Origin of the sequence: Roseobacter sp. HKCCA0434 (genome assembly GCF_032464675.1) — a bacterium.
Taxonomy (GTDB): domain Bacteria; phylum Pseudomonadota; class Alphaproteobacteria; order Rhodobacterales; family Rhodobacteraceae; genus Pontivivens.
In genome coordinates this window covers 1-56,190 of the sequence record NZ_JAWDKL010000019.1, presented here as the reverse complement: position 1 = coordinate 56,190, position 56,190 = coordinate 1, and the positions used below count along the sequence as shown (strand labels likewise).

The window sequence follows — 56,190 nt, the reverse complement described above, 5'->3', positions numbered from 1 at the left end:
CGCCAGACGATAGCGGCGCTCGCCGCCTCGCCCGACACCGACCGATCGGTGCCCGCGATGCGCCTTGGCGACCTCGTGCTCGCGCGCTTGGCCGATTGACACGCAACAGCGTGACTGAACGATGCGCCCCGTCGCGCGTTGAAACCTATCAGGAAGGCGCGACATATCGTCCGCCTCGTGCCGGAGTTCGCGCCATGCGCCGCCTCGCCCTCGCCCTCACCGTCCTCGCCCTGCCGGGCTTCGCGCAGGATGGCCCGCGCGTGATCGACCTCGACGGAGGCGGCACGACGATGTTCCCGCAGGACATGGAAGAGCAGCTCTCGGAGGACAGCGCGCAATCCGGCGAGCCCGAGATCATCGCGGTCAGGCCGCAGCTCGAACCGGACGAGGTGCAATCGCTCGACGCGTTGGTCGCGCCCGTGACCGACGTTCTCAGCGCCGGGGCCACCCGCATCCAGATGCTCGACCGCTGCGCCGCGCTGGAATCGAGCCTGATCGCCGTCATGTCCGGCTCGGGCATGAACCCGCAGGCCGCGCGTCCGCATCGCGCCCGCTTCGCCGAGATCACACAGGATGCCGTCGCCGAGCGTCAATCCGCCGGGATGGAGAAGCAAGCCGCCGAGGACGCGACCGCCGCCGCCATCCTGCCGCTCGCCCGCGCCTATCTCGACCAGTGGGAGGGATCGCGCTCGCGCACCGGGTCCTATTTCTCCTCGCCGCTGCGCCGGTCGGACCAGCTCGCCTGCATCGCCTATCTCGACGGGCGCACCGTGGCGGACCGGCCGACCCTGGCCGAGCAGATCGGCGGCGATGACGGGCTGGGCATCGGCACCGATCAGTGAAATAAGGGCGGTCACGGTGCCATACGCATGCCATACGCGTGCCATACGCATCGCATACACCGTTTTTCGCGCTCCGGAGGCAGGATGAAGCCGACCGACAACCCCGCCGATCCGTTCAAAAAGGCCCTTGCCGAGGCGACGCGAACCCTCGCCAACGAGCCGGATCTGAAGGTCAGCTACTCGGTCGATCCGCCGGGTTTGTCGAACGATTCCGCAAGGTTGCCCCAGGTAACGCGCCGCATGACCCGCGACGAGGTCATGCTGGCCCGCGGTGTCGCCGACGCCTACGCGCTGCGCACTCGCTTTCACGATTCCTCAACCCATGCCCGCTATAACCCGCAAGGCGAGGTGGCGCGCGAGATCTACGAGGCGATGGAAACCGCCCGCTGCGAATCCGTCGGCATGCGCGCCATGCCCGGCACCGCCGGCAATATCGACGCGAAGATCGCGGCGGAGGCGAAGCGGCTGGGTTACGGCGACATCAACGAGGCGTCGCAGGCCCCGTTGGCGGAGGCCGCCGGCTACCTCGTGCGGCATCTGGCGACGGGCCGCGACCTGCCCCCCGACGCGGCCAATGTGATGGAGCTGCGGCGCGGTTTCCTCGAACAGCATGCGGGTGGCACGCTGGAGGCGATCGAGGAGGTGCTGTCGGATCAGAAGGCCTTCGCCCGCTTCGCCCGTCAGGTCATCGACGACCTGGGATATGGCGAGGAACTGGGCGAGGATCCCGACTTCGAGGAGGACCCCGAGGATCAGGGCGACGAGGCGGAGGAGGAGCAGTCGCCCGAGTCCGAGGACCAGGGCGGCGATGAGAACGACCAGTCCGACAGCTCCGAGGAACAGACTGAGGAGACCTCCGAGGCTGATCCCGACGCGGCCGAGGCGCAGGTCTCGCAGGACGATGCCGACGATCAGGAGATGACCGAGGACGCCCAGATGCAGGAGGGCGAGCCGCCCGCCGATCTGCCCCCGCCCCCGATCAGCGAGGCGGACGTCAACTACAAGGTCTTCGCGACCGAGTTCGACGAGGAGATCGCGGCCGAGGATCTTGCCAGCCCGCAGGAGCTGGAGCGGCTGCGCGCCTATCTCGACCAGCAGCTCGACCCGCTGAAGGGCGCGGTCAGCCGCCTTGCGAACCGGTTGCAACGGCGCCTGCAGGCGCAACAGAACCGCAGCTGGGACTTCGATCAGGAGGAAGGCGTGCTCGACGCCGGGCGCCTCGCGCGGGTCGTGGCGAACCCGACCACGCCGCTCAGCTTCAAGGTCGAGCAGGATACCGAGTTCCGTGACACGGTGGTCACGCTCTTGCTCGACAATTCCGGCTCGATGCGCGGGCGACCCATCTCGATCGCGGCGATCTGCGCCGACATCCTCAGCCAGACGCTGGAGCGCTGTCAGGTGAAGGTCGAGGTCCTGGGCTTCACCACCCGCGCCTGGAAGGGCGGGCAGAGCCGTGAGCGGTGGCTGCAGCAGGGCCGCCCCGACCAGCCGGGCCGCCTGAACGACCTGCGCCACATCATCTACAAGCGCGCGGATGCCCCGTGGCGACGCGTGCGGCCGAACCTGGGCTTGATGATGAAGGAAGGACTGCTGAAGGAGAACATCGACGGCGAGGCACTGGAATGGGCCCACAAGCGCCTGACCGGACGGCCCGAGGCGCGGCGCATCATGATGGTCATTTCCGACGGTGCGCCGGTGGACGACTCGACGCTCAGCGCCAACCCGCCGAACTACCTCGAGAAACACCTGCGCGACGTGATCGCCATGATCGAGCGGCGCAAGCAGGTCGAGCTACTGGCCATCGGCATCGGGCACGACGTCACGCGCTATTACCAACGCGCGGTGACGATCACCGACGTGGAACAGCTCGCCGGCGCGATGACCGAGCAACTCGCCGCCCTGTTCGAGAGCGATCCGAAGGCGAGGGCCCGCGCCGACCGACGCCGGGCGGGCTAGTCTCCGCGGAAAGGCAAGGCGGCACGAAGGCGGGATCTGTCGATGGTTGCCGCCGATAAAGATGAGGCGGCCAAATCGTATCGGACCGGGCGTTCGCCTCCTCACCCTGCGAACGTCAGCAGTCAGGAGGGCATCTGTCAGCCATCGATCGTAGCGGTAAGTGATCGAACCGCCGGGCGTCTTGGCACGAAGTCTGCGTAAGGTGATCCAGGCGGTCGACCCGACCGGCCCCCAGCGGGTCGTCAGGTGCCGCTGCCGGCCGCCACTCTTGCGCCGACGAGGCGCAGGGTCATGTCGACATAGCGATCGGCGATGGCCTCGGGCTCCAGCCGGCCTCCGTCCCGATACCAGGTCGACACCCCGGTCAACATGGCGATCAGCGCCAGCGAGGTCAGCCGGGTGTCGAGCGGTGCGCAGGCGCCCTCTGCCACCCCGGCCTCCAGGATATCCTGCACCACCTGCTCGTAGCTGCGGCGCAGGCGTTCGACCTCGGCGAAATTCTCGGGCGAGAGGTTGCGCAACTCCATGTAGGCGATGAAGACCTTTTCCGCCCGCGCGATGTGATAGTGGATGTGGAAGCGGGTGAACTGCTCCAGCCGGTCCAGCGCGGGCCGGTCCTGCGGCATCGCGGTCGTCTGCCAGGTGTCGAGCAGATCCTCCATGTGACCGCGCATGAGGTCGTAGAGAAGGCTCTGCTTGTCGGGCGTGTAGAGGTAGAGCGCACCCGCCTGCACCCCGACCTCGCGTGCGATCTGGCGCATCGAGACGGCGGCGAACCCGTGCCGTGCGATCAGGCGCGACGCCGCATCCTCGACCGCGATACGGGTCTTCTCTCCGTTCGATCCGCTCTTGCGCGCCATGTCCCGCCCTCTTTCGCGAAGGTTAACTGAACGAGCGTTCGTTTGCCAAGCGGCTAGAGGCGAAAGCGGCTCTTGGGGTAGACGCCGAGGATCTTGAGCGAGGAGGTGAAGTATTCCAGCTCCTCCAGCGCACGGGCGACGGCGGGATCGTCTGGATGCCCGTCCACCTCGGCGAAGAATTGCGTGGCGGTGAAGGAGCCGTCGGTCATGTAGCTTTCGAGCTTGGCCATATTCACGCCGTTGGTCGCGAAACCGCCCATCGCCTTGTAGAGCGCCGCTGGAATGTTGCGCACCCGGAACAGGAAACTGGTCATCATCGGCCGGTCCGAGACCTCGGGCAGCGTAGCCGCCGGGGCCATGACGATGAAGCGGGTCGTGTTGTTGGCCGCGTCCTCGATATGGCGGGCCAGCACCTCCAGCCCGTAGATCTCCCCGGCCAGTTCCGAGGCGAGCGCCGCCAGGGCCGCGTTGCCCTTGCCCGCGACCGCGCGGGCGGATCCGGCCGTGTCCGCGCCGGTCAGCGGCTTGATGCCGTGATCGTTCAGGAACGCGCGACACTGGCCCAGAAGGACGGTGTGGCTCATCGCCTCGCGCACGTCTTCCAGCCGCGCGCCCGGCACGCCCAGCAGGTTGATGTGCACGCGCACGAAATGCTCGCCCACGATGCGCAACCCGCTGCCGGGCAGCAGCTGGTGGACATCCGCGACGCGGCCATAGGTCGAGTTCTCGACCGCGATCATGCCCAGATCGGCCTCGCCGCGCCGGACGGCATCGATCGCGCCTTCGAAGGTGCGGCAGGGCATCGGCTCCATGTTGGGGAACATCTCGCGGCACGCCTGATGCGAATAGGCGCCTAGTTCGCCCTGGAATGAAATCTTGCCGCTCATCGTCCCTGCCCTTCGCTGCGAATTGACGCATCCGGTTGCGGAGGCGCTTCGTCGCGCCTTCTATACCTTGAAAAGCGCCGTGGGGAACGGGTAGTACCTGCGGGACAGAATTTTGCGCAGGCGCATGCGCCAAGATCGGGAAGGCCGTCCGCATGAACAGTATGGAATTCAACAAGATCGCAGCGGGCATCATCAGCGCCCTGCTGGTGTTGCTGCTCGTGAAGTGGGGCGCCGAGTCGATCTATGGCACCGGCGAGGCCGCCCATCACGACTACGAACACCTGGCCTTCGAGATCGAGCTGCCCGAGGGCGGCGGCGAGACCGAGGTGGCCGAGGAAGCAGGCCCGCCGATCGGCGAATTCCTGATGACCGCCTCCGCCGAGGAAGGCGCGACCGCGTTCCGCGCCTGCCAGTCCTGCCATTCGGCGGACTCGGAGTCGAACGGCACCGGCCCCTACCTGCTGGGCGTGATGGGCCGCGACATCGCCTCGGTCGGCGCCTACGACTACTCGCCCGCGCTGGCGGGGATCGAAGGCGACTGGACCGCCGAGGCGCTCTCGGCCTTCATCGAGGCTCCGCGCGACTGGGCGCCGGGCACCAAGATGGGCTATAGCGGCATGCGTCGCCCGCAGGACCGCGCGAACGTCATCGCCTACCTGGTCGAGACGGCTGGCCAGACCCTCGAGGACTTCATCGTGATCCCCGAGGAGACGACCGAAGCCGAGGTCGACGCGGCCGCCGCCGAGGCCGAGGCCGAAGCGCTGTCCGAGGACGCGGCGGAGGCTGGCGAGACCGAGGGCCTGCCCACCGGTGCCGAGGGTGGCGTGACCGAAGCTGGCGGCGACGATGGCGACGTGGCCGCGACCGCGGACGATGTCGAGATCACCGAGGATGCCGTTACGACGTCCCCCGTCCGCGCGCCGGAGGCCGAGGACACCAACACCATCGACCCCGAGACCTCCGAGGCCGTGGCCGAGGAGAACGACGGTGCGACCGCCTCCGCCGTTGTCGAGGGTGATGGCGACGCGCCAGAGGGCGACGCGACCCCGGCCCAAGCCGACGGCGTCGTCGAGGATGTCGAAACCGACGAGCAGACCGCTCGGACCGATACCTCCGACGCGGAAACGGGCGGCGTTGCCCCCCCGGCGGAAGGCGATCCCGAAGAGCCGACCGCGGGCGGCGACGAAGCCCAACTGGAAGCCGAGGCCGATGCCGAGGCGCCCGAGCCCGGCGAGTCCGTCGAGGAGGCACCCGCCACCGATGCCGAGCCCGCGCAGGACGACGCAGCCGCGACCGACGGGGACGTCCCGGCCTTCATGCAGTCCGCCTCCGCCGAGGCTGGCGAGGGTATCTTCCGCCGCTGCCGCTCCTGCCACCTGATCGAGGACGGAAACAACCGCACCGGCCCGCACCTCTACGGTGTCGTCGGTCGCGACATCGGCTCGGTCGAGGGCTTCCGCTACTCCTCCGCGATGGAGGAAAAGGACGGCGTCTGGGATTACGAAGCACTCGATGCGTATCTCGAGAACCCGCGCGGCTGGCTGCCCGGCACGCGGATGAGCTTCGCCGGCCTGCGCGATCAGCAGGATCGCGCCGACGTGATCGCCTATATCGAGGCGCAGAGCGAATAATCTCGCCAATCCGCCTTGACAGAGGGCCGTCCCGCCGGGGCGGCCCTTTTTCGTGCGGGACCGGCCCGCGCGATTGCGTCGCACACGGGATCGTCGCTTGCCCTGAGCGACCGTGACCTTACCATTGCGGGAAACGGGACCGTCAGATGAGGAGTTCTCTTGCGAATGTCGTACAGCCGGACCGCCGCCCTTGCCCCTGCGCGCCGCGCGCTGGCCGCATTGACCCTTGCCACCACCCTCTCCCTCGGCGGCCTGCCGGGCCTCGCCGAAGCGCATCAGGAGGTCACGGAGGCACACGGCATCTCCTCGTTCGGGGAGCTGAAATACGGGCCCGATTTCGAGCATTTCGACTATGTGAACCCCGACGCACCCAAAGGCGGTTACTTCACGACCTGGGCCTTCGGCAGCTTCGACTCGATGCGCCCCTACATCCTCGCCGGAAACGCGGCGGGCTCCGTCTCGATCCTCTATGACAGCCTACTGACGGGATCGGCGGACGAGCCCGACGCGCTCTACGGCCTGATCGCCGAGAGCATAGAGTATCCAGAGAACCGCGAGTGGATCATCTTCAACATCCGCCCCGAGGCACGATTCCACGATGGCGAGCCGATCACGGCCGAGGATATCGTCGCATCCTACAACGCGCTCTACGATGACGGGCGGCCGACCTACCGGCTCGGCATCTTCCGCGATGTCGCGGGGGTCGAGGCACTCGACGAGCGGCGGGTCCGGTTCTCGTTCAACCCTGACGCACCGCTGCGCGACATGCCCTCGATCGTCGGCGGGCTGCCGATCTTCCCCGCCTCCTGGCTGGCGGAAAACGATTTCGCGGAATCGAGCCTCGAGCCCGTGCCGGGATCCGGGCCCTACGTACTTGGCAGCGTCGATGCGGGCCGGTCGATCACCTATGAGCGGGTCGAGGATTACTGGGCCGCGGACCTTCCGGTGAATGTCGGCCAGAACAATTTCGACGAGCAGCGGGTCGAGTATTTCGCCGACTCCACCGCCGCGTTCGAGGCTTTCAAGGCCGCGACGTACACCTTCCGCAACGAGAACACCTCGCGTTTGTGGGCCACGGCCTACGACTTCCCGGCCATCGAGAACGGCACCATCGTGCAAGAGACGCTGGAGGATGGAACGCCGACCGGCACGCAAGGCTGGTGGTTCAACATGCGTCGCACCCATCTGCAGGACCCGCGCGTGCGCCAGGCGGTCGGCATGATGTTCAATTTCGAATGGTCGAATGAGGCGCTGTTCTACGGCCTCTACAACCGCACCGACAGCTTCTGGGAAAACTCCTATCTGCAGGCGGAGGGAATGCCGACCGAGGAGGAGCTCGCGGTCTTGGAGCCTGTCCGCGGCATGGTTCCCGACAGCGTCTTCACCGAACCGGCCTTCACCCCTGTCGAATCCAGCGCCGACCGCCAGCTCGACCGTGCGGTCCTGCGCGAGGCCTCCGCCCTGCTGCGCGAGGCCGGGTTCACCATCGAGGACGGCGTGATGATGCGGCCCGATGGCGAGCCCTTCGTCATCGAGATCCTCAACGACAGCCGCGCCTTCGAGCGGATCATCAACCCCTTCGCCCAAAACCTCGAACGGCTCGGCATCCGCGTCGAGGCGCCACTGGTCGATCAGGCACAGGCCACCGAGCGGGAGAAGAATTACGATTTCGACCTGACCTCCCGCCGCTACCGCATGAGCCTGACGCCGGGGCAGGAGCTGGTCGGCATCTTCGGCTCCTCCTCCGCCGACGAGGTGGACACCGCGAACGTGATGGGCCTGCAGAACGAAGGCGTGGACTACCTGATCGAGGAGATCGCCAAGGCCGAGACCCGCGACGAACTGAATGTCCGTGTCCGCGCGCTCGACCGCGTGCTGCGCTCGCTGCACATCTGGATCCCGCAATTCTACAGCGGCAAGCACTTCATCGCCTATCTCGACGTCTACGGTCAGCCCGAGGTTCAACCGCCCTATTCCATCGGCACTGGCGGCTGGTGGTGGGACGAAGAGCGCGCGCAGGAACTGCGCGACGCCGGGGCGCTCTGAGCCATCATGGGTGCCTATATCCTGAGACGACTGCTGCTCGTGGTGCCGACGCTGTTCGGCATCATGCTCATCAACTTCGCCCTGACCCAGTTCGTGCCCGGCGGCCCGATCGAGCAGATCATCGCCGAGATCAACGGGGCCGGCGACGTGACCGACCGCATTACCGGCGGCGCAGGTGGCGACCTTGGCTCCGAAGGCGGCGGTGACGTCGAGTATCAGGGCGCGCGTGGCCTGCCGCCAGATTTCATCGCGGAATTGGAGGAGCAATTCGGCCTCGACAAGCCGCCCGTCGAACGGTTCCTGCTGATGATGTGGAACTACCTGCAATTCGATTTCGGCGAGAGCTTCCAACGCTCGATCTCGGTGGTCGATCTGGTGCTGGAGAAGATGCCGGTCTCGATCACGCTGGGCCTGTGGTCCACGCTGATCGCCTACATGATCTCGATCCCGCTCGGCATCCGCAAGGCGGTGAAGGATGGCAGCCGCTTCGACACCTGGACGTCAGGCGTCATCATCGTGGCCTACGCCATTCCCGGCTTCCTGTTCGCGGTTCTGCTGCTGGTGCTGTTCGCGGGGGGGTCCTACTTCCAGATCTTCCCGGCCCGCGGCCTGACCTCGCCGAATTTCGATGAGCTCAGCGCGGTGGGCAAGGTGCTGGACTACCTGCACCACATCACGCTGCCGGTCATCGCCTCGACCATCGCGAGCTTCGCGACGCTGACGCTGCTGACCAAGAACTCGTTTCTCGACGAGATCCGAAAGCAATACGTGATGACCGCGCGGGCCAAAGGTCTGAATGAGCGGCAGGTGCTCTACGGTCATGTGTTCCGCAACGCGATGCTCATCATCATCGCGGGCTTTCCGGGCCTGTTCATCTCGGTCTTCTTCGGCAGTTCGCTTATCATCGAGACGATCTTCTCGCTCGACGGGCTGGGGCTGCTGGGCTTCCAGGCGGCGGTCGGACGGGATTATCCGGTGGTGTTCGGCACGCTCTACTTCTTCGGGCTCGTGGGCCTTCTGGTCGGCATCCTGTCGGACCTGATGTACGTCTTCGTCGACCCGCGCATCGATTTCGAGAGCCGCAACACATGACGCTCAATCCCATCCAGAAGCGGCGCCTCGCCGCCTTCCGCGCCAACCGGCGTGCCGTCTGGTCGCTGTGGATCTTCCTCGTGATCTTCGTGCTGTCGCTGTTCGCGGAGTTCATCGCGAACGACAAGCCTTTGGTGGTGTCCTATCGCGGCGATCTGACCTTCCCGGTCTTCAACGGCTTCTATGAGGAGTCGGATTTCGGCGGCGATCCCGGCCTCAACGCCAATTTCAAGGATGAGGCGATCCAGTGCCTGATCATCACCGGTGGACTCGAGGATTGCTATTACGAGCCCGAGGAGTTCATCGCCGATGCCGAGGACGGCGTCATCGCGGGTGAGGAGATCGCACAGGGCTGGATGATCTGGCCGCCGATCCCCTATTCCTTCGACACGGTGAATGACGACGTGGACCGCGCCCCCGGCCCGCCGGACGCGAACCACTGGCTCGGCACCGACGACACGACGCGCGACGTGCTGGCCCGTGTGATCTACGGTGTGCGCACCTCGCTGCTCTTCGCCATCGCGATGGTCGGCATCTCGTCGGTCGTGGGCGTCGCGGCCGGCGCGATCCAGGGCTATTTCGGCGGCTGGACCGACCTGCTGTTCCAGCGCTTCATCGAAATCTGGGGCTCCACGCCCTTCCTCTACATCATCATCATCACGGCGGCGATCTTCACCATGAACTTCTGGCTGCTGGTCGGTCTGATGGCGCTCTTCTCCTGGACCTCGCTGGTCGGGGTGGTGCGCGCCGAATTCCTGCGCGCACGCAATTTCGAGTATGTCCGCGCGGCCCGCGCGCTCGGGGTGCCGGACCGGACGATCATGTTCCGCCACATCCTGCCCAACGCGATGGTGGCAACGGTGACGCTGATGCCCTTCCTCGTCACGGGTGCGATCAGCGGGCTGGCCGTGCTCGACTATCTCGGCTTCGGCCTGCCCTCCTCCTACCCCTCGCTGGGCGAGCTGACCCTGCAGGCGAAGGAGAACCTGCACGCAAGCTGGCTGGGCTTCACCGCCTTCTTCACCTTCGCGATCCTGCTGTCGCTGCTGGTCTTCATCTTCGAGGGGATCCGGGACGCGTTCGATCCGCGAAAGGTGCTGGCATGAATTCGCTTCTCGATGTGAACGACCTGCGCGTCAGCTTCGGCGAGGCGCACGCGGTCAAGGGCGTCAGCTTCTCGATCGAGCGGGGGGAAACCGTCGCGCTGGTCGGCGAAAGCGGCTCGGGCAAGTCGCTGAGTGCGCTCTCCACCGTCGAGCTGCTGCCCGATACCGCCACCGTCTCCGGCTCGGTCAAGTTCGACGGGCGCGAGATCCGGGGCGCCGACGCGGCCACCCTGCGCGACATCCGCGGGAACGACATCAGCTTCATCTTTCAGGAGCCGATGACCTCGCTCAACCCGCTCCACAAGATCGAGAAGCAGATCGGCGAGTCGCTGGAAATCCACCAGGGCCTGACCGGCGACGCCGCGCGCGCCCGCACGCTGGAGCTGCTGACCCGCGTCGGCATCCCCGACCCCGAAAAGCGGCTGTCGAGCTACCCGCACCAGCTGTCGGGCGGACAGCGCCAGCGCGTGATGATCGCGATGGCGCTCGCCAACGGGCCGAAGCTGCTGGTGGCGGATGAGCCGACCACGGCGCTCGACGTCACGATTCAGGCGCAGATCCTCGACCTGCTCAAGGAGCTGCAGGCGGCCGAGGGGATGGGGATGCTTTTCATCACCCACGACCTGACCATCGTGCGCCGCATCGCCGACCGGGTCTTCGTGATGAAGGATGGAGAAGTGGTCGAAAGCGGCCCGACCGCCGCGATCTTCGACGATCCGCAGCACCCCTACACCAGGAAGCTGCTGGCGGCCGAGCCGTCGGGCGCCCCGGCGCCGATCCCCGCCGCCGCGGACGAGTTGGTCCGCACGGACGACCTGCGCATCTGGTTCCCGATCAAGACGGGCTTCCTGCAGCGCACGACCGATCACGTGAAGGCCGTGAACTCCGCCACGATCAGCCTGCGCGCGGGCGAGACGCTGGGAGTCGTGGGCGAGAGCGGATCGGGCAAGACGACGCTGGCGCTCGCCGTCATGCGGCTCATTTCCTCGGAAGGTCCGATCCTGTTCCTCGGGCGGGATATCCAGGGCCTGACCAATCGCCAACTGCGCCCCGTGCGCGGCGACATCCAGATGGTGTTCCAGGATCCCTACGGCTCCCTCTCACCACGCATGAGCGTGGCGGAGATCGTGGCAGAGGGGCTGGGCGTGCACTTCAAGGGCACGGCGGCTGAGCGGCGCAAGCAGGTGGCGGATATCCTGCAGGAGGTCGGCATCGACCCGGACAGCATGGACCGCTACCCGCACGAATTCTCCGGCGGGCAGCGCCAGCGCATCGCCATCGCCCGCGCGATGATCCTGCGTCCCAAGGTGGTGGTGCTGGACGAGCCGACCTCGGCGCTCGACATGACGGTGCAGGTGCAGATCGTCGAACTGCTGCGGGAGCTTCAGGCCCGCCACGGCCTCGCCTACATCTTCATCAGCCACGATCTGAAGGTTGTGCGCGCGATGAGCCACCGCGTGATGGTGATGCGCCTCGGCGATGTGGTCGAGGAAGGCACGGTCGAGCAGATCTTCGACAATCCGCGCGAGGACTATACCAAGCGCCTGATGATGGCCGCCTTCGAGGCGCATCAATAGCAAAAGGCCCCGGCGCCGTGCCGGGGCCTTCGCGATCTGCCCGAACGCCGATCAGCCCCGCAGGGTGCCGCCCGTCGCCTTCTGCACGGCGGCGACGACCTTTCCGCCCACCGCCTCGATCTCCTTGTCCGTCAGCGTCGCCTCGCGCGGCTGCAGACGCACGGCGATGGCGATGGACTTGCGCCCCTCCCCCATCTGCGCCTCGGCCTTATCGCCTGCGAACACATCGAAGACGCTGACATCCTCGATCAGCTTCTTGTCGGCGCCCTTGGCAGCGCGCACCAGCTTGTCCGCCTCGACATCCGCATCGACGACGAAGGCGAAGTCGCGCTCGACCGCCTGCAACTCGGCGAGGTCCAGCGCCGGGCGGGTCGCACTCTTCTGCTTGGGGAAGGGCACGTTGGCCGGGAACACGGTGAAGGCCACGACCGGCCCCTTCAGGTCCATCGCCGCGACCACCTTCGGGTGCAGTTCGCCGAACACGGCGAGCGGGTTCTTCGGTCCCAGCCCCAGCACGGCAGAGCGGCCCGGGTGGAACCACTCGGGCGCATTGCGCAGCGGCATCAACCGCTCCACCGGCGCACCGATCTCGGCCAGCACCGCCTCCGCATCCGCCTTCGCGTCGTAGAGGTCGACGGCCCGCCGCGTACCGTGCGGGTTACGCGGGGCCACCTGCCCGACCCGCAGGCCGGTCAGCATCAGTTCCTCCTCGCCCGGCTCCCCGCCGGGGAACGCCATGCCCGCCTCGAACAGCGCGAGGTCCGCGAACCCGCGCGCCTGGTTGCGCGCCGCGGCGGCCATCAGGCCGGGCAGCAGCGTCGGGCGCATGTGGCTCATCTCGGAGCTGATCGGATTCTCCAGCCGCACCGCATCGGTGCCGCCGCCGAACAGCGCCGCCTCCTCCTGCTTGATGAAGCTGTAGGTGACGCATTCGTTGTAGCCGAGCGCGGCCGCCTGCCGTCGTGCCGTGGCCACACGCGCCTGCATCGGCGTCAGCACGGGCTTCGGCACCCCGGCCGCCTCGCGCGGCATGGGTTTGCCTTCCAGCTTGGTCAGCGAGGCGACGCGCGCGATCTCCTCCACCAAGTCGGCCTCGCCCTGCACGTCCGGTCGCCAGGATGGCACGCCGACGCTGATCTCGCCTGCCTCGGCCAGCGGCGCGGCGGGCGACAGCGCGGCCATCGCCGCGGCGATGGTGCCCGGCTGCTCGCAATCGAAGCCGAGTGCTTCGAGAATGCGGATCTGCTCGGCGCGCGGGATCTCCATGCCGACGAGGCTGACGACCCGGCCCGGATTGAGCGTGTAGCGTCGCGCCGTATCGGGGATCTCGCCCGCCTCGACGACCTCGGACGCCTCGCCGCCGCAGATGTCGAGGATCATGCGCGTCGCCAGTTCGATGCCCCACGCGACCGAAGCCGGGTCCACGCCCCGCTCGAACCGATAGCGCGCATCGGAATTGATCTTGAGCGCCCGGCCCGTATGCGCGGTGCGCACCGGGTCGAACCAAGCGCTTTCCACGAAGACGTCGGTGGTGGCTTCGGTACAGCCCGAATGCTCGCCGCCCATGATGCCGCCGATCCCCTCGGGGCCGTTCCCGTCCGCGATGATCGTCATGCCGGGGCTGAGCGCATAGTCCTTGCCGTCGAGCGCGAGGATGCTCTCGCCCTCACGCGCGAAGCGGACCTCCAGATCGCCCGCGACCTTGGCCGCGTCGAAGACGTGCAGCGGACGGCCGCGGTCATAGGTCACATAATTGGTGATATCGACCAAAGCCGAGATCGGGCGCAGTCCGATGGCGATCAGGCGCTGCTGCATCCATTTCGGGCTCGGCCCATTCGTGACGCCGCGGATGTGCCGCCCGTGAAAGACGGGGCAGGCCTCGTCCACGACCTCGCCCGCGAGCGTCACGCCGATGGGGCTGGCATAGCCACCCGAGACGGGCTCGATCCCGGCGGGCTTCAGCTTGCCCAGCCCGCGTGCGGCGAGGTCCCGCGCGATCCCGCGCACGCCCAGCGCGTCGGGGCGGTTCGGGGTGATGGCGATCTCGATGGTCGGGTCGTCCATGCCCGCATAATCGATATAGCGCTGGCCGACCTCGGCATCCTGCGGCAGCTCGATGATGCCGTCATGCTCGTCCGACAGCTCCAGCTCCCGCTCGGAGGCCATCATGCCATAGCTCTCGACGCCCCGGATCTTGCCGACCTGGATGGTGGTGTCGATGCCGGGCACGTAATCGCCGGGCTGCGCCACGACGACCTTGATCCCCGCGCGCGCGTTGGGCGCCCCGCAGATGATCTGCTGCTCGCCCTTGTGGGTCTCGACCGTGCAGACGCGCAGGCGGTCGGCGTCGGGATGCTTCTCCGCCGCCTTGACGTAGCCGATGCGGAAGGTGCCGAGCCGCGCGGCGGGATCGTCCACGCCCTCGACCTCCAGCCCCAGATCGGTCAGCGCGTCGAGGATTTCATCGAGGCTCGCCTCGGTGTCGAGGTGGTCCTTCAGCCAGTTCAGCGTGAATTTCATGGCCGTTCTCCGGTAATCGTCGTCTCTTCTGTCGCGGCGAGGTCCTCGATCAGGTCGAACCGCTCCCAGACCAGCATCATGTCGGGCGCGAAGCCGCCATTGCGCGTGAAGTAAGCCTCGTGCCCCGCGCGCCATCCGGCGAGGTCGTCGTCCTCGCCCTCGGCCAGCGCCATCTCCTCGCTCACCTCGTCGAAACGGCAGGTGCGCAATTCCCGCGTCTCGATGACGAAGGCGGGCATGCCGTCATGCTCCAGCGCGATGTCGCGGCGCCCGACGGTCGGCATCGCCTCGGCCCCGGATTCGTAATCGCGCAGCGCGCCGCAGGTCGCCCGCTTCGCCCCCGACCGCACCAGCGCGTTCAACTGGTCGGTCAGCGCCTTCCCGTCCCCGAAGGTGAAGGTCTGCGCGCCGGGATAGCGCGCGCGCAGGGCGTCGAGGCTCATCGGTTCACGCCACGCGCGAGCGTCGGCACGTCGAGCGAGCCGAAGCCGTAATGACGCAGCCAGCGCAGGTCGCTGTCGAAGAAGGCGCGCAGGTCCGGAATTCCGTATTTCAGCATCGCGATCCGGTCGATCCCCATGCCGAAGGCGAAGCCCTGCCATTCGGTCGGGTCGATCCCGCCGGCCTCCAGCACCTTGGGGTGCACCATGCCCGAGCCCAGGATCTCCAGCCAGTCGTCGCCCTCGCCGATCTTCAGCTGACCGCCCGCCCAGGAGCAGCGGATATCCACCTCGGCGCTCGGCTCGGTGAAGGGGAAGTGCGACGCACGGAAGCGCAGTTCGACCCCCTCCACGTCGAAGAAGGCACGGCAGAACTCCTCCAGAGTCCACTTGAGGTTCGCCATCGAGATGTCGCGCCCCAGTGCCAGCCCCTCGACCTGGTGAAACATCGGCGTGTGGGTCTGGTCGTAATCGGCACGATAGACCCGGCCCGGACAGATGATCCTGAGCGGCGCGCCGCGATCCTGCATCGAGCGGATCTGCACCGGCGAGGTATGGGTGCGCAGTACGTGTGGCGGACGCTGGTCGCCCTCGGCCCGCGCCATGTAGAACGTGTCCATCTCCGCCCGCGCGGGGTGATGCGAGGGGATGTTGAGCGCGTCGAAATTATACCAGTCGGTCTCGATCTGCGGGCCTTCGGCGACCGAATAGCCCAGATCGGCGAAGATCGCCGTGACCTCTTCCATCACCTGCGGGACCGGATGCAGCGTGCCCTGCTGACGCGGGCGCGGCGACAGGCTGACGTCGAGCCACTCGGTCCGCAGCCGCTCGTCGAGCGCGACATCGGCCAGCGCCGTCTTGCGCGCGATCAGCGCCGAGTTGATCTCGTTCTTCAGGGCGTTGAGCGCGGGACCTGCCGTCTGCCGCTCCTCCGGCGTCATCTTGCCGAGTTCCCGCATCTTCAGCGCGACCTCGCCCTTCTTGCCGATCGCGCCGACACGGACCTGTTCGAGCGTCTGCTCGTCCGAGGCATCGGCGATGCGGGTCAGCCAGCTCTGGCGCAGGGTGTCAAGATCGGTCATGTCGGGCCTCTGTCGGAACTCGCGCCGGGGGTATCATATGGCCGTCGGAATGCAAGCACGGGCGGGGTTGCGGCGGCCCGCCGCTTTGCCATGCTGTCCGCCTGACAGGGAGCCGCCATCATGCCGCCTGACCGCCTCACCGCCCTTCTCGACTTCGTGCAACGCGCCGAGGCGCTGAAGGACACGCTCCGCTCCGGCCACACGGCGGGCGGGCGGCGCGAAAGCACGGCGGAGCACAGCTGGCGCCTGTGCCTGATGGTGCTGACCTTCCGAAAGGAACTCCACGGCATCGACCTCCTGCGCCTACTGGAGCTCTGCATCCTCCACGACCTCGCCGAGGCCGTGCATGGCGACGTCCCCGCGACCGAGCAGCGCGAAGGCGACGACCGGGCGGAGCGGGAGAGGCGCGCGCTGGAACAGCTGACCGACGGCCTGCCCGCAGATGTTGCCGACCGCATCCGCGCTGCCGCCGCGGAATACGAAGCGGCAGCGACGCCCGAGGCCATCATGGCCAAGGGCTTCGACAAGATCGAGACGATGCTCCAGCACCTCGCGGGCGCGAACCCGCTCGATTTCGACTACGCCTTCAACGTCACCTACGGACGCGCCGCCACCGACCGCCACCCGCTGCTCCGGGCCATCCGCGCACCGGTTGAGGCGGAGACGGCCCGTCGCGCGAGTCTCAGTCGGTCTTGATGACCCGCAGATTGAGCTCGCGCAGCTGCTCGTTGGTCGGCTCCGAAGGGCCGCCCAGCATCAGGTCCTCGGCGCGCTGGTTCATCGGGAACATGATGACCTCGCGGATATTCGCCTCGTCCGCCAGCAGCATCACGATCCGGTCGATACCGGCCGCGCAGCCACCATGCGGCGGCGCGCCGTATTTGAATGCTCCCAGCATCCCGCCGAAGCGTTTCTCGACCTCCGATGCGGGGTAGCCCGCGATCTCGAACGCCTTGAGCATGATCTCCGGCTTGTGGTTGCGGATCGCGCCCGAAATCAGCTCATAGCCGTTGCAGGCGAGATCGTACTGGTAGCCCAGCACCTCCAGCGGATCGCTATTCAACGCGTCCATCCCGCCTTGCGGCATCGAGAACGGGTTGTGCGAGAAGTCGATCTTCCCGTCGTCGTCCTTCTCGTACATCGGGAAATCGACGATCCAGGCGAAACGGAAGCTGTCCTTGTCCGTCAGGCCCAGCTCCTCCCCGATCACATTGCGCGCGCGGCCCGCGACCCCCTCGAACGCGTCGGGCTTGCCCCCGAGGAAGAAGGCCGCGTCACCGACATCGAGGCCGAGCTGCTGGCGGATCGCCTCGGTCCGCTCGGGGCCGATATTCTTGGCCAGCGGCCCCGCCGCCTCCATCCCGTCGCCCTGATCGCGCCAGAAGATATAGCCCATCCCCGGCAGCCCCTGTTCCTGCGCAAACTTGTTCATCCGGTCGCAGAACTTGCGGCTGCCGCCCGTCGGCGCAGGAATGGCGCGGACTTCCGTCCCCTCCTGCTCCAAGAGCTTGGCGAAGATCGCGAAGCCCGAGTCGCGGAAATGCTCGGACACGTCCTGCATCTCGATCGGGTTGCGCAGGTCGGGCTTGTCCGAGCCATACTTGGCCAGCGCCTCGGCATAGGGGATGCGGGGCCACTCGGCCTCGACCTTGCGATCGCCGCCGAACTCCTCGAACAGACCTTGGATCACCGGCTGGATCGTCGCGAACACGTCCTCCTGCTCGACGAAGCTCATCTCCATGTCGAGCTGGTAGAAATCCGTGGGCGAACGATCGGCGCGCGGATCCTCGTCGCGGAAGCAGGGCGCGATCTGGAAGTACTTGTCGAAGCCGCCGACCATGATCAGCTGCTTGAACTGCTGCGGCGCTTGGGGCAGCGCGTAGAACTTGCCCGGATGCAGACGGCTGGGCACCAGGAAGTCGCGCGCGCCCTCGGGGGAGGACGCCGTGATGATCGGCGTCTGGAACTCGTTGAAATCCGCGTCCCACATCCGCTTGCGGATCGACTTCACCACGTTCGAGCGCAGGATGATGTTGTCGTGCAGGCTCTCGCGCCGCAGGTCGAGATAGCGGTACTTCAGCCGCGTCTCCTCGGGGTAGTCCTGATCGCCGAAGACGGGCAGCGGCAGTTCCTCCGCCCGGCCCAGCACCTCCATGTCGCGGATATAGACCTCGATCTCGCCGGTGGGGATGTTCGGGTTTACCAACTCGGGCGCGCGCGCCTTCACCGTGCCGTCGATGCGGATCACCCATTCGGAACGGACGCGCTCCAGCTCCGCGAAGACCGGGCTGTCGCCATCGGCCAGCACCTGCGTCATGCCGTAATGGTCGCGCAGGTCGATGAACAGCACGCCGCCATGATCGCGCACACGGTGCACCCACCCGGCGAGGCGCACGGTATCGCCCACATTGGCGGCGGGCAGGTCGGCGCAGGTATGGCTACGATAGGCGTGCATCATCATCTCCCGAAAGATGGGCGGTTGCGGACCGGACGGATACACCGTGCCGGGCGGGCGAAGTCAAGGGATGCGGCACGTTACCGCCGTCCCGCGAAGAACTCCCGCAACAGGGCCGCCGCCTCGCCCTCGGCAATGCCGGGATAGATCTCGGGCCGGTGATGCGCCTGCGCGCGGTCCAGCACGCGCGCCCCATGCGCCACCCCGCCCGATTTCGGATCCTCTGCCCCGTAATAGAGCCGCGCGATCCGGGCGGCGGCGATCACGCCCGCGCACATCGCGCAGGGCTCCAGCGTCACGTAGAGATCGGCGCCCGGCAGCCGCTCCTGCCCCAGCGCCGCGCAGGCCGCGCGGATTGCCAGCATCTCGGCATGGGCGGAGGGGTCGTTCAGCTCGCGTGTCCGGTTGCCCGCCGCCGCGATCACCTCCCCGCCCAGCACCACCACCGCGCCCACGGGCACCTCGCCACGGGCGGCGGCGGCGCGGGCCTCGTCGAGAGCATGATGCATGTAGCTGCGGAACATGCCCCCTCCCTGCCCTGCCCGACAACGCGCGTCTACTTCTTCTTCGTCCCAAATATCCCCGCCGGAGGCTCCGACACCCGCCACCATTGCGCCGGACGGGGCGGAGGCGTAAGCGTCCCAGCATGAGCAAGGACACACCAGAGGGCGAGCGCATCGCCAAGCGGATCGCGCGCGCGGGCCGCGCCTCGCGCCGGGAGGCGGAGCGCCTGATCGAGGGCGGACGCGTGCGCGTCAACGGCCGCATCATCGACAGCCCCGCGCTGAACGTCACCGATGCCGACCGGATCGAGGTCGACGGCCAGCCTCTGGCCGAGAAGGAGGCCCCCCGCCTCTGGCGCTATTACAAGCCCGTCGGCCTCGTCACCAGCGAGCGGGACGAAAAGGGCCGCGCCACCGTTTTCGACCGCCTGCCGCCGGAATTGCCGCGCGTGCTGAGCATCGGACGGCTCGACCTCAATTCCGAGGGGCTGCTGCTGCTCACGAACGATGGCGAGTTGAAACGACGGCTGGAACTGCCCTCGACCGGCTGGACCCGCAAGTACCGGGTGCGCGCCAAGGGCCAGCCGACCGAGGAGACGTTCAGGCCGCTGGAGCGCGGCATCGTCATCGAGGGCGAGCGGTTCCGCCCGATGTCGGTCACGCTCGACCGACAGCAGGGCGCGAATTGCTGGATGACCATCGCGCTAAAGGAAGGCAAGAACCGCGAGATCCGCCGCGCGCTGGCCGAAGTGGGGCTCGAGGTAAACCGCCTGATCCGCACCAGCTACGGCCCCTTCCAGCTCGGCGAGATGGAGCCGGGCGCGGTCGAGGAGATCAAGGGCAAGGTCCTGCGCGACCAGCTGGGCCTGAAATCCGAACCGCAGGCCGTCCAGCGCGCCAAGCGCACAGCCGAAGCCGCCGCGCGCGCCGGGGCGAAACCGGGTGGCAAGCCGGGCGGTCGCGGCCCCACCGGCAGGCCCGGCCCTAAGCCCGCCGGGCGCGGCGGCAAACCCGCCGGCGACCCGTCGCGCAGCCTGCGCAAGAAGCGGTAAAGACTCGAGAGCATGGGTATCATCTAGCGGCAGCCCGGCGGCACCGCCGGGCAGCCCCCGACCGCCCCCCCGGGCGGGGGCTTCACCCCCACCCGCGGTCGGGAACTGCCCTCATCGCTCAATTGCTAAGCGGCTCCGTTCGAAGACCTAGAGCCCCGGATAGATCGGGAAGCGGTCGCACAGTGCCTTGACCTTGGCGCGCACCGCGGCCTCGACCTCGGCGTTGCCGTCCTCGCCATTCGCGGCCAACCCGTCGACGACCTCGACGATCAGGTTGCCGATCTCCTCGAACTCCGCCTCGCCGAAGCCGCGCGTCGTGCCCGCGGGCGTGCCGAGCCGGATGCCGCTCGTCACCGTCGGCTTCTCGGGGTCGAACGGCACGCCGTTCTTGTTGCAGGTGATGTGCGCGCGGCCCAGCGCCGTCTCGGTCGCATTGCCCTTCACGCCCTTGGGCCGCAGGTCGACCAGCATCAGATGCGTATCCGTCCCGCCCGTCACGATGTCGAGCCCGCCTTTCATCAGCGTCTCGGCCAGCTTCTGCGCGTTGCGGATCACCTGCGCCTGGTAGTCCTTGAAGCCGGGACGCAGCGCCTCGCCGAAGGCCACGGCCTTCGCCGCGATCACGTGCATCAGCGGGCCGCCCTGGATGCCGGGGAAGATGGCGGAGTTCACCTTCTTCGCGATCGTCTCGTCATCGGTCAGGATCATGCCGCCGCGCGGGCCGCGCAGGGTCTTGTGCGTCGTGGTCGTCGCGACATGCGCGTGCGGGAACGGCGAGGGGTAATGCCCCGCCGCGACCAGCCCGGCGAAATGCGCCATGTCGACCAGCAGCCACGCGCCGACGCTGTCCGCGATCTCGCGCATCCTGGCGAAGTCGATGATCCGCGGAATGGCTGAGCCACCGGCGATGATCATCTTCGGCTGATACTCGGTGGCGAGCCGCTGCACCTCGTCATAGTCGAGCTCGTTGTCCTGGCGGCGCACGCCGTACTGGACCGCGTTGAACCACTTGCCCGACTGGTTCGGTTTCGCCCCGTGGGTCAGGTGCCCGCCCGCGTCGAGGCTCATCCCCAGGATCGTGTCGCCCGGCTGCAGCAGGGCGGTGAACACGCCCTGGTTGGCCTGGCTGCCGGAATTGGGCTGCACATTGGCGAAGCCGCAGCCGAACAGCTCCTTCGCGCGGTCGATGGCGAGGTTCTCGGCCACGTCGACATATTGGCACCCGCCATAGTAACGCCGCCCCGGATAGCCCTCGGCATATTTGTTGGTCAGGACCGAGCCCTGCGCCTCCATCACGGCAGCGGAGACGATGTTCTCCGACGCGATCAGCTCGATCTCGTCGCGCTGGCGGCCCAGCTCGTCGGTCATGGCGGCGAACAGCTCCGCATCGCGGGTGGACAGGCTCTCGGTGAAGAAGCCCTCGTCGCGGGTGGTCTCGGTCATCGGTATATCCTCGACATGGATGGGACGTATGCCGACAGCGGATACAGCACGCCCCGCGGCTTGGAAACAGGACGAACGACAGGTTCTGGCGGCATTGCGGCACGTGGCGCGTTCCCATCGGAAACCTGCACCCCGTCCCGCGACGGGTCGGGCGCGACAGCGATCGCCGCAATCCCGTCCTCTCGCGCGTTTCAGGCGGGCATTGCCAACCGCATCGGCCGAATCGCGCGCCCGGACGACTTTCGACGAAAAACCCGTAAATTCCCGCTTGCACCCCCCCGGCGATTCCCCTAATTACCCGCTCACAGCGCGGCGAGGCTGACCACTCGCCACCGGATGCGCCCTTCGTCTAGTGGTCTAGGACGCCGCCCTTTCACGGCGGAAACACGGGTTCGAGTCCCGTAGGGCGTACCACTTCCACCCTGCATCCCCGCGGATCGCCACGGCCGAAATGCGCGCCGTCGTGATTTCTTCGCTTTACAACCCTGCGGAACGCTCACACGATATCTTGTGTGGGCGCGGCAATGCACGCGCTCATATCGAGCAGCTCACAAGCCCTTGCGGGCATGTCCGGCGAGGGCGCACCACGAAAGGGAGCGCAGCATGACCACGCTGGACCATTATCTGACTGCCGAGGATGCCGACCCCATCGACATCGTCGAGACGCTGGCCTCGCATCGCGACTGGGATTTCGACCGTGTCGCCGACAACCAGATCGCGATGGGCATCGAGGGCACGTGGCAGACCTATTCGCTCAGCCTCGCCTGGTCGCCCTATGACGAGACGCTGCGCCTCGTGTGCACCTTCGAGATGGAGATCCCCGACGATCGCCGCCCCGCCGTGCTGGAGGTCATCGACGGCGCGAACGACTGCATCTGGAACGGCAGCTTCACCACCTGGCCCGACCAGAACATGATCGTGTTCCGCTACGGGCTGAACCTGGCGGGCGGGGCGTCCGCCTCGGGCGCGCAGATCGACGACATGATCGCCGCCGCGATCCATGCGTGCGAGCGCTACCTGCCCGCCTTCCGCCTGTCGCTGGAGGCGGACGCCTGTCCGCAGGCGGCTCTGGGCATCGCCATGTCGGAAGCGTATGGTCGAGCCTGAGAGGCAACGACCGGAGCGCTGTATGACACTCGAGACGATCGACCGCCGCGGCCTTGTCCTGCTGGGCTGCGGCAAGATGGGAACCGCCATGCTCGAAGGCTGGCTGTCGCGGGGAATCAGCCCCGCCTCCGTCACGGTGATCGACCCCTACCCCTCCGCCCGGCTGGAGGCGCTGCAGGAAGAAGGGCTGCGCCTCAATGCCGAGCTGCCGCAGGACCCCGCAATCTGCATCCTCGCGGTCAAGCCGCAGATGATGTCGGACGCGCTTCCGCAGATCAGCGATCTGGCGCGCGGCGGTACGATCTTTCTCTCGATCGCCGCGGGCACGCCGATTTCCTATTTCGAGGACATGATCGGGCGCAGGGCCGTGATCGTGCGCGCCATGCCCAACACGCCCGCCGCCGTCGGGCGCGGCATCACCGCCATCGTCGGCAACGCGGCGGCGGGGGCGGACGCGCTCGACATGGCCGATGAACTGTTGCGCGCCGTCGGCCAGACCGTGCGGCTCGACAACGAGGGGCAGATGGATGGCGTGACGGCGCTGTCGGGCTCCGGCCCGGCCTATGTCTTCCACATGATCGAGGCGATGGCCGCGGCGGGGGCCGAGGTGGGGCTGCCCGCCGAGCTGTCCATGAAACTCGCCCGCGCGACCGTGGGCGGTGCCGGCGCCCTGGCCGAGGAGGCGGACGAGACGCCCGACCAGCTCCGCGTCAACGTCACCTCGAAGGGCGGCACGACCGCCGCGGCGCTCGACGTGCTGATGAACGAGGAAACCGGACTGAAACAGTTGATGGCCCGCGCGATCCGCGCCGCGGCCGATCGCTCGAAGGAACTCGGGCAATAGGAGGAGACCCCCATGACCAACAGCTTCAACCCGTTCGATCCCGAGGCGATGATGGCGATGATGAAGCAGATGCCCTTCGCCGACATGATGGCGCAGATGCCCGGCATGGACGCCTCCGCCTTCACCCAGATGCAGGAACGCAACATGGAGGCGTTCCGCGCCGCCAGCACCGCGGCTTCCGAGGCCTACCAGCAGCTCTTCGCCCGGCAGGTCGAGTTGATGCAGTCGATGATGAGCGAGGCGAAGGCCAGCGCCGATGCCGCCCGCGACCCGTCGCGTGCGCATGAGATCATGCAGGCCGGTATGGAGAAAGCCATGCAGCACGCCTCCGAACTCGCCTCGGAAACGCAGAAGGCCAATGCTCGCGCGTGGGACATCGTCTCCACCCGGATGCGCGAATCGATGGCGGAGCTTCAGGACATGGCGAAGCGGACGTGAGCGACACGATTTCCTTCGACGAATTCCTCAAGGTCGACGTTCGGGTCGGCACGGTCAGACGTGCCGAACCCTTCCCCGAGGCGCGCCGCCCGGCGATCAAGCTCTGGATCGATTTCGGCGACGAGATCGGCCAGCGCAAGTCCTCCGCCCAGATCACCGCGCATTACGATCCCGACGGCCTGGTCGGAAAGCAGGTCATGGCCGTGGTGAACTTCCCGCCCCGCCAGATCGGCCCCTTCATGTCCGAGGTCCTGGTGCTTGGCCTGCCCGACGATGACGGGGAAATCCGGCTCGTCGGCCCGGACGGCCCGGTGCCCACGGGCGGACGCCTGCACTGATGCGCCTCTTCGTGACGCGACGCCTGCCGCAGCGGGTGATGGAGCGCGCCCGCGACATGGGCGCCGATCTGCATGACAGCGACGAGGTGCTCGACGCGGACGCCCTGCGCGCCGCCTTGCGCGACTACGACGCGATCCTCTGCACGATCGGCGACCGTTTCGACGCGGACCTCTTCGCCACTGATGTCCGCACGAAGCTGCTCGCCAATTTCGGCGTCGGCTACAACCACATCGACGTGGAGGCCGCGCGTGCCGCCGGCGTCACCGTCACCAATACGCCCGGCGTGCTGACCGACGCGACCGCCGATCTCGCCATGACGTTGATGCTGATGGTCCTGCGCCGCGCGGGCGAAGGCGAGCGGATGGTCCGCGCGGGCGACTGGTCCGGCTGGACACCGACCCAGATGCTCGGCCGTGGCGTCACCGGACGCACGCTCGGCATCGTCGGCATGGGCCGGATCGGCCAGGCGATGGCGGCGCGCGCGCATCACGGCTTCGGCATGGAGATCGTCTACTACAACCGCTCCGCCAAGGATCTGCCCTTCCCCGCCCGCCGTCTCGACACGGTCGAGGCGGTCGCCGCCGGGTCGGACGTGGTGGCGCTGCACGTCCCCGCAGGCCCCGAGACACGGCATATCTTCGGCGCGCACGCCATCGCTTCCATGCGACCCGAGGGCGTGCTGGTCAACACCGCCCGCGGCGACGTGCTGGACGAGACGGCACTGATCGCCGCGCTGCAAGAGGGTCGTATCGGCGGCGCGGGACTGGACGTCTACGAAAACGAGCCGACCGTCCCGAACGCGCTGCGCGCCCTCGAAAACGTCGTGCTGCTGCCGCATCTGGGCTCCGCCACGCTGGAGGTGCGCGAGGCGATGGGCATGATGGCGCTCGACAACGTCGCCGCGCATGTGGAGGGCAGAGACCTGCCGAACCCGGTATGACCGACCTGACCCGCATCGAGGAAGCGCTGGCCGACGCCCTGCGCACGGTCGAGGAGCTCAACGAGGTCGTGACCGATCAGGCGAGCCGGATAGAACTGCTCGAACGCCGAGTCGCCCTCCTGATGCAGCGCGCGGCGGAGCAGGAAGCCGACCAGCTGACCGGCGCCCCGCTGGCGGACCAGAAGCCACCGCATTGGTAGGTGGCGAGCCGCGCATCGCCGAGCCGCGGTGCCATAGCTAGACTGCACCAAGCCGCGCATCGCTGGGCCGCGGCACGGCGATCGTCAGTTGGAGCGGAGCGCTTTATGGCTGCCAAGTCCGCAAGAGCTCTGAATGTCGCGCCTCCATCAGCCAAATCGCCGTGCCGGGGGGCGGCCCGGCGATGCGCGGCGGCCTGCGGCCTTGATTCCGCGCTTGGTGTGCTGGTCAGACCAAGCACCACTCCGGCACCCAGCCCTCACCCCGCGCGCCACTGCACCAGCGCCAGCCGTGCTGCGCGGGACCGGCCTCCACCTCTTCCCCAGCCTTCACCGTCAGCTCCAACGCCGAGTAGTCGCGTAGCGCCCGCCCTCTGGCCACCAGATCGTCCGGCACCCAGCCCACACGCTCGCCCGCCTCGGCCCACAACCAGCGATGCCTATCCCAGATATCCTCGCGCCCGGTCAGCCGCACCGCCTCCCCCGCCCGCAGGCGGATCGGGTCCGCATAGCTCGCCGTCCAGTCCGCTATGACTCTCACGCCACCTTGCCCGCGGCGGCCGCGTCCGGGCGACGGCGCGGCTTCGGATCGCGCCGCTCCCCGATCGAGCGGCAGACCAGGATCACCGGCAGCAACCCGAACGCCACGATCACAAGGCTCGGCAGCGCCGCCTGCGCCAGCCGCTCGTCCGAGGCGAGCCGATGCGCCTGCACCGCCAGCGTGTCGAAATTGAAGGGCCGCATGATCAGCGTCGCGGGCAACTCCTTCATCACATCGACGAAGACGATCAGCAGCGCCGTCATTACCGTTCCCTTCAAGAGCGGCACATGCACGCCCAGCAGCACCCGCCCCGGCCCGCGCCCCAGCGTGCGCGCCACAGCGTCGACGCTGGGCGCGACCGTCCCCATTCCCGCGTCCAGCGCCGACAGCGCGGCGGCCATGAAGCGCGACATGTAGGCGATGACCAGCAGCCAGATCGACCCAGTGAACAGCAGCCCGGTGTCGATCCCGAAATTTGCCTCCATCACCCCGTCGATCAGGTTGTCGAGCCGGGCGAAAGGCACCAGCAGTCCCACCGCGATCACCCCGCCCGGCACGGCATAGCCCAGCCCCGCCACCAGCGTCAGCGCCGTCGCGGCCCGTCCCGCCCGCAGCCGTGCGGCGAAGGCGATCAGCAGCGCGCCCGCCACCGTCACCACCGCCGCCGTACCCGCAAGGATCAGCGAGTTCGCCATGAACATCCGGTAACGCGGGTCGAGCAGGCTCTGGTTCGCCTCCGACGCCATCAGCCCCAGCATGGCCACCGGAATGACGAAACCGGCGAGGATCGGCACCGCACAGGCGGCGCAGGCCAGCCCGCCCCGCCAGCCAGTCAGCTCGGTCGCGTCCATCCCCGCGAGCTTTCCCGCCAATCCGCGCATATGCGCCCGCGCCCGCCCGCGCTGGATGCGCTCCAGCGCCGCGAGCAGCAGCGCGAAGCTCAGCAGGCACAGCGCGAGTTGCGCCGCCGCCGCCCGGTCTCCCATCGAGAACCACGCCTGGTAGATGCCGGTCGAGAAGGTCTGCACCCCGAAATAGCTGACCGTGCCGTAATCGGCGATCGTCTCCATCACCGTCAGCGCCACGCCGCCCGCGATGGCGGGCCGCGCGATCGGCAGGCTGACCCGCCAGAACGCGCGGAACGGCCCCTGCCCCAGCGTGCGCGCGGCGAGATAGGCGCTCGCGGATTGCTGACGGAACGCCGCGCGCGCCAGCAGGTAGACGTAAGGGTAGAGGCAGATCACCAGCATCGCCGCCGCCCCGCCGGTGGACCGCACCTCGGGGAACCAGTAGTCGCGCCGCCCCCACCCGAACAGTTCGCGCAGGCCCGTCTGCACCGGGCCGGGATAGTCGAGCAGCGTGGTATAGGCATAGGCAAGCACGTAGGCCGGGAAGGCCAGCGGCAGCGCCAGCGCGATCTCCACCAACCGCCGCCCCGGAAAGCGGTAGAGCGTGACGAGCCATGCCGCCCCCGTGCCCAGCACCGCCGTGCCGGTGGCGACCAGCACCACCAGGATCAGCGTCGTCATGGCGTAGCGCGGCAGCACCGTCGCAGCGAGCCCGCGCCAGGTCTCCAGATCGCCCAGAAGTGCTGCGATCACGGCGGCGACCATCGGCAGCACGCACAGCGCGGCCACCGCCCAGCCTGCCCGGATCATGCCCCTGTCGCCCATCTCGCCCCTTGCCGATACCCGACCGTCGCGCTCGGGAATACCCCGCCCGGCGGGCGGGGGCAAGCGCAGGCCCCATGACGGCGGCCGCTTGTGCCCTATCCTTGCGCAGAACCCGCGCGTCGGTCAGGCTCTGACCGGACTGCCGCAGGCCCCGGACGCCGAAAAAGGATACCAGACGATGACCACCACCACAGTCGAGACCCGGCCCATCGGCGGGCAGAAACCCGGCACCTCCGGCCTGCGCAAGAAGACCAAGGTGTTCATGTCGCCGCACTACGTCGAGAATTTCGTGCAGGCGATCTTCAACGCGATCGGCGGGGCCGAGGGCAAGACCTTCGTGGTCGGCGGCGACGGGCGCTATTTCAACGAACAGGCGATCCAGGTCATCCTGCGCATGGCCGCGGCCAACGGGGCCGCGCGCTGCATCGTCGGCATGGGAGGGCTGCTGTCGACGCCCGCGGCCTCCAACCTCATCCGCATGCGAGAGGCCGATGGCGGGCTGATCCTGTCGGCCAGCCATAACCCCGGCGGGCCGGACGAGGATTTCGGGATCAAGTACAACACCGCCAATGGTGGCCCCGCGCCCGAAGGCGTGACCGCCGCGATCCACGAGGCGACGCAGGGCATCACCCAGTTCAAGCGACTGGAAACCCACGATGTCGACCTGTCGCAGACGGGCGAGAAGACGATCGGCGACATGACGGTCGAGGTCGTGCACCCGGTCGCGGAATACGCAGCCCTGATGCAGGTCCTCTTCGATTTCGACGCGATCCGCGACCTCTTCGCCTCCGGCTTCACCATGCGGTTCGACGCGATGCACGCGATCACCGGCCCCTACGCGACCGAGATCCTCGAAGGCCAGCTCGGCGCGCCCGCGGGCACCGTGATGAACGGGACACCGAAGCCCGATTTCGGCGGCGGCCATCCCGACCCGAACCCGGTCTGGGCGCATGAGCTGATGGACGTGATGATGGCCGACGACGCGCCCGATTTCGGCGCGGCCTCCGATGGCGACGGCGACCGCAACATGATCCTGGGCCGCGGCATCTACGTCACCCCCTCCGACAGCCTCGCCGTGCTGGCCGCCAACGCGCATCTGGCGCCGGGCTACGAGGACGGGCTGACCGGCGTCGCCCGCTCCATGCCCACCAGCCGCGCCGCCGACCGCGTGGCCGAGAAGCTCGGCATCCCCGCCTTCGAGACGCCGACCGGCTGGAAATTCTTCGGCAACCTGCTCGACGACGGGCAGGCGACGCTCTGCGGCGAGGAATCCGCCGGCACCGGCTCCGACCACGTGCGGGAGAAGGACGGCCTCTGGGCGGTACTCCTGTGGCTCAATATCCTCGCCAAGCGCGGGCAAAGCGTCGCGGAAATCCTGCGCGAGCATTGGGCCGAATACGGGCGCAACTACTATTCCCGCCACGACTATGAGGGTGTCGACGCCCCGGCGGCGGAGCGGATGATGGACGACCTGCGCGCCCGTCTGCCCGAGCTGCCGGGCCAGACCTTCGCCGGGCTGACGGTCGAGGCGGCGGACGATTTCGCCTATACCGACCCGGTCGACGGCTCGGTGGCGGAAAAGCAGGGCATCCGCATCCTGCTCAGCGACGGCGCGCGCATCGTCCTGCGCCTGTCGGGGACCGGCACGGTCGGCGCCACGCTGCGCGTCTATCTCGAACAGGTGGAGGAAGACCCCGCCCGCTTCGACCGCGACCCGCAGGCAGCCTTGGCGGACGTGATCGCGGCGGCGGAGTGGATCGCGGGCATCCAGGACGCGACGGGCCGCGACGCGCCGGACGTGCGGACCTGAGCGGATGCTGACCGAAACGGCCAAAGACGCGCTCGCCGACCTGACCGGAGCGGACCGCGATCTGTTCTCGCTGCGCCTCGACCGCTCGGCCGACGACCTGTTCGCCCCGTTCGACCGGCTCTACGGGCACCAGCCGAACCATGCCGAGGCGCGCGCGCGTCTGATCGACGTGCTCGCGACCCGCTGGGCATCGCGGCCCGCCGATCTCAAGGCGCTCGACCTCAAGCGCGATCTGGAGCCGGACTGGTTCCTGCGCCCCTCGATGGTCGGCTACGTGTTCTACATCGACCGGTTCGCTGGCAAGCTGCGGGACGTGCCCGATCACCTCGACTATCTCGAAGAGCTCGGCGCGACCTACGTGCACCTGATGCCCTGCCTCAAACCGCGCGAGGGCGACAACGATGGCGGCTATTCCGTGCAGGACTACCGCCAGATCGACCCGCGCTTCGGCACGATGGCGGATTTCGAGGCCCTCACCGCCGCCTTTCGCGAGCGCGGCATCTCAACCTGCATCGACCTCGTCCTGAACCACACGGCCCGCGAACACGAATGGGCCGAACGCGCCCGGGCGGGCGACGCGAAGTATCAGGCCTATTACCGCCTGTTCGACGACCGCACGCTGCCCGATCGCTACGAAGAGACGTTGCTGGAGATCTTCCCCGAACAGGCGCCCGGCAACTTCACCTGGGACGAGGCGATGGGCAAATGGGTCTGGACGACCTTCAACACCCATCAGTGGGACCTGAACTGGGAAAACCCCGACGTGATGGTCGAGATCGTGGACATCATGCTCGACCTCGCCAATCGCGGCGCCGAGGTGCTGCGCCTCGACGCCGTCGCCTTCATGTGGAAGCGGATGGGCACCCAGTGCCAGAACCAGCCCGAGGTGCACGACATCCTTCAGGCCCTGCGCGCCGCCTGCTGCATCGCCGCCGCGGGCGTAATCCACAAGGCGGAGGCCATCGTCTCCCCCGTCGATCTGATCCCCTATCTCGGCGCGGGGCGGCACACGGGCAAGGTCGGCAACATCGCCTATCACAACAGCCTGATGGTGCAGTTCTGGTCCGCACTCGCCAGCCGTGACACCGGGCTGATGACCCGCGTGCTGACCGACCATTTCCCGACCGGCCATCAGAACGCGACCTGGGGGACCTATCTGCGCTGCCACGACGATATCGGCTGGGCGATCACGGACGAGGACGCGGGCGCGCTCGGTTTCTCGGGGGCTGCCCATCGCGATTTCCTGGCGGAGTTCTATCGCGGGAATTTCGACGGCAGCTTCGCGCGCGGCGTGCTGTTCCAGTACAACCCGGCCACGAACGACAAGCGCTCGAACGGCGCGCTCGCCTCGCTGGCGGGGTTGGAGGCGGCGACGACGGACGGCGCGCGCGACGACGCCATCGCGCGGATTCTCATGGGCCACGCGCTGATCGCCAGTTTCGGCGGCATCCCCCTGATCTACATGGGCGACGAGATCGGGCTGACCAACGACCACGCTTGGCGCGACCACTCGCGCGGCGAGGATGACAGCCGCTGGATCCACCGACCGCTGATGGACTGGGACGCCGCCGCGCGTCGCAGCGATCCCGATACTGTCGAGGGGCGCATCTTCGCGGGCGTGCAGGACATCATGGCCCGTCGCGCCCGCACGCCGCAGATCCACGGCGCCCGCCCGCGCGAGATCCTGCCGGTGCCCGCCCCCGGCCTCTTCGCCTTCCGCAGGCTTGGCAACGAGGCGCCGCTCATCTGCGTCTTCAACTTCGCCGAGCGCGAAGCCTTCGTGCATGGCGACTGGTGGCGGCAGGCGGGCGTGACCGACTGGCAGGACGTGCTGAACGCGCACGGGCCCGACTGGCAGGGCGACGCGATCCGCGTGCCGCCCTACGCGGCGATGTGGGTGGTCTGAGCGCTCAGAAGCAGCCGCCACCGCGCGCCGTGACCGCGTCGTCGAGCCTGCGCGCCGCCTCGATATAGGCGGCGGTGCGCAGGTCGCACTCGAACTCGGCGGCGGTCTCGCGCACGGCCTTTGCCCGCTCGGTCATCCGCTCTTTCAACCGCCGGTCGACCTCGTCGGGGGCGATGATCTCGCCCGACCGGCCCGCGACCCATTCCAGCCAGGACACGTAGACGCCACCCGCATTGGCCAGCACGTCCGGGGCGACCTCGATCCCCGCCTCGCGCAGGGCCTCGTCCGCCTCGGGAAGGACCGGGCCGTTCGCTATCTCGACGATGGCCTTGCAGTTGAGCTTGCCGACCATCTCCTCGTCGATCTGCCCGCCCAGCGCCGCGGGCACCAGCACGTCGCACTCGACCTCGAAGATCGCGTCGCTGTCGCGCGTATCGCCATCCATGTCCGCGACCGACCCGCCATCCTCCTTCGCCTTGTCGAGCGCGTCGGGGTCCAGCCCCTCCGGATCCACCACCGTCCCGCCACTATCGGCCACCGCGACGATCTTCCACCCGGCGTCGTGCGCGAACCGCACGAAATGCCGCCCGCCCGATCCGTAGCCCTGCACCGCGACCCGCTTCTCCCCGTCCGCGACGCCCAGCGCCTCGGCCAGTTCCTCCAGCGCCAGGAACGCCCCGCGCCCGGTGGCGGGCGCACGCCCTTCCAGCCCGCCCGCGACAGGCGGCTTGCCGGTCACGACGTCGGGGCTGTGCTGATGATGGAGCTGTCCCCAGTAATCCGCGATCCACGCCATCTCGCGCGCGCCGGTTCCGACATCGGGGGCGGGAATATCGCGCGCGGGGCCGAAGACACGCGCGTAATGTTCGACGAAGGTGCGGGTCAGCCGCTCCTTCTCCGCTAGGGTCAGATCGCCGTAATCGACCTGGATACCACCCTTCCCGCCGCCGAAGGGCAGGTGCATGACGGCGCATTTCACCGTCATCCAGAACGCGAGCGTCTGGACCTCGTCGGCATTGGTCGAATGGTGAAAACGCAGCCCGCCCTTCGTAGGCCCGAGCAGGTCGTCATAGCGGCAGCGCCAGGCCTTCAGCAGCAGCAGGCTGCCATCGTCCCGCCGCAGCGGCAGGGAGGCCGCCAGCGTCTCGCGCGGGTAGGACAGACGCTCCGCCAGATCCTCGGTCACGTCCGCCATCTTCATCGCGTCCACCAGACGCTGGCGTGCATTGCTCAGCTGGTCGCCCATCGTACCCTCCCGTCATTCGGTCGGGAGGGCAGGTGGGTCCGCCAGCGCTCCGGTCAAGCGCCCGCGTCACCTGCGTGCTTGGCCTCGAGCGCCGCGATCCGCGCTTCGAGCGCCGCATTCTCCTCGCGCGCCTTCTGGGCCATCGCGCGCACGGCATCGAATTCCTCGCGCGTGACGAAGTCGCGATCGGCCAGCCAGCGGTCCATCATCGACTTCATCGCGTTCTCCGCTTCGGTGCGCGCGCCCTGCGCCACGCCCATCGCGTTGGTCATCAGCTGGCTCATATCGTCCAGGATCCGGTTGCGGGTCTGCATCCTTGGGGCCCTCCTCGTGGCTATGTCACTGATATGGTGAGCACGCGTGCAAAGGGCAAGTCAGGCGCTTGACCCGCCCCGCACGCCGTGGGCAAACAGGGCGCATCGCAGCCGGAGACGCCCATGCCCTTTCCCGAGATCGACCCCGTCGCCCTGCAGATCGGGCCTCTCGCCCTGCGCTGGTATGCGCTTGCCTATATCGTGGGCATCGTCGGCGGCTGGTGGCTGGCCGCCCGCATCGCGCGGCGCGACCACCTGTTCGGTCCGCAGGGTGCCCCCGCCACACCCAAGCAGATCGAGGATTTCATCACCTGGCTGATCCTCGGCATCATCGCGGGCGGGCGGCTGGGCTATGTCCTGTTCTACCGTCCCGGCTACTACCTGCAGAACCCGCTGGAAATCGTGCAGGTCTGGGACGGCGGGATGAGCTTCCACGGCGGCTTCCTCGGCGTCTGCATCGCGATGGTGCTGTGGACCCGCCGCCACAACGTGCCGCTGATGTCGCTCGCGGACCTCGCCGCCGTGGTCACTCCGATCGGCCTGTTCCTGGGCCGCGTCGCCAACTTCATCAACGGCGAGCTCTGGGGTCGCCCGACGGACGTGCCCTGGGGCGTCGCCTTTCCCGGGCAGCGCGCGCAGGACTGTTTCGGCGTCCCGGCCGATCAGGTCTGCCTGCGCCATCCCTCGCAACTCTACGAGGCCTTCCTCGAAGGCGTCGTCCTCTTCGGCATCCTGCTCGCGCTCGTCTGGGTGTGGAAGGGGCTGCGCCGCCCCGGCCTCGCCACGGGCATCTTCTTCGCGGGCTACGGCCTGTCGCGCTTCATCGTGGAGTTCTTCCGGCAGGGCGACGCGCAATATATCGGCCCCGACAACCCGTTCGGGCAGGTGATCCGCTTCGGCGACAGCGCTTGGGCGGGGCTGAGCATGGGGCAGATCCTGTCCCTGCCGATGATCGTCGTCGGGCTGGCGCTGATCCTCTGGGCGCTGCGCCGCCGTCCCGCATGACCGCCCTGATGCCGCATCTGCGCCGCCAGATCGCGGCGGCGGGGCCGATCAGCGTGGCGGAGTACATGCAGACCTGCCTGCAACACCCCGAGCACGGCTACTACATCACCCGCGATCCCTTCGGCGCGGCAGGCGATTTCACCACCGCGCCCGAGGTGCACCAGATCTTCGGCGAGATGATCGGCCTCGCCCTCGCGCAGGCCTGGCTCGATCGTGGCGGCGGCCCCGCCCGGCTGGTCGAGCTGGGACCGGGCCGCGGCACCCTGATGGCCGACATCCTGCGCGCGACCGCACGCGTGCCGGGCTTCCACGAGGCGATCGACATTCACCTCGTCGAGACCAGCCCGACCCTGCGGACCCTGCAGCGCGAGACGCTCGCGGGTCACGAGATCCACTGGCACGCAAGCCTCGCTGACGTGCCCGACGGCCCGCTGCTGCTCCTCGCCAACGAATTCTTCGACGCCCTGCCGATCCGCCAGTTCCTGCGGCGGGGCGAAGGCTGGGCCGAACGCTGCGTGACGTCCTCCGGCGACGGACTGGCCTTCGCCCTCTCGCGCCCCGCACCCCAGCCGGTCCTCGACGCGCTGTTCGGGCCGGTGGCGGAGGACACGCTCGTCGAATGGTGCCCCGCTGCCAGCCCGATCATGGAGGAGATCACCCGCCGCCTGCGCATCGGCGGTGCCGCGCTGATCCTCGACTACGGCGCGTGGGACGGGACCGGCGACACGCTCCAGGCGCTCAAGGCCCAGCGCCCCGTCGATCCGCTCGCCACGCCGGGCGAGGCCGACCTCACCGCGCATGTCAATTTCTCCCATCTCGCCCGCGCCGCAAGTCTGCCCTGCGGGATCGAGGATCAGGGTGCCTTCCTTGAACTGCTCGGCATCACCGCCCGCGCGCAGGCGCTGGTCGCCCGCGACCCCGGCGTCGTCGCCGCGCATCGACGGTTGACGCATCCGGATGAAATGGGAACGCTCTTCAAGGTGCTGGGACTGGCCGCCACGGGCGCGCCGCTTCCCGGCTTCCGCAATTTCGGACCGGGGGACGCACGCGCATGACACTGGAAATCCTCGCCTCGGACCTGCTCGCGCCCGTGCGGCACGGCTTCTTCACCCGGCGCGGCGGCGCGTCCTCGGGCATCTTCGCCGGGCTCAACTGCGGCCCCGGCTCCTCCGATCAGGCAGAGGCCGTGCGCATCAACCGTGGCCGCGTGGCAGAGGCGATGGGCGTCACGCCCGCCTCGCTGATCTCGCTGCATCAGGTCCACTCCCCCGACGTCGTGACCGTGCACGAGGTCCCGGCGGAGCGTCCCCGCGCCGATGCGATGGTCACGGACCGCCCCGGCCTCGCGCTGGGCATCCTGACCGCCGATTGCGCGCCAGTCCTGTTCGCCGATCCCGACGCAGGCGTGATCGGTGCCGCGCATTCCGGCTGGAAAGGGGCCGTCGGCGGCGTGCTGGAGGCGACCATCGAGGCGATGGAGGCACTCGGCGCGAAACGCGACGCCATCCGCGCCGTCATCGGCCCGACCATCAGCCAGCGCAATTACGAGGTCGGTCTCGACTTCATGGACAATCTGCTCGCCGAGGACGACGCGAACAGCCGCTTCTTCGCGGGCGGGCGCGATGCCGACCACGTCCAGTTCGACCTGCCCTCCTACGCCCTGACCCGCCTGCGCGACGCGGGGGTGGAGGCGGAATGGACAGGTCACTGCACCTATGCCGAGCCCGACCGCTTCTTCTCCTACCGCCGCTCGACCCACCTGAAGGAGGCCGATTACGGCCGCCTGATCGCGAGCATCCGCCTGTGACCTTCGACGCCGCCGAACATGCTGCCCGCCGCGCCCGCCTCGACGAGGCAATGACCGACCGTGGCCTCGACGCGCTCCTTATGTTCGCCCCCGACAGCCACTACTGGCTGACGGGCTTCGACACGTTCGGTTTCTGCTTCTTCCAGTGCCTGATCTACGCGAACGGCAAGGCCCACCTCCTCACCCGCTCCGCCGACCTGCGGCAGGCGCAACTCACCTCCGACATCGAGGACATCCGCATCTGGACCGACGGGCGCGACGACCCCGCGGCGATGCTGTCCGACTGGCTGCGCGAGCTCGGGATCGCTGGCCGCATCGGCGTCGAGACCGAGACCCACGGCCTGACCGCCGCAAACGGGATGCGCCTCTTCGCCGCCCTGCCCGACCTGGTGGAGGCGAGCGACCTCGTCCCCACCCTCCGCCTCACCAAATCCCCGGCCGAGATCGCCTGCCTGCGCCGCGCGGGCGAGCTGACCGATAAGGGCTACGAGGCCGCCCTGCCCCTGATCGCGCCCGGCGCGGACGAAGGCGAGATCCTCGCCGCCCTGCAAGGCGCCATCTTCGCGGGCGGCGGCGATTTCCCCGCCAATCCGGTGGTCATCGGCTCGGGCGAGCGCGCGCTCCTGTGCCGCAGCGCCACCGGGCGGCGCAGGCTCGACCCACAGGATCAGCTCACGCTTGAATGGGCCGGGGTCTGGCGCAACTACCACGCCGCCGCGATGCGCACCGTCATCATCGGCCCACCCACGGACCGACACCGCCAACTCCACGATGCCGCGCGCGAGGCGCTGCTGGCCTGCGAGGCCGCCCTGACCCCCGGCGCGCGGATGCGCGACGTCTTCGCAGCCCATGCCGACACGCTCGACCGGCACGGCCTCTCCGCCCACCGACTCAACGCCTGCGGCTACGCCCAAGGCGCCCGCTACGCGCCCAGCTGGATGGAGCCGCAGATGTTCCACGCCGGGGCCGACACCGTGATCGGGCCCGACATGGCCTTCTTCCTGCACATGATCCTGATGGACAGCGACACCGGCACCGCCATGACGCTGGGCCGCACGTCCCTCACCACCGCCGAGGGGGCAGAGCCGCTCAGCCGCCTGCCCCTCGAGCTCGACGTCGGATGATCCGCGCGCTCGCCGCCCTGCTGCTGCTGGCCGCCTGCACGGCCGCCCCCGCCACCGGCCCGCGCCGCGCGCTGCTGGCCGAGGATGTCGCCGTCTTCATCCGCGTCGACGCCACGCAGGGAGAGGCCTTCGCCGACACCGTCGCGGCCGAGACCGCCCGCCTCATCGGCCCGCCCTTCGAACTGACCCGTATGAGCGGTCGCGAGCTGATCCTCAACATGACCGGCCGCGCCGGGCGCGGCGAGGATGCAGGTCGCCCGACGCTCTACATGGATTGGGACGTGCGCGAACCGGGCGGCACGCAGGTGGCGCTGTTCCGCGTCGCGACGCTCGCCCGCCCCGGTGTCGGCACCATATCGCGCCGCGATGCGGACGGCCTCGCCTTCTACTCCGCCGAGGCGCTGATCCAGCAACCGGGCATCCGCGCCATCGTCTTGCAGCGCAGGAACTAGAGCGCGCCTTCGGCCACCCGCGCTTCGAGCACGTCGAACGGCACGCCCGGCTCGTTCTTGGCGTTGCGGATGACCAGCGAGGTCTTGACGCTCGCCACGTTCTCCGCCGCCGTCAGCTCCTCGGTCAGGAAGGATTGGAAGCTCGACAGATCCGGCGCCACGCATTTGAGGATGAAGTCGATCTCGCCGTTGAGCATGTGACACTCGCGCACCAGCGGCCAGTCGCGGCAGGCCTGCTCGAAGGCGCTCAGGTCCTTCTCCGCCTGGCTGCGCAAGGACACCATCGCGAAGACCTGCACCTCGAAGCCGAGCTCGCGTGCGTTCACCCGCGCGTGGTAATCCGTGATGTAGCCCGTCTCCTCCAACGCGCGCACGCGGCGCAGGCAGGGCGGGGCCGAGATGCCGACCCGGCGGCTCAGTTCCACGTTGGTCATCCGTCCGTCGGCCTGTAATTCGGCGAGGATCTTGCGGTCGATCGGGTCGAGCTTGATGCTGGGCATTGGGATCTTTACTCATCATGCGCGCGGCGGCGCTCTTGCGGCGGCACGTTACAAGCCGCACCCGAGAACCGCAATAATATTTCAGGATTGCGCAACAAATGTCACAAGGCAGACTCCGCATCGCCATCGTCACCGACGGCCGCCCGGCGAACCGGGTGCAGGCCGAAGGCCTGGCCGAGGCCATCGCACGACGCGAAGAGGCGGATATCCAACGTCATGACGTGAACGTCAAGCCGCTCTGGCCCACTCTCGCCCTGCGCGCGCGGCTGCCGCATCTCATGGACGTGCCGCAGGCGGATCTCGTGATCGGCGCGGGCCGGCGCGGCAACCTCGTGGCCGCCGCGGCCCGCCGCGCGGGCGCGAAATCCGTGGCCATCCTGCGCCCGCCCCTGCCACTGTCCCATTACGATGCGGTCGTCGTCCCGGACCATGACCGGCTGCTGGGCGACAACGTGGTCACCACGCTCGGCGCGCTCAACGCGCTGACCCCCGGCAGGATCGCCGAGGCCGCGCGCAACATCGCCCCCCTGCCGCCCCGCACGCTCGCCGTGCTGATCGGCGGTCCGTCGCGCAGCGCCGATTTCGGCCCGTCCGGGGAGGCGCGCCTGATCGAGGATCTCGACGGGTTCGCGGCCGAAGGCTGGACGCTGGCCGCCACCCCCTCCCGTCGCACGCCCGAAGGGCTGATGGACCGCCTCACCGCCCGCTTTCCGCGGATGATCGCCTGGAACGGCGCGCCGCCCAACCCCTATCCCGGCTGGCTCTCCCATGCCGAGGCCATCCTCGTGACCGCCGACAGCGTCAACATGGCCAGCGAGGCCGCGGCCACCGGCAAGCCCGTCTTCGTCTCGGGCAAGAGCGCCTCCGACAGCAAGTTCGCCGCCTTCCATGCCGCCCTCGCCGCGCGCGGCATCACCCGCGACGCCGCCCACGGCCCCGATCACTGGACCTATCCGCCCCTGCGCGAGGCCGACCGCGTGGCCCCCCTCGTGCGCGATCTGACCGCGCGCTGAGCCCCCTTCATCTTCCCCGTCAAATACGCAAGCCCGGCCTGCACGCCGCGCATCCGCACTTTATCGCACGGCCCCGCTCGCCTATATCTGACGCCCGAAAGAGGAGGAGCGTGCCCCATGTCCCAGACCCGCCATACCCGCCTGCTGATCGTCGGCTCCGGCCCCGCGGGCTACACCGCCGGCGTCTACGGCGCACGCGCCATGCTCGAGCCGATCCTCGTCCAGGGCATCCAGCCCGGCGGCCAGCTGACCACGACCACCGAGGTCGAGAACTGGCCGGGCGAGACCGAGATCCAGGGCCCCGACCTGATGGTGAACATGGAGGCGCACGCCAAGGCGATGGGCACCGAGATCGTCAGCGACTACATCACTTCGCTCGATCTCGACAGCCGTCCCTTCAAGGCCCATGCCGACAGCGGCACCACCTATACGGCGGACGCGCTGATCCTCGCCACCGGCGCTCAGGCCAAATGGCTGGGCCTCGAAAGCGAGGAGAAGTTCAAGGGCTTCGGCGTCTCCGCCTGCGCGACCTGCGACGGCTTCTTCTACCGCGGCAAGGAGATCGTCGTGGTGGGCGGCGGCAACACCGCCGTGGAGGAGGCCCTGTTCCTCACCAACTTCGCCTCCAAGGTCACGCTGATCCACCGCCGCGACGAGCTGCGCGCGGAGAAGATCCTGCAGGACCGCCTTGCCCGCAATCCCAAGATCGAACCGCTCTGGTTCCACCAGATCGACGAGGTGCTGGGCGACGAGCAGCCGCTCGGTGTGACCGGCGTGCGCGTGAAGGACGTCCGCTCGGGCGAGACGCGCGAGATCCCCTGCGCCGGCGTCTTTATCGCCATCGGCCACGCGCCCGCCTCCGAGCTGGTGGCGGACAAGCTGGAAACCCACATGGGCGGCTACGTGAAGACGAAACCCGATTCGACCGCGACCTCCATCCCCGGCGTCTTCGCCGCGGGCGACCTGACCGATCACATCTACCGCCAAGCCGTCACCTCCGCAGGCATGGGCTGCATGGCCGCGCTCGAGGCCGAACGCTTCCTGGCCGAGCAGGAGGGCGAGCACGTCTCCGAACCCCTGGGCTACGGCGCAAAGGTCGAGGCCGCGGAATGAGCGCGGGCGACCGGCAGACGGTCATCTGCATGAAATGGGGTCCGCGCTACGGTGCGGACTACACCAACCGCCTCTGGGGCATGATCCGCCGCAACACGGCGCGCGACACCCGGCTGATCTGCTTTACCGACAATCCCGACGGCATCGACTCCGCGGTCGAGTGCCGCCCCCTGCCCCACGTCACCCTGCCCGAGCGTCACGCGATGAAGGGCTGGCGCAAGATCGCGTTGTGGAACCGCGATCTCGGCCTCGAAGGCGACCTGCTCTTCATGGATCTCGATCTGGTCATCACCGGCTCGATCGACGGCTTCTTCGACCACGCGCCCGAGGAAAGCTACGTCGTCATCCGCAACTGGACCCAGCCCGACAAGCGGATCGGCAACACCTCCGTCTACCGCTTCCGGGTCGGCGCGCATCACGATGTCTACGAGCGGCTGATGGCCGATCCCGAGGGCGTCAGCGACGCCTATCCCAACTCCCAGACCTATATCTCGTCCAACATCTCCTCGATGGCCTTCTGGCCCGAGGACTGGTGCGTCTCGTTCAAGCACAGCCTGATCCCGCGCTGGCCCCTGAACTTCGTGCGCGACGTGCCGCTGCCCGAGACGGCCCGCGTCGTCGCCTTCACCGGCAAGCCCGACCCGGACGAGGCCGCGATCGGTGTGTGGCCGGCAAAGGGCTACAAGAAGCTCTACAAGCACGTGCGCCCAACCCAGTGGATCACCGATCTCTGGCGCGAATAGGCGACCCTTCGCTGCGGCGGCACGGGTCGAGGCCCGTTCCGCCCTCCCCCCGAACGCGATCCTTGACGAGCGAGTCCCTTGCCATGCACCAGCCCCATGCCCCGATCCCCGAGCTTTACGTGTCCCATGACAGTGCGGCGAAGCTGCGCGTGGAGGCGGGGGAGCTGCCCTCCTGGGACCTGACCGCGCGCCAGGTCTGCGACCTGGAGCTGTTGATGAACGGTGGCTTCAACCCGTTGCGCGGCTTTCTGGGGCGCGAGGATTACGACCGCGTGGTCGAGGAGATGCGCCTCGCGGACGGGTCGCTCTGGCCGATGCCGGTCACGCTCGACGTGTCCGAGAAGTTCGCGAGCCAGGTCGAGGAGGGGCAGGATATCGCCCTGCGCGACCCCGAGGGCGTGATCCTCGCCATCCTCAGCGTCACCGACAAGTGGAGCCCGGACAAGGCGCGCGAAGCGGAAAAGGTGTTCGGCGCCGACGACGTGGCGCATCCGGCGGTCAACTACCTGCACAACGTCGCGGGCCCCGTCTATCTGGGCGGGCCGATCACCGGCATCCAGCAGCCGGTGCATTACGACTACCGCGCCCGGCGCGAGAGCCCCAACGAGCTGCGCGCCTATTTCCGCAAGATGGGCTGGCGGCGCATCGTCGCCTTCCAGACCCGCAATCCCCTGCACCGCGCGCATCAGGAACTGACCTTCCGCGCGGCGAAGGAGGCGCAGGCCAACCTTCTGATCCATCCGGTCGTGGGCATGACCAAGCCGGGCGATATCGACCATTTCACCCGCGTGCGCTGCTACGAGGCGGTGCTCGACAAGTACCCCGCCGCCACCACGCATCTGAGCCTGCTGAACCTCGCCATGCGCATGGCGGGCCCGCGCGAGGCGGTCTGGCACGGCCTGATCCGCCGCAACCACGGCTGCACGCATTTCATCGTCGGGCGCGATCACGCGGGGCCGGGCAAGAACTCGAAGGGCGAGGATTTCTACGGCCCCTACGACGCGCAGGAGCTGTTCGAGGCGCACGCCGCCGAGATCGGCATCGAGATGGTCGACTTCAAGCACATGGTCTGGGTCGAGGACCGGGCCGAATACATGCCCGTCGACGAGGTGCCCGAGGGCGCGAGCGTGCTCAACATCTCCGGCACCGAGCTGCGCCGCCGCCTGCAGGAGGGTCTGGAGATCCCCGAATGGTTCTCCTTTCCCGAGGTGGTGGAGGAGCTGCGCCGCACCAAGCCGCCGCGCTCGAAACAGGGCTTCACCGTGTTCCTGACCGGGCTCTCGGGCTCGGGCAAGTCGACGATCGCCAATGCGGTGATGGTCAAGCTGATGGAGATGGGCGGCCGCCCCGTCACGCTGCTCGACGGGGATATCGTGCGCAAGAATCTCAGCTCGGAGCTGGGCTTCTCCAAGGAGCACCGGGATCTCAACATCCGCCGCATCGGCTATGTCGCGAGCGAGATCACCAAGAATGGCGGCATCGCGATCTGCGCGCCGATCGCGCCCTATACCGCGACCCGCCGCGCCGTGCGCGAGGAGATCGAGGCCTTCGGCGCCTTCGTCGAGGTGCATGTCGCGACCAGCCTGGAGGAATGCGAGCGGCGCGACCGCAAGGGCCTCTACAAGCTGGCGCGCGAGGGCAAGATCCAGGAGTTCACCGGCATCTCCGACCCCTACGAGGCCCCGACCAATGCCGAACTGGTCGTCGACACCGAAGGGCTCGACGTCGACTTCTGCGCCCACCAGGTCATCCTCAAACTCGAAAGCATGGGCCTGCTGGCCGCCTGAGGCGCCTGCAAGGCAGGCTGCCCGGGGCAAAGGACGGAGGGGCCGGTTCCGCACGCGAAACCGCCCCCTCACCCGCCCGCGATCGCCGACAACCTGCCATACGCTTTCCATACGCATGCCATACGCATCGCAGACACGGTTTTTCAGACAAAACGAAGGCCCGGCGCATCCTGCGCACCGGGCCTTTTTTTGGCGTTTGTATATTTGACAAACCCAAACGGGATTCCTATATTTCTATCATAGAGTTGAGGAACCCAAGCCATGTCCATCCTGTCCAAGCCCTACATGCACGACGAAGCCGCCGCCTTTGCGCACATCGAGAGCATCATCTGGGCGGATGGTCCGGTTTGCCCGCATTGCGGTGTCGTGGATCGCGCCTATCGCCTTGAGGGCGTTCGCACGAAGGCGAGCAAGAAGCATCCCGAGGGCAAGGTGCGCCACGGCCTGTGGAAGTGCCGCGATTGCCGTGGTCAGTTCACCGTCCGCAAGGGCACCATCTTCGAGGACAGCCATATCGAAATGTTCAAGTGGCTCCAGGCGATCCACCTGATGGTGTCCAGCAAGAAGGGCATCAGCGCGCACCAGCTTCACCGTGTTCTAGAGATTACTCACAAGTCTGCGTGGTTCATGGCTCACCGCATCCGCGAGGCCATGCGCAATGACAACAGCGTCGATTTCGGTGCTGGCGGCGGCACCGTGGAAGTGGACGAAACGTTCATCGGCAACGACCGTACCATCAAGCCGAAGCATACGAAGAAGGGCCGTGGCTACGCCCACAAACACAAGCTGCTGACGCTGCTGGACCGCAACACGGGCCGCACCAAGAATATCGTCGTGGACGACCTCAAGACCTCCACGCTCCTGCCGATCCTGCGCGAGAACATCGCGGCGGAGGCTGTCGTCTACACGGACGAAGCGGCACAGTATAAGCGCCTCGCAAATGACTTCGCGGGCCACGACTTCACCCGCCACGGCTCCGGTGAGTATGTGCGCGGAGAGGTCCACACGAACACGGTTGAGGGCTATTTCAGCATCTTCAAGCGCGGCATGAAGGGCACTTACCAGCACTGCGCGAAGAAGCACCTGCACCGCTATGCTGCGGAGTTTGAGTTCCGCTACAACAATCGCGCCGCCAACGGTGTAAACGATACGGAAAGGGCTTGCGCGGCACTGTCCGCCGCGACCGGCAAAAGGCTCCTTTACCGGGACTCGTTGGGCGCGTAGAATCTGCGCCGGAGGCGCAGCAGTTGGCAAAACCGATCAAGATCATAGTTCGCGGGGCCGACAGCCGGGGTGATGATGCGCCAACGGTCGAAGACCTATTGGCTCAGATTCAGGATTTTGTGGCCGTCCTTCATAGCGTCGAAAGCGCCGTTGCGGACGATGGGAAAGAAGAAATTGTCTGGCGAGTAACCGACGCGACAAAAAATTCTCCGATTACCTTCGAGGTGACTCCCTACCCGAAAACGCACGCCATGAATATTGACCGGCGGGCCATAGAAGTAGTCACTGCCACGGCAAAAGGCTTTGAGCAAATTGCCACGACTGGCGGACGGCCAATGTATTTCTCCGATCAGGTGATTGATCGAGCAGAGAGGGTTTACGCGAGAGTTACGAATGGACTGGCCGAAACGAATGTAGATTTTTCTGCCTACGATGCGGCCCCGAATCTTGAGGTAACCCGAAATAATGCAAAAAGCTCCATCACCCGTATCGAAGAACTCCGGTCTCCTCCGCCCAATACGCATCGCGAAATTGGATCCTTAGAAGGCTTCGTCGCAAAGGTAGAGCTTGATGGATTTGAGCGACCCATCGTGTGGCTGCGCTCCCGGCTTGATGGCCAGTTAGTGAAGTGCGAAGCCAGTGACGGCGGACTGGATCGGATAGGTCACTTCGAAGTTATAGAAGTGCTAAAGGGCAAGCGAGTAAGGGTCCACGGTATACTTCACTACAAGTCTTTGGAGCAAATTGCTTACATCGAGGTCGAGGGTGTGCATGTCTTTGAGGCTGATGTCGAGCTGGCCGATGCTGATTCTATAGTATCTCCCGGATTCACGGGTGGCATCGAATCCAGTGCCTATTTGGAGGCGTTGCGTCAAGATGGCTAAGCTCATCAGGGTCTACTGGGATGCATGCGCTTGGATTGCTTACATCAACCAAGAGAAATCCATCGAAACTGCTAGCGGTGCACCGGAAAACCGATTTGCTATGTGTTCCGAGGTGCTCCGGTTGGCACAGGACAAGAAAGTGGAGATCGCTACTTCAGCTTTCACATTGGCAGAGGTCTGCAAGAACCCGGAAGTTAAGGATAGCCCGCTCGACAACCTCCCCTCGTTCTTTGAAAAGTCCTACATCCTGATCGTGCCGGTTGATATGGCTATAGGTCGCCGGGCACAAGCAATGCAAGCGAGCGGATTGGTCAACTTGAAGCCGCCAGATGCAATACATTTAGCTTCTGCACAAAGGGCCGCAGTCTCGGAGCTACACACATTCGACGGAAAGATATTAGACCTCGATAGCAAGATCACTGGATCGGATGGCAAGCCTATGAAGATATGCAAGCCAACGGAAGGCAAGCCATTGGGGCCGCTCTTTGAGGAACGCAACGATGGCGACGAAGAAAAAGACCCAACTTGACCGCTTCAAAGAAGCCGCCCGCGAGCTAGAGACGGACGACGACGAGACGCGCTTCAACGAGAAGCTGGGCAAACTGGCAAAGCAGAAGCCGAACAAGGGAGAGGAGTCGCCCGATGAATGACATTACGCCGCCAGTGCAGCTTGCACATACCCTAACCCGCGACCTCAACGACGAGCTTATCAAGCGTGAAGGTGTAAACGCTATCTTTCGTGGGCCAGACGACACCATCACCAAAACGGTTCGCGGCCCCGCGTGGGTCTTAATTAATCGAGACTAATAGCGATCCCGAATGTGATCGTTGAAGAACGTGCCCTTGGAACCAGCGGCCAGAAAGGCGTGATAGACGCTCTCGGGAACCCCGTAGTAGTCGTAGCGTCCGCTTGTGCGGAACCAGATCGAGAGCGTTCCTCCGCTCCATTCTATCTGACTGATCGCGGACGAATTGACGTAAGGCATTCTCGAATCTCCTCTCTTGCGGAGTCCGAGCCTGTTCCTATGGGGCGGGTTTGTCAAATATACTATCGCCCTTTTTTTCCATGTCGGTCGGCGTCACGCCATGGGTCGATCAGTGCACCGAAACCGGCGCCATCTCGTTCTGGCGGGCCACGATGAACGCCGTCTTGCGATCCGCAACCAACGCAATTCGCTCACCATTTTGCGAGTGGATCGCGTAGAGCCGTTCGAGATCGGTCTGATCCTGCACGTCCTGCGGCAGGTCCGCGGTCATGACTTCACGCACGTAGACGGTGCGGTCCTCGAGCGCCTCGGGACGCGTGTGCTGGGCCTCGGTCATCCTGCTCTCCTCCATCATGCCTTGCCGATTTCGATTGTCTGAACAACGCGCTGAGGCGACTTTCGTTCGAGCGAGATGTTCAACAGGCCGTGTTCGAGGCCCGCGCCGGTCACCTCGACCCCATCGGCCAGCACGAAGGAGCGGCTGAATTGCCGCGCGGCGATCCCGCGGTGCAGGAACACCCGGTCATCTGACGTCTCGGCCTGCCGACCGCGAACCAGCAGCTGCCGGTCTTCCAGCGTGATGGCCAGATCCTCCTCGGCGAAGCCCGCGACGGCGAGCGTGATGCGATAGGCGCCGTCGCCCACCTGTTCGATATTGTAGGGGGGGTAGCCCTCGCCGGACTTGGCCGTCCGCTCGACCAGACGGTCGAGCTCCTCGAAGCCCAGCAGGAAGGGATGCGATCCCAGCGTGTGTCGTGTCATCTGCGATGTCCTCGTCTTTCAAGCGACAATGCGGTCGGGCCCCGGCAATCGGCGACCCTCTCCCTTCGCAATATGGGGATCGGCGATCCTCCGCTCAAGATGTGCGGCTCCGACGCGACGTCAGTGGCGCCCGGCAGGCGAATGGGGCTAGGCTCCCTTCAAAACGACGAATTTGGGGAGGCCGCCATGCGCGAAGCCGTCATCGTATCATCCGCCCGCTCCGGCATGACCAAGGCCGGGCGGGGGGAGCTCAACCGCACGCATGGCGCCACGCTGGGCGGCGCCGTGATCGCCGAGACGGCGAAGCGCGCGGGGATCGACGCGGCGATGATCGAGGATTGCATCATCGGCTGCGCGCACCCCTCGGGGGCCACGGGCGGCAACATCGCGCGCCAGATCGTGATCCGCGCCGGTTTGCCGGTGACGGTCGCGGGGGCGACGGTCAACCGCTTTTGCTCCTCCGGCCTGCAGGCCGTCGCGATGGCCGCGAACAGCATCGTCAACGAAGGTGCCAAGGCGGTGATGGCCGGTGGCATCGAGATGATCAGCCATATGGACGCCCGGAGCGGCGACCTGAAGCAGGATCCCTGGCTGGCCGAGCATCGCCCCGACATCTACCTGCCGATGATCGACACGGCCGACATCGTCGCCCGCCGCTACGGCGTCAGCCGGGAGCGGCAGGACGAGTACGGGCTGCGCTCGCAAAAGCGCTATGCCGCAGCGGTCGAGGCAGGCAAGTTCGCGGACGAGATCATGTCCTTCGAAACCGTCATGGCCGTGCAGGACCGCGAGACGGGCGAGATCAGCGAACGAGCCGTGACCGTCGACCGCGATACCTGCAATCGCCCGAACACCACGCTGGAAGGGCTCGCGAGCCTGACGCCCGTGCGGGGCGAGGATGCGTTCATCACCGCGGGCAACGCTTCACAGCTCTCCGACGGGGCGGCGGGCGTCATGCTGATGGAGGCCGAGGCGGCGAAGGCGGCGGGGGCCGAGGCACTGGCCACCTTCCGCGGCTTCTCCGTCGCTGGCTGCGAACCCGACGAAATGGGCATCGGCCCGATCTACGCCGTGCCGCGCCTGCTGGAGCGGGCGGGCATGAAGGTCGACGATATCGACCTGTGGGAGTTGAACGAGGCGTTCGCGAGCCAAGTGCTCTATTCCGCCGACACGCTCGGCATCGATTACGACAGGCTGAACGTCAATGGCGGCTCCATCGCCATCGGGCATCCGTTCGGCATGACTGGCGCGCGCCAAGTCGGCCACGTGATCCGCGAGGCGAAACGCCGCAATGCCAAATGGTGCGTCGTCACCATGTGCATCGGGGGCGGCCAGGGTGCCGCCGGCCTGATCGAAGTGCACTGAGGGAGGATAGGATGGACCTGAACTTCACCCCCGAACAGGAGGCCTTCCGTCAGGAAGTGCGCGACTGGCTCGATGCGAACCTGGAGCCGCGACTGGCGGAGAAGGTGCGCACGTCCAAGCACCTGACCAAAGAGGACATGGAAGGCTGGCACGCCAAGCTGAACGAGAAGGGCTGGCTGGCGAACCACTGGCCGGTCGAGCATGGCGGACCCGGCTGGGGGGCGGTCGAGAAGTTCATCTTCGAGGACGAGATGGCGCGCGCGCACGCGCCGCGCATCGTGCCGTTCGGCGTCAACATGCTGGGCCCCGTGTTGCTGAAGTTCGGCTCGGAGGAGCAGAAGGCGCATTACCTGCCACGTATCCTCGACGGCACCGACTGGTGGTGTCAGGGCTATTCGGAGCCGGGCGCGGGATCGGACCTCGCCTCGCTCAAGACCACGGCGGTGAAAGAGGGCGACCACTACATCGTCAACGGGCAGAAGACCTGGACGACGCTGGGCCAGCATGCGGACTGGATCTTCTGCCTGGTGCGCACGGCGAAGGACGGCAAGCCGCAGGAGGGGATCTCGTTCCTGCTGATCGACATGGACACGCCCGGCGTCGAGGTGCGCCCGATCCATCTGCTCGACGGGGATCACGAGGTTAACGAGGTCTGGTTCACGGATGTGAAGGTGCCAGCCGAGAACCTCGTCGGGCAGGAGAACCAGGGCTGGACCATCGCGAAATACCTGCTGACCTACGAGCGGACGGGCATCGCGGGCGTCGGCTTCTCCACCGCCGCGCTGGCGGAGCTGAAGGCGGCGCTCGGTGACAGTCACAAGGCGGACGATCCGCTGTTCGCAGCGCGAATGGCGCGGGTCGAGATCGCGCTCGAGAACATGAAGACCACGAACCTGCGCGTCCTCGCAGCCGCGGCGGGTGGCGGCGCGCCGGGGGCAGAAAGCTCGCTCTTGAAGATCAAGGGGACAGAAATCCGGCAGGAGATCAACGCGCTGTTCATGCGGGCGATGGGCCCACAGGCGCAGCCCTTCGTCTCCGAGGCGCTGGACGAGGGCTATAACGGCCCGCAGATCGGGCCGGAGGGCGCGGCTTGGGCCGCGAAGGATTATCTCAACAACCGCAAGCTGTCGATCTTCGGCGGATCGAACGAGATCCAGAAGAACATCGTCTCCAAAGCGATGCTGGGATTCTGAGGGGCAGACAGATGGATTTCACACCGACCGACGACCGCCGGATGCTGGCGGATACTGCCGATCGCTTCCTGCGCGACCGCTACGACCACGAGACCCGCATGAAGATCGCGGGTTCCGACGAGGGCTGGTCGCGCGAGCTGTGGTCCGAGATGGCCGAGCTCGGCCTGATCGGGGCGCTCTTCACCGAGGAGGACGGCGGTTTCGCGGGCCACGGCCACGATATCGCGCTGATCTTCGAACGGCTGGGCCAAGCGCTGGTGGTCGAACCCTTCCACGGCGCCCTTGCGGGTCGGGCCCTGCCCGCCGAACAGCGGGAGGAGGTGATCGCGGGGACGCTGATCCCGGCCCTCGCCCATTCCGAGGCCGCCGCCCCCTTCGCCGTCGACCGGATGCGCAGCAGGGTCGAGGACGGCAAGCTCACGGGGCGCAAGGTGGCGGTCCCTCTGGCCGAGGCCGCCGACATCTTCGTGGTCTCCGCTCAAGGTCCGGACGGGCCCGGCCTCTTCGCCGTGGAGGCGAGCGATGCGGAGGTGACCGGCTATCCGCTGATGGATGGCGGGCGCGGTGGCGACGTTACCTTCGACGGGGCACCCGCAACGGCGCTCGATACCTCGCTCGACACGGTGCTCGACACCTGTCTGCTTGCCCTGTCGGCGGAGGCGCTCGGCCAGATGGAGCGATGCAAGGATGCGACCGTCGACTACCTCAAGACGCGCAAGCAGTTCGGGGTGCCGCTGTCGAAGTTCCAGGCGCTCCAGCACCGGGTCGTCGACATGGTGACCGAGATCGAGCAGACCCGTTCGTCCGTCATCAATGCCGGACAGCACCTCGGCGGGGATCGGGCCTCCCGCTACGCCGCCGCCGCGAAGTTCACGGCATCCGAGACCGGCCGGAAGATCGCCGAGGAGACGATCCAGCTTCACGGCGGTATCGCGATGACCTGGGAATACGACCTGGCGCATGTCGCCAAGCGCCTGGTGATGATCGCGCAGATCATGGGTGACGAGGATGAGCACCTGACGAGGTTCGCCCGCCTGACCTGATTCCAACCGAAAAAGACAGCTCGGTCGCCTCCCCGGCGACCGGGCCATGTTGTAACTCACGAGCGCGGCTTGGCGTTTCGGAGTAATGACCGCTATATTGCGCTCAAACCGCATTGGCGCGGACGGTGCCGCATGTTCAATTCCCTTTCCGGTCGAGTCATCGCGCTGACGATCATCTTCGTCATGCTGGCCGAGATCCTGATCTTCGTGCCGACCGTCGCGCGGTTCCGTGCGGATTACCTGCAGGAACGACTGGAACGGGCGCAGATCGCCTCCCTGTCCATTCTCGCGACCCCGAACGACATCATCGCCCCCGAATTGGAAGAGGAATTGCTGTCGAACGCAGGTGTTACGAATATCGTGCTGCGCCGCGATTTCATGCGCGAGCTCGTCCTCACATCGCCGATGACCGCGCAGATCGGCGAGACATTCGATTTGCGGGATGCGACGGCGTTTTCGCTGATCGCGGATGCGATGGCTCTGATCGTGACGGGCGGCGACCGGATGATCCGCGTGATCGGTCTTCCGGTGCAGGGCGGCGGGACCGCGATCGAAATCACCCTGCCCGAGACGCCTCTGCGCAGCGCGGTGATGAGCTACGGCGTCCGGGTTCTGGGGCTGTCCTTGCTGATTTCAGTCATCACGGCCGCCCTTCTGCTGATTGCCGCCAACCGGTTCATCGGTCGTCCGATCCAGCAGATGGTCGGCCAGATCACCGCGTTCCGCGAGGATTTCCAGAACCCCGATCGGATCATCCAGCCACGCTCGTCCCTTCGCGAGTTCCGATCCGCCGAGGAAGCGATGGCGCTGATGCAGACGCAGCTGGTCAGTGCGCTCAAGCAGAAGGACCGGCTGGCGGCGCTGGGCGAGGCCGTCGCGAAGATCAGCCACGACCTGCGCAACATGCTGACGACGGCGACCTTGATGGCGGATCGTCTGGAAAGCTCCGCCGATCCGGCGGTCAAGAGGACGGCACCCAAGCTGATCGGCTCGCTCGGGCGTGCGGTAAACCTGTGCGAGAGCACGTTGAGTTTCGGCCGGGCGGAAGAGGCGAAACCCGTACCGCGGATCATCGACCTGCATCGCCTCGTGGAGGACGTCTTCGGTGCGGAACTCCTGTCACGCGCCGACGAAGGATGCCGTTTCAGGAACGAGGTCGCGCGCGGCGCCCGGATCGAGGCGGACCCCGAACAGCTCTACCGCGTGCTTCTCAACCTGGTCCGCAATGCGCGCCAGGCGATGGAACATCAGAGCGATGCGACGATCAGCATTTCGTGCTCCACCCACGAGGCAGAGTGCCGCATCATCGTCAGCGATACGGGACCCGGACTGCCGACCAAGGCGATCGAACACCTCTTCAAGCCGTTTCAGGGCAGCCATCGACGCGGCGGCTCCGGATTGGGTCTCGCCATCGCGGCGGAACTCGTCGCAATGCATGGCGGCAGACTGGAATTGCACGAGACCTCGACGGCGGGAACGACCTTCCACATCCATCTTCCGATGCGCGATCTCAGGCTCGTGCCGAAACCCGATATTTCGCCCTTGCAAACCCCGATCGCGAAAGATAGGTAGCGGCTCACGCGGACCGATAGCTCAGCTGGATAGAGTACCTGACTACGAATCAGGGGGTCGGGGGTTCGAATCCTCCTCGGTCCGCCACTTCTCAAATGTCGAGAGTCGAGCAAACCTTCCTTTTTGGTGCTCGAATTACCATTCTCGACGCCCTGCCCTTTCCGCGCGTCGTGTTTCCGAGGCCTCAAGCAGCGCTGCCGCTGCTGCTGAAACGCTTTGATCGGCCAAGCTCGGCGGCTCGTTCGGAAACTTGTATCTGAGGTGCTCCCCGATCCTTGGACAGGGTCTGGCGGTCTCTAAGCTACTCTCCGGGCCTCCTGGTCGGGTTGCGTGATTGTCGTACCGGCGCGGTAGATTACTCCCGGCGGCCGTCCGTCGAGGGCGGCATGGGGCCGCCGGTGGTTGTAGAAGGTAAACCAGCTTCGCAGGCCGGCGCGGGCCTCGGAGCCGGTTTCCCAGGCATGCAGGTAGACACACTCGTACTTCACCGAGCGCCAGAGCCGTTCGATGAAGATGTTGTCCAGGAACCGGCCCTTGCCGTCCATGGAGATACGGATTCCCGCCTTCCGCAGCGGGTCGGTCCAGGCGAAAGCCGTGAACTGCGATCCCTGGTCCGTGTTCATGATCTCGGGCGGGCCGAAGCGCGCGATGGCCTCCTCCAGGGCGTCGGCGCAGAACTCTGCCTCCAGCGTGTTCGACAGCCGCCACGACAGCACGCGCCGACTATGCCAGTCCATGATCGCCACGAGGTAGAGAAAGCCCCGCCGCATCGGCAGGTAGGTGATATCCGCGCACCAGACCTGGTTTGGGCGGTCGATCGTCAGGCCCCGGAGCAAGTAGGGGAACGGCCTTTGCCCCTTGGCCGGCCGGCTGGTGTTCGGCTTGCGGTAGATCGGCATGAGGCCCATGAGCCGCATCAGGCGCCGCACCCGCTTCGGGTTCACCGCATGGCCGTCGTTCCGAAGGTGCCAGGTCATTTGGCGCACCCCGTAGAACGGCGCCTCCATGAACTGCCGGTCGATGATTTGCATCAGTGCGAGGTTCTCGGCCGTCTCGCCCGCTGGGCGGTGGTAGAACGTCGATCGCGGGATCGACAGAAGCCGGCATTGCGTGCCGATGGACAGTCTTGGGTGATCCTTCTCGACCATGCCCCGCCTCACGTCCCGCCCCAGGGCTTGAGCTTTCTGGACAAAAAATCGTTCGCGACGGCAAGCTCCCCAATCTTCGCGTGCAACTCCTTCACGGTCTCGGCGTCCACTTCCGGCGCCTTGCTCGCCGCCCCCTTCTCGAACACGCCCGATGCCCCTTCGAGCAGTGCCTTCTTCCACTGATGGATCAGCGTCGGATGCACCTCGAACCGAGCCGCCAGCTCAGCAACCGTCTGCTCGCCCTTCAACGCCTCCAGCGCCACCTTCGCCTTGAACGCGGCCGCGTGTCGTTTCCTCTTCGCCATCTCTGCCGTCTCCTTCTCGAAGACCAGATGACCTCAGATCGTAGCTTCCGTCAGTGCCCAATTTCCGGGGAGCACCTCAACCCTTGTTCCAGGCAGGGCCGTTCTGGCGGACGGCTGGCAGGTTCGGAACAGACATGGCGGATCCTTTACAATCCACCCTCCTGCCCTCCCGGCGACCCAGTGTCGGGGCAGGATAATACCACAGAAGACGCACTCAAGCTGCACCAGGAAGCTTTCGCCCCAGACTCTATGTGCATCCTCATCTCATTGCGGCACGACAGCTCCGAAGCCATAGTAGGTTGGGCGGCCACCGGTGGTAGTTCAACTTGGCCGTCCGAATTGCATCCAGCAATGAACGGCTGAAATGAGCCCATTTTGACCGATGCTGCGGCAACGTCCGACGTCCGCTCATTGCCGACAGCGGTGCCCTGCATCCGCCACATCATCGCGAGGATCGGAGCCAGCGGTTCGCCCTCGACAGCGCGCGGCCCAGACCTGCTCTTTGTTGCGCGCCGGCCAACCAATCGCCCTGAGGTTGCGCTGCATTGCGTAAACTCAATTTAACATATTGATGGAATTGCCATTTATTGGCGTATGCTTTTCAGTTTTTCCTTGCTTGGCGAGGCAGATAAACGCCTAGTCATCCTGTTTACCAACAGAGAGTGCCCCCCATGTCCAAGCTGACCCTGCTCGCGCGAAGACGCGGACGTCTGAAACTCACCACCGCGACGGCTTCCGCCTTCCTCGCCTTGTCCAGCGCCGCCTTGGCCGACGGCTCGCCGGAATGCAATGTCGGTGCCGGTGCCAATTCGACCGAATGCGGTGTCAACACGACCGCGACGGGCGATTCGGCCATCGCTGTGGGCGATGGCGCAACTGCGACCGGCGATTTCTCGGTCGCCGTCGGCGACAGCGCGTCGGTCGCGGCCGGCGCCACCGACGGGATCGCCATCGGCGAGTCGGCATCCGCGACAGGCCCCTCGACCACCAGCGTCGGTGGAGAAACAGTGACCAACGGGCCGGGCGCGACCGCGATCGGCTGGCAATCGATGGCGACTGCAGAGCGGGCGCAGGCCTTCGGCCACCTCGCCACGGCGCAGGGCATCCGCTCGCTCGCCATCGGTGAGAATGCGGATGCGGTCAGCGACCAATCGACGGCGATCGGCAACGAGGCGATCGCGGATGGCGAGGATGCGCTCGCCATGGGCGATGCGGCCTCAGCGCAGGGCCCGTCCACCACCAGCATCGGCGGCGAGGCGGTGACCAACGGCCCCGGTGCCACGGCCATCGGCTGGCAGTCGATGGCGACGGCGGAGCGGGCTCAGGCCTTCGGGCATCTCGCGCAGGCGCAGGGCGTGCGTTCGTTGGCCGTTGGAGAGGGCGCTGTCGCATCGAGTGACCAGTCCTCGGCCATCGGCAACCTCGCCGCGGCGGACGGCGAGGATGCGCTCGCCATCGGGGATGCGGCCTCGGCCACCGGGCCGTCGACCACGAGCGTCGGCGGCGAGTCGGTGACGAACGGTCCGGGCTCGACGGCCATCGGCTGGCAGAGCATGGCCACCGCCGAACGCGCGCAGGCCTTCGGCCACCTCGCACAGGCGCAAGGCGTACGATCCCTCGCGGTCGGCGAAGGCGCGATCGCGTCGAGCGATCAGTCCACCGCCATCGGCAACCTCGCAACGGCGGACGGGCTGGATGCGCTCGCCATCGGCGATGCGGCCTCGGCAACGGGTCCTTCGACGACCAGCGTCGGCGGTGAGTCGGTGACCAACGGTCCAGGCTCGACCGCTATCGGCTGGCAAAGCATGGCGACCGCGGAACGGGCGCAGGCCTTCGGCCACCTCGCTCAGGCGCAGGGCGTACGATCCCTCGCCGTGGGCGAAGGTGCTGTCGCGTCGAGCGATCAGTCGACAGCGATCGGCAATCTTGCCACGGCCGATGGGCTGGATGCGCTCGCCATCGGCGACGCGGCCTCGGCGAACGGGCCCTCGACCACCGCGCTCGGCGGCGAGTCGATGGCAATGAACCCGGGTGCCACGGCAGTCGGCTGGCAGTCGGCGGCGACGGCGGAGCGGGCACAGGCCTTCGGTCACTTGGCGCAGGCGACCGGCGTGCGGTCGGCTGCCGTAGGTGAAGGCGCGGTCGCTTCGGGTGAGCGGTCGCTCTCTTTCGGCAACCTCGCGATGGCCTCGGGCACCAACTCGGTCGCCATCGGCGACGGGGCGATGGCGACGGCGGCCAATCAGTTCACGCTCGGCAATGCCGCCAACACCTACACGATGCCCGGCGTGACCTCCGCCGCGAGCCTCGCTGCGCAGGGACCTTCGGTCGGCGTGCTGACCTCGGATGCCGCAGGCAATATCGCGGTCGATGCGAATGCGGGCGCGGCCCTGGCCGATTTCGGGCAGCAATTCGCGGGCCTGCGCGGCGATATCGCCGATAACGAAGAGGGCGTCGCGATGGCGATGGCCATGGGTGGTGCGCCGGCGGTGCCCGCGGGCAGCACCTTCGCCATCTCCGGCAGCCTGGGTCATTTCGAGGGATCGTCCGCAGCCGCAGTCTCGATGGGCTACAAGATCGGGCCGAACGTCCAGCTTGGAGCCGGACTGGCCTACGGCACCGGTCGCAATAATGTCGGCGGCAGCATCGGTGTCACCTACGCATGGTGAGCCGGGACCTGTTCCGCTTCTGGGGGGCGCTGCTGTTCGCGGCGCCCCTTCTTCTGTGTCCACCAATGGCGAAGGCGCAAACGCAGCCCGCGCCGGAGATCGAGCGCAGCTACGCCGTGGCGCTGATCCGGGACACGATGGCGCTGGTCAATCACGGCAACTGGACTGGCAACTACACCGTACTGCGCGACGCGGCGGCGGACGCGTTCGCGGATGCCAACGATCCCACGCGGCTCGCCGCGATGTTCGTGCAGTTGCGAGCCGAGCGTCTAGACCTGTTGCAGACGATGGTCGTCGATCCGGTGATCCTGAATATCGAAGCGGCGGACGGAACCCAAGCGCTGCGCCTGACCGGCTATTTCCCGTTGCAGCCGCGCCATGTGAGTTTCGACCTGACCTTTGCGCGAGATCTCAGCCGCTACCGCCTGACGGGGCTGTCGGTGGGCGCGTTCGAGCCGCTCTGAACGCCTAGGTCATCTAGACTATGTTGACAAACTGCGGACCCTTACCCGTGCAGCCACGCTGTGAACGAAGCCGAGGTAACTCGCCGCGGTGAAGTGGTCCTAGAAAATCGGACATTTGGCTAGGGTGTGTCCCGAACCTTTGAAGGGATACGAGAATGGCGAAGCGCCGGAAATTCACCGATCA

At 67.0% G+C, this 56,190-nt stretch carries 55 protein-coding genes and 2 tRNA genes (1 of these 57 only partly in view); 40 read left to right on the top strand and 17 right to left on the bottom strand.

Going from position 1 to position 56,190, the window contains the following annotated elements; genetic code table 11:
- From RX333_RS12395 to cobT, 3 genes are all read left to right on the top strand, one after another.
- A protein-coding gene (locus RX333_RS12395) for a hypothetical protein (RefSeq protein ID WP_316015262.1) crosses the window boundary here: on the top strand, positions 1-99 show its 3' end. Its footprint begins 498 nt before the window's first position; the window shows 99 of its 597 coding nt (coding positions 499-597); its start codon lies beyond the left edge, outside the window; it ends in the stop codon at positions 97-99.
- Between the two features lie 95 nt (positions 100-194).
- On the top strand, positions 195-842 hold the full coding sequence (locus RX333_RS12390) for a hypothetical protein (RefSeq protein WP_316015261.1): 648 nt from the start codon (positions 195-197) through the stop codon (positions 840-842).
- Positions 843-926: 84 nt separating this feature from the next.
- Entirely contained in the window at positions 927-2,798 is a 1,872-nt protein-coding gene (cobT, locus tag RX333_RS12385) for a cobaltochelatase subunit CobT (RefSeq protein WP_316015260.1), read from the top strand.
- A gap of 242 nt (positions 2,799-3,040) precedes the next feature.
- Here cobT and RX333_RS12380 read toward each other — a convergent pair whose 3' ends face one another.
- Complete coding sequence (locus tag RX333_RS12380) at positions 3,041-3,658, bottom strand: TetR/AcrR family transcriptional regulator (RefSeq protein ID WP_316015259.1); 618 nt, start codon at positions 3,656-3,658, stop codon at positions 3,041-3,043.
- Positions 3,659-3,711: 53 nt separating this feature from the next.
- Positions 3,712-4,545 carry a prephenate dehydratase gene (locus RX333_RS12375; protein WP_316015258.1) on the bottom strand — a complete coding sequence of 278 codons (834 nt, stop codon included), beginning with the start codon at positions 4,543-4,545 and terminating at the stop codon, positions 3,712-3,714.
- Between the two features lie 152 nt (positions 4,546-4,697).
- On the opposite strand from RX333_RS12375, the gene RX333_RS12370 reads away from it, so the two are divergent.
- The 5 genes from RX333_RS12370 (at position 4,698) to RX333_RS12350 (ending at position 11,997) form a co-directional block, all read left to right on the top strand.
- A complete protein-coding gene (locus RX333_RS12370) occupies positions 4,698-6,176 on the top strand; it encodes a c-type cytochrome (protein WP_316015257.1) in 1,479 nt (492 codons plus the stop codon).
- Between the two features lie 165 nt (positions 6,177-6,341).
- Positions 6,342-8,222 carry an extracellular solute-binding protein gene (locus RX333_RS12365; protein WP_316015256.1) on the top strand — a complete coding sequence of 627 codons (1,881 nt, stop codon included), beginning with the start codon at positions 6,342-6,344 and terminating at the stop codon, positions 8,220-8,222.
- 6 nt (positions 8,223-8,228) lie between these two features.
- Positions 8,229-9,314 carry a microcin C ABC transporter permease YejB gene (locus RX333_RS12360; protein WP_316015255.1) on the top strand — a complete coding sequence of 362 codons (1,086 nt, stop codon included), beginning with the start codon at positions 8,229-8,231 and terminating at the stop codon, positions 9,312-9,314.
- Complete coding sequence (locus RX333_RS12355; RefSeq protein WP_316015254.1) at positions 9,311-10,420, top strand: ABC transporter permease; 1,110 nt, start codon at positions 9,311-9,313, stop codon at positions 10,418-10,420. Before RX333_RS12360 ends, RX333_RS12355 begins: the two co-directional genes overlap by 4 nt.
- On the top strand, positions 10,417-11,997 hold the full coding sequence (locus RX333_RS12350; RefSeq protein WP_316015253.1) for an ABC transporter ATP-binding protein: 1,581 nt from the start codon (positions 10,417-10,419) through the stop codon (positions 11,995-11,997). The genes RX333_RS12355 and RX333_RS12350 overlap by 4 nt, the downstream gene beginning before the upstream one ends.
- Positions 11,998-12,048: 51 nt before the next feature.
- On the opposite strand, the gene pheT is transcribed toward RX333_RS12350, so the two are convergent.
- From pheT to pheS, 3 genes are read right to left on the bottom strand one after another with little or no spacing between them, the layout of a single operon-like run.
- Complete coding sequence (pheT, locus tag RX333_RS12345; protein WP_316015252.1) at positions 12,049-14,517, bottom strand: phenylalanine--tRNA ligase subunit beta; 2,469 nt, start codon at positions 14,515-14,517, stop codon at positions 12,049-12,051.
- Entirely contained in the window at positions 14,514-14,960 is a 447-nt protein-coding gene (locus RX333_RS12340; protein ID WP_316015251.1) for an ASCH domain-containing protein, read from the bottom strand. The genes pheT and RX333_RS12340 overlap by 4 nt, the downstream gene beginning before the upstream one ends.
- Positions 14,957-16,039 (bottom strand): phenylalanine--tRNA ligase subunit alpha, encoded by a 1,083-nt coding sequence (gene pheS, locus RX333_RS12335; protein ID WP_316015250.1) that lies wholly within the window; start codon positions 16,037-16,039, stop codon positions 14,957-14,959. The genes RX333_RS12340 and pheS overlap by 4 nt, the downstream gene beginning before the upstream one ends.
- Before the next feature lie 120 nt (positions 16,040-16,159).
- Here pheS and RX333_RS12330 point away from each other — a divergent pair, with 120 nt between their 5' ends.
- Entirely contained in the window at positions 16,160-16,735 is a 576-nt protein-coding gene (locus tag RX333_RS12330; RefSeq protein WP_316015249.1) for an HD domain-containing protein, read from the top strand.
- Here RX333_RS12330 and aspS read toward each other — a convergent pair.
- Positions 16,722-18,494, bottom strand: a complete 1,773-nt coding sequence (aspS, locus tag RX333_RS12325) for an aspartate--tRNA ligase (protein WP_316015248.1) — start codon at positions 18,492-18,494, stop codon at positions 16,722-16,724. The two genes, RX333_RS12330 and aspS, sit on opposite strands and share 14 nt — an antisense overlap.
- An 80-nt stretch (positions 18,495-18,574) precedes the next feature.
- Positions 18,575-19,018 (bottom strand): nucleoside deaminase, encoded by a 444-nt coding sequence (locus RX333_RS12320; protein ID WP_316015247.1) that lies wholly within the window; start codon positions 19,016-19,018, stop codon positions 18,575-18,577.
- A gap of 122 nt (positions 19,019-19,140) precedes the next feature.
- Between RX333_RS12320 and RX333_RS12315 the strand changes: the two genes are divergently transcribed.
- Positions 19,141-20,049, top strand: a complete 909-nt coding sequence (locus tag RX333_RS12315) for a pseudouridine synthase (protein ID WP_316015246.1) — start codon at positions 19,141-19,143, stop codon at positions 20,047-20,049.
- 147 nt (positions 20,050-20,196) lie between these two features.
- Here RX333_RS12315 and glyA read toward each other — a convergent pair whose 3' ends face one another.
- Entirely contained in the window at positions 20,197-21,492 is a 1,296-nt protein-coding gene (glyA, locus tag RX333_RS12310) for a serine hydroxymethyltransferase (protein ID WP_316015245.1), read from the bottom strand.
- A 338-nt stretch (positions 21,493-21,830) separates the two neighbouring features.
- Between glyA and RX333_RS12305 the strand changes: the two genes are divergently transcribed.
- From RX333_RS12305 to RX333_RS12275, 7 genes are all read left to right on the top strand, one after another.
- Positions 21,831-21,906 (top strand) — tRNA-Glu (locus tag RX333_RS12305).
- 189 nt (positions 21,907-22,095) lie between these two features.
- Positions 22,096-22,599, top strand: a complete 504-nt coding sequence (locus tag RX333_RS12300) for a YbjN domain-containing protein (protein ID WP_316015244.1) — start codon at positions 22,096-22,098, stop codon at positions 22,597-22,599.
- Between the two features lie 22 nt (positions 22,600-22,621).
- Positions 22,622-23,443, top strand: a complete 822-nt coding sequence (gene proC, locus RX333_RS12295; protein ID WP_316015243.1) for a pyrroline-5-carboxylate reductase — start codon at positions 22,622-22,624, stop codon at positions 23,441-23,443.
- Positions 23,444-23,455: 12 nt separating this feature from the next.
- Positions 23,456-23,881 (top strand): phasin family protein, encoded by a 426-nt coding sequence (locus RX333_RS12290; protein ID WP_316015242.1) that lies wholly within the window; start codon positions 23,456-23,458, stop codon positions 23,879-23,881.
- Complete coding sequence (locus RX333_RS12285; RefSeq protein ID WP_316015241.1) at positions 23,878-24,219, top strand: tRNA-binding protein; 342 nt, start codon at positions 23,878-23,880, stop codon at positions 24,217-24,219. The genes RX333_RS12290 and RX333_RS12285 overlap by 4 nt, the downstream gene beginning before the upstream one ends.
- Positions 24,219-25,160: a D-glycerate dehydrogenase gene (locus RX333_RS12280; protein WP_316015240.1), complete on the top strand. Its 942-nt coding sequence runs from the start codon at positions 24,219-24,221 to the stop codon at positions 25,158-25,160. The genes RX333_RS12285 and RX333_RS12280 overlap by 1 nt, the downstream gene beginning before the upstream one ends.
- Positions 25,157-25,360, top strand: coding sequence for a SlyX family protein (locus RX333_RS12275; protein WP_316015239.1), 204 nt, complete (start codon positions 25,157-25,159; stop codon positions 25,358-25,360). Before RX333_RS12280 ends, RX333_RS12275 begins: the two co-directional genes overlap by 4 nt.
- 226 nt (positions 25,361-25,586) lie before the next feature.
- Here RX333_RS12275 and RX333_RS12270 read toward each other — a convergent pair whose 3' ends face one another.
- Positions 25,587-25,898 carry an SH3 domain-containing protein gene (locus RX333_RS12270; protein ID WP_316015238.1) on the bottom strand — a complete coding sequence of 104 codons (312 nt, stop codon included), beginning with the start codon at positions 25,896-25,898 and terminating at the stop codon, positions 25,587-25,589.
- Complete coding sequence (locus tag RX333_RS12265) at positions 25,895-27,571, bottom strand: iron ABC transporter permease (protein WP_316015237.1); 1,677 nt, start codon at positions 27,569-27,571, stop codon at positions 25,895-25,897. The genes RX333_RS12270 and RX333_RS12265 overlap by 4 nt, the downstream gene beginning before the upstream one ends.
- 178 nt (positions 27,572-27,749) lie before the next feature.
- On the opposite strand from RX333_RS12265, the gene RX333_RS12260 reads away from it, so the two are divergent.
- Together RX333_RS12260 and RX333_RS12255 are read left to right on the top strand one after the other, a co-directional pair.
- The gene (locus tag RX333_RS12260; protein ID WP_316015236.1) at positions 27,750-29,381 is read left to right on the top strand and encodes an alpha-D-glucose phosphate-specific phosphoglucomutase; all 1,632 of its coding nucleotides are present in this window, start codon (positions 27,750-27,752) and stop codon (positions 29,379-29,381) included.
- A 4-nt stretch (positions 29,382-29,385) separates the two neighbouring features.
- Entirely contained in the window at positions 29,386-31,287 is a 1,902-nt protein-coding gene (locus RX333_RS12255) for an alpha-amylase family protein (RefSeq protein WP_316015235.1), read from the top strand.
- 4 nt (positions 31,288-31,291) lie between these two features.
- On the opposite strand, the gene RX333_RS12250 is transcribed toward RX333_RS12255, so the two are convergent.
- Positions 31,292-32,533, bottom strand: a complete 1,242-nt coding sequence (locus tag RX333_RS12250) for a Glu/Leu/Phe/Val dehydrogenase (RefSeq protein ID WP_316015234.1) — start codon at positions 32,531-32,533, stop codon at positions 31,292-31,294.
- Between the two features lie 53 nt (positions 32,534-32,586).
- On the bottom strand, positions 32,587-32,847 hold the full coding sequence (locus RX333_RS12245) for an accessory factor UbiK family protein (protein WP_316015233.1): 261 nt from the start codon (positions 32,845-32,847) through the stop codon (positions 32,587-32,589).
- Positions 32,848-32,970: 123 nt separating this feature from the next.
- Here RX333_RS12245 and lgt point away from each other — a divergent pair, with 123 nt between their 5' ends.
- The 5 genes from lgt to RX333_RS12220 are packed head-to-tail and all read left to right on the top strand — an operon-like array spanning position 32,971 to position 37,235.
- Complete coding sequence (gene lgt, locus RX333_RS12240) at positions 32,971-33,852, top strand: prolipoprotein diacylglyceryl transferase (RefSeq protein ID WP_316015232.1); 882 nt, start codon at positions 32,971-32,973, stop codon at positions 33,850-33,852.
- On the top strand, positions 33,849-34,907 hold the full coding sequence (locus tag RX333_RS12235; protein ID WP_316015231.1) for a class I SAM-dependent methyltransferase: 1,059 nt from the start codon (positions 33,849-33,851) through the stop codon (positions 34,905-34,907). The genes lgt and RX333_RS12235 overlap by 4 nt, the downstream gene beginning before the upstream one ends.
- Positions 34,904-35,659: a peptidoglycan editing factor PgeF gene (pgeF, locus tag RX333_RS12230; protein WP_316015230.1), complete on the top strand. Its 756-nt coding sequence runs from the start codon at positions 34,904-34,906 to the stop codon at positions 35,657-35,659. The genes RX333_RS12235 and pgeF overlap by 4 nt, the downstream gene beginning before the upstream one ends.
- Entirely contained in the window at positions 35,656-36,783 is a 1,128-nt protein-coding gene (locus tag RX333_RS12225) for a Xaa-Pro peptidase family protein (RefSeq protein ID WP_316015229.1), read from the top strand. The genes pgeF and RX333_RS12225 overlap by 4 nt, the downstream gene beginning before the upstream one ends.
- The gene (locus RX333_RS12220) at positions 36,780-37,235 is read left to right on the top strand and encodes a hypothetical protein (protein WP_316015228.1); all 456 of its coding nucleotides are present in this window, start codon (positions 36,780-36,782) and stop codon (positions 37,233-37,235) included. Before RX333_RS12225 ends, RX333_RS12220 begins: the two co-directional genes overlap by 4 nt.
- Here RX333_RS12220 and RX333_RS12215 read toward each other — a convergent pair.
- Positions 37,232-37,735: an Lrp/AsnC family transcriptional regulator gene (locus tag RX333_RS12215; RefSeq protein WP_316015227.1), complete on the bottom strand. Its 504-nt coding sequence runs from the start codon at positions 37,733-37,735 to the stop codon at positions 37,232-37,234. The two genes, RX333_RS12220 and RX333_RS12215, sit on opposite strands and share 4 nt — an antisense overlap.
- A 98-nt stretch (positions 37,736-37,833) precedes the next feature.
- On the opposite strand from RX333_RS12215, the gene RX333_RS12210 reads away from it, so the two are divergent.
- The 9 genes from RX333_RS12210 (at position 37,834) to RX333_RS17245 (ending at position 45,306) form a co-directional block, all read left to right on the top strand.
- Positions 37,834-38,748, top strand: a complete 915-nt coding sequence (locus RX333_RS12210; RefSeq protein ID WP_316015226.1) for a mitochondrial fission ELM1 family protein — start codon at positions 37,834-37,836, stop codon at positions 38,746-38,748.
- Positions 38,749-38,865: 117 nt separating this feature from the next.
- Positions 38,866-39,861 carry a thioredoxin-disulfide reductase gene (trxB, locus tag RX333_RS12205; protein WP_316015225.1) on the top strand — a complete coding sequence of 332 codons (996 nt, stop codon included), beginning with the start codon at positions 38,866-38,868 and terminating at the stop codon, positions 39,859-39,861.
- Positions 39,858-40,604: a hypothetical protein gene (locus RX333_RS12200; protein WP_316015224.1), complete on the top strand. Its 747-nt coding sequence runs from the start codon at positions 39,858-39,860 to the stop codon at positions 40,602-40,604. The genes trxB and RX333_RS12200 overlap by 4 nt, the downstream gene beginning before the upstream one ends.
- 83 nt (positions 40,605-40,687) lie before the next feature.
- Positions 40,688-42,391 (top strand): bifunctional sulfate adenylyltransferase/adenylylsulfate kinase, encoded by a 1,704-nt coding sequence (locus RX333_RS12195; protein ID WP_316015223.1) that lies wholly within the window; start codon positions 40,688-40,690, stop codon positions 42,389-42,391.
- Positions 42,392-42,652: 261 nt separating this feature from the next.
- On the top strand, positions 42,653-43,615 hold the full coding sequence (locus RX333_RS12190; RefSeq protein ID WP_316015222.1) for an IS1595 family transposase: 963 nt from the start codon (positions 42,653-42,655) through the stop codon (positions 43,613-43,615).
- A gap of 23 nt (positions 43,616-43,638) precedes the next feature.
- Positions 43,639-44,499 carry a hypothetical protein gene (locus RX333_RS12185; protein ID WP_316015221.1) on the top strand — a complete coding sequence of 287 codons (861 nt, stop codon included), beginning with the start codon at positions 43,639-43,641 and terminating at the stop codon, positions 44,497-44,499.
- Positions 44,492-45,028 (top strand): type II toxin-antitoxin system VapC family toxin, encoded by a 537-nt coding sequence (locus RX333_RS12180; protein ID WP_316015220.1) that lies wholly within the window; start codon positions 44,492-44,494, stop codon positions 45,026-45,028. Before RX333_RS12185 ends, RX333_RS12180 begins: the two co-directional genes overlap by 8 nt.
- The gene (locus tag RX333_RS12175) at positions 45,000-45,149 is read left to right on the top strand and encodes a hypothetical protein (RefSeq protein WP_316015219.1); all 150 of its coding nucleotides are present in this window, start codon (positions 45,000-45,002) and stop codon (positions 45,147-45,149) included. Before RX333_RS12180 ends, RX333_RS12175 begins: the two co-directional genes overlap by 29 nt.
- Complete coding sequence (locus RX333_RS17245; protein WP_410056074.1) at positions 45,142-45,306, top strand: BC1881 family protein; 165 nt, start codon at positions 45,142-45,144, stop codon at positions 45,304-45,306. Before RX333_RS12175 ends, RX333_RS17245 begins: the two co-directional genes overlap by 8 nt.
- Here RX333_RS17245 and RX333_RS12170 read toward each other — a convergent pair.
- From RX333_RS12170 to RX333_RS12160, 3 genes are all read right to left on the bottom strand, one after another.
- On the bottom strand, positions 45,303-45,485 hold the full coding sequence (locus RX333_RS12170) for a KTSC domain-containing protein (protein WP_316015218.1): 183 nt from the start codon (positions 45,483-45,485) through the stop codon (positions 45,303-45,305). The genes RX333_RS17245 and RX333_RS12170 overlap by 4 nt on opposite strands.
- A gap of 109 nt (positions 45,486-45,594) precedes the next feature.
- A complete protein-coding gene (locus tag RX333_RS12165) occupies positions 45,595-45,822 on the bottom strand; it encodes a DUF1150 family protein (protein WP_316015217.1) in 228 nt (75 codons plus the stop codon).
- Positions 45,823-45,836: 14 nt separating this feature from the next.
- The gene (locus RX333_RS12160; RefSeq protein ID WP_316015216.1) at positions 45,837-46,247 is read right to left on the bottom strand and encodes an Hsp20 family protein; all 411 of its coding nucleotides are present in this window, start codon (positions 46,245-46,247) and stop codon (positions 45,837-45,839) included.
- A gap of 186 nt (positions 46,248-46,433) precedes the next feature.
- Here RX333_RS12160 and RX333_RS12155 point away from each other — a divergent pair, with 186 nt between their 5' ends.
- The 5 genes from RX333_RS12155 to RX333_RS12135 all read left to right on the top strand — a co-directional run bounded on the left by RX333_RS12155 (position 46,434) and on the right by RX333_RS12135 (position 51,507).
- Positions 46,434-47,612 (top strand): acetyl-CoA C-acyltransferase, encoded by a 1,179-nt coding sequence (locus RX333_RS12155; protein WP_316015215.1) that lies wholly within the window; start codon positions 46,434-46,436, stop codon positions 47,610-47,612.
- An 11-nt stretch (positions 47,613-47,623) separates the two neighbouring features.
- Positions 47,624-48,805 carry an acyl-CoA dehydrogenase family protein gene (locus tag RX333_RS12150; RefSeq protein ID WP_316015214.1) on the top strand — a complete coding sequence of 394 codons (1,182 nt, stop codon included), beginning with the start codon at positions 47,624-47,626 and terminating at the stop codon, positions 48,803-48,805.
- Positions 48,806-48,816: 11 nt separating this feature from the next.
- Positions 48,817-49,848: an acyl-CoA dehydrogenase gene (locus tag RX333_RS12145; protein WP_316015213.1), complete on the top strand. Its 1,032-nt coding sequence runs from the start codon at positions 48,817-48,819 to the stop codon at positions 49,846-49,848.
- Positions 49,849-49,980: 132 nt separating this feature from the next.
- A complete protein-coding gene (locus tag RX333_RS12140; RefSeq protein ID WP_316015212.1) occupies positions 49,981-51,420 on the top strand; it encodes a HAMP domain-containing sensor histidine kinase in 1,440 nt (479 codons plus the stop codon).
- A gap of 10 nt (positions 51,421-51,430) precedes the next feature.
- Positions 51,431-51,507 (top strand) — tRNA-Arg (locus tag RX333_RS12135).
- A 209-nt stretch (positions 51,508-51,716) separates the two neighbouring features.
- On the opposite strand, the gene RX333_RS12130 is transcribed toward RX333_RS12135, so the two are convergent.
- A protein-coding gene (locus tag RX333_RS12130; protein WP_410056073.1) for an IS3 family transposase occupies positions 51,717-52,873 on the bottom strand; the annotation gives its coding sequence in 2 pieces (ribosomal slippage) (positions 51,717-52,594 and positions 52,594-52,873; 1,158 coding nt in all).
- Positions 52,874-53,544: 671 nt separating this feature from the next.
- Here RX333_RS12130 and RX333_RS12125 point away from each other — a divergent pair.
- Both RX333_RS12125 and RX333_RS12120 read left to right on the top strand, forming a co-directional pair.
- Positions 53,545-55,542 (top strand): YadA-like family protein, encoded by a 1,998-nt coding sequence (locus tag RX333_RS12125; protein ID WP_316015210.1) that lies wholly within the window; start codon positions 53,545-53,547, stop codon positions 55,540-55,542.
- Positions 55,543-55,607: 65 nt separating this feature from the next.
- Positions 55,608-56,006, top strand: coding sequence for a hypothetical protein (locus tag RX333_RS12120; protein WP_316015209.1), 399 nt, complete (start codon positions 55,608-55,610; stop codon positions 56,004-56,006).
- The last annotated feature ends 184 nt before the right edge of the window (positions 56,007-56,190 follow it).

Bases quoted from the DNA above. Each gene is read 5' to 3' on its own strand.
- RX333_RS12255 (WP_316015235.1), top strand. From the start codon at position 29,386: ATGCTGACCGAAACGGCCAAAGACGCGCTCGCCGACCTGACCGGAGCG.
- pheS (WP_316015250.1), bottom strand. From the start codon at position 16,039: ATGACCGATCTTGACACCCTGCGCCAGAGCTGGCTGACCCGCATCGCC.
- RX333_RS12155 (WP_316015215.1), top strand. From the start codon at position 46,434: ATGCGCGAAGCCGTCATCGTATCATCCGCCCGCTCCGGCATGACCAAG.
- RX333_RS12190 (WP_316015222.1), top strand. From the start codon at position 42,653: ATGTCCATCCTGTCCAAGCCCTACATGCACGACGAAGCCGCCGCCTTT.
- RX333_RS12275 (WP_316015239.1), top strand. From the start codon at position 25,157: ATGACCGACCTGACCCGCATCGAGGAAGCGCTGGCCGACGCCCTGCGC.
- pheT (WP_316015252.1), bottom strand. From the start codon at position 14,517: ATGAAATTCACGCTGAACTGGCTGAAGGACCACCTCGACACCGAGGCG.
- RX333_RS12195 (WP_316015223.1), top strand. From the start codon at position 40,688: ATGCACCAGCCCCATGCCCCGATCCCCGAGCTTTACGTGTCCCATGAC.
- RX333_RS12315 (WP_316015246.1), top strand. From the start codon at position 19,141: ATGAGCAAGGACACACCAGAGGGCGAGCGCATCGCCAAGCGGATCGCG.
- RX333_RS12210 (WP_316015226.1), top strand. From the start codon at position 37,834: ATGTCACAAGGCAGACTCCGCATCGCCATCGTCACCGACGGCCGCCCG.
- RX333_RS17245 (WP_410056074.1), top strand. From the start codon at position 45,142: ATGAATGACATTACGCCGCCAGTGCAGCTTGCACATACCCTAACCCGC.
- RX333_RS12355 (WP_316015254.1), top strand. From the start codon at position 9,311: ATGACGCTCAATCCCATCCAGAAGCGGCGCCTCGCCGCCTTCCGCGCC.
- RX333_RS12220 (WP_316015228.1), top strand. From the start codon at position 36,780: ATGATCCGCGCGCTCGCCGCCCTGCTGCTGCTGGCCGCCTGCACGGCC.
- RX333_RS12170 (WP_316015218.1), bottom strand. From the start codon at position 45,485: ATGCCTTACGTCAATTCGTCCGCGATCAGTCAGATAGAATGGAGCGGA.
- RX333_RS12320 (WP_316015247.1), bottom strand. From the start codon at position 19,018: ATGTTCCGCAGCTACATGCATCATGCTCTCGACGAGGCCCGCGCCGCC.
- RX333_RS12150 (WP_316015214.1), top strand. From the start codon at position 47,624: ATGGACCTGAACTTCACCCCCGAACAGGAGGCCTTCCGTCAGGAAGTG.
- RX333_RS12160 (WP_316015216.1), bottom strand. From the start codon at position 46,247: ATGACACGACACACGCTGGGATCGCATCCCTTCCTGCTGGGCTTCGAG.
- RX333_RS12290 (WP_316015242.1), top strand. From the start codon at position 23,456: ATGACCAACAGCTTCAACCCGTTCGATCCCGAGGCGATGATGGCGATG.
- RX333_RS12235 (WP_316015231.1), top strand. From the start codon at position 33,849: ATGACCGCCCTGATGCCGCATCTGCGCCGCCAGATCGCGGCGGCGGGG.
- RX333_RS12245 (WP_316015233.1), bottom strand. From the start codon at position 32,847: ATGCAGACCCGCAACCGGATCCTGGACGATATGAGCCAGCTGATGACC.
- RX333_RS12340 (WP_316015251.1), bottom strand. From the start codon at position 14,960: ATGAGCCTCGACGCCCTGCGCGCGCGCTATCCCGGCGCGCAGACCTTC.
- RX333_RS12200 (WP_316015224.1), top strand. From the start codon at position 39,858: ATGAGCGCGGGCGACCGGCAGACGGTCATCTGCATGAAATGGGGTCCG.
- RX333_RS12250 (WP_316015234.1), bottom strand. From the start codon at position 32,533: ATGGGCGACCAGCTGAGCAATGCACGCCAGCGTCTGGTGGACGCGATG.
- aspS (WP_316015248.1), bottom strand. From the start codon at position 18,494: ATGCACGCCTATCGTAGCCATACCTGCGCCGACCTGCCCGCCGCCAAT.
- RX333_RS12145 (WP_316015213.1), top strand. From the start codon at position 48,817: ATGGATTTCACACCGACCGACGACCGCCGGATGCTGGCGGATACTGCC.
- pgeF (WP_316015230.1), top strand. From the start codon at position 34,904: ATGACACTGGAAATCCTCGCCTCGGACCTGCTCGCGCCCGTGCGGCAC.
- RX333_RS12300 (WP_316015244.1), top strand. From the start codon at position 22,096: ATGACCACGCTGGACCATTATCTGACTGCCGAGGATGCCGACCCCATC.
- RX333_RS12375 (WP_316015258.1), bottom strand. From the start codon at position 4,545: ATGAGCGGCAAGATTTCATTCCAGGGCGAACTAGGCGCCTATTCGCAT.
- RX333_RS12215 (WP_316015227.1), bottom strand. From the start codon at position 37,735: ATGCCCAGCATCAAGCTCGACCCGATCGACCGCAAGATCCTCGCCGAA.
- RX333_RS12125 (WP_316015210.1), top strand. From the start codon at position 53,545: ATGTCCAAGCTGACCCTGCTCGCGCGAAGACGCGGACGTCTGAAACTC.
- glyA (WP_316015245.1), bottom strand. From the start codon at position 21,492: ATGACCGAGACCACCCGCGACGAGGGCTTCTTCACCGAGAGCCTGTCC.
- RX333_RS12120 (WP_316015209.1), top strand. From the start codon at position 55,608: ATGGCGAAGGCGCAAACGCAGCCCGCGCCGGAGATCGAGCGCAGCTAC.
- RX333_RS12390 (WP_316015261.1), top strand. From the start codon at position 195: ATGCGCCGCCTCGCCCTCGCCCTCACCGTCCTCGCCCTGCCGGGCTTC.
- RX333_RS12380 (WP_316015259.1), bottom strand. From the start codon at position 3,658: ATGGCGCGCAAGAGCGGATCGAACGGAGAGAAGACCCGTATCGCGGTC.
- cobT (WP_316015260.1), top strand. From the start codon at position 927: ATGAAGCCGACCGACAACCCCGCCGATCCGTTCAAAAAGGCCCTTGCC.
- RX333_RS12260 (WP_316015236.1), top strand. From the start codon at position 27,750: ATGACCACCACCACAGTCGAGACCCGGCCCATCGGCGGGCAGAAACCC.
- RX333_RS12265 (WP_316015237.1), bottom strand. From the start codon at position 27,571: ATGGGCGACAGGGGCATGATCCGGGCAGGCTGGGCGGTGGCCGCGCTG.
- RX333_RS12165 (WP_316015217.1), bottom strand. From the start codon at position 45,822: ATGACCGAGGCCCAGCACACGCGTCCCGAGGCGCTCGAGGACCGCACC.
- trxB (WP_316015225.1), top strand. From the start codon at position 38,866: ATGTCCCAGACCCGCCATACCCGCCTGCTGATCGTCGGCTCCGGCCCC.
- RX333_RS12365 (WP_316015256.1), top strand. From the start codon at position 6,342: ATGTCGTACAGCCGGACCGCCGCCCTTGCCCCTGCGCGCCGCGCGCTG.
- RX333_RS12180 (WP_316015220.1), top strand. From the start codon at position 44,492: ATGGCTAAGCTCATCAGGGTCTACTGGGATGCATGCGCTTGGATTGCT.
- lgt (WP_316015232.1), top strand. From the start codon at position 32,971: ATGCCCTTTCCCGAGATCGACCCCGTCGCCCTGCAGATCGGGCCTCTC.
- RX333_RS12140 (WP_316015212.1), top strand. From the start codon at position 49,981: ATGTTCAATTCCCTTTCCGGTCGAGTCATCGCGCTGACGATCATCTTC.
- proC (WP_316015243.1), top strand. From the start codon at position 22,622: ATGACACTCGAGACGATCGACCGCCGCGGCCTTGTCCTGCTGGGCTGC.
- RX333_RS12350 (WP_316015253.1), top strand. From the start codon at position 10,417: ATGAATTCGCTTCTCGATGTGAACGACCTGCGCGTCAGCTTCGGCGAG.
- RX333_RS12330 (WP_316015249.1), top strand. From the start codon at position 16,160: ATGCCGCCTGACCGCCTCACCGCCCTTCTCGACTTCGTGCAACGCGCC.
- RX333_RS12175 (WP_316015219.1), top strand. From the start codon at position 45,000: ATGGCGACGAAGAAAAAGACCCAACTTGACCGCTTCAAAGAAGCCGCC.
- RX333_RS12360 (WP_316015255.1), top strand. From the start codon at position 8,229: ATGGGTGCCTATATCCTGAGACGACTGCTGCTCGTGGTGCCGACGCTG.
- RX333_RS12370 (WP_316015257.1), top strand. From the start codon at position 4,698: ATGAACAGTATGGAATTCAACAAGATCGCAGCGGGCATCATCAGCGCC.
- RX333_RS12280 (WP_316015240.1), top strand. From the start codon at position 24,219: ATGCGCCTCTTCGTGACGCGACGCCTGCCGCAGCGGGTGATGGAGCGC.